The organism is Pelotomaculum sp. FP, from assembly GCF_004369245.1.
Classification (GTDB): domain Bacteria; phylum Bacillota; class Desulfotomaculia; order Desulfotomaculales; family Pelotomaculaceae; genus Pelotomaculum_C; species Pelotomaculum_C schinkii.
The window spans coordinates 1-57,671 of sequence record NZ_QFGB01000004.1 but is presented as its reverse complement, the minus strand read 5'-3'; the positions used below and the strand labels follow the sequence as shown (position 1 = coordinate 57,671).

53 protein-coding genes (1 of these 53 running past the window's edge) are annotated in these 57,671 nt (G+C 50.8%); 18 read left to right on the top strand and 35 right to left on the bottom strand.

The window, feature by feature from the left end:
• The 9 genes from Psfp_RS02770 to cbiQ all read right to left on the bottom strand — a co-directional run.
• A protein-coding gene (locus tag Psfp_RS02770) for a PrkA family serine protein kinase (RefSeq protein WP_134217030.1) crosses the window boundary here: on the bottom strand, positions 1-872 show its beginning. The gene continues 1,024 nt to the left of window position 1, outside the view; the window shows 872 of its 1,896 coding nt (coding positions 1-872); the start codon lies at positions 870-872; its stop codon lies beyond the left edge, outside the window.
• 712 nt (positions 873-1,584) lie between these two features.
• Positions 1,585-2,475: a Gmad2 immunoglobulin-like domain-containing protein gene (locus Psfp_RS02765; RefSeq protein WP_134217029.1), complete on the bottom strand. Its 891-nt coding sequence runs from the start codon at positions 2,473-2,475 to the stop codon at positions 1,585-1,587.
• 163 nt (positions 2,476-2,638) lie between these two features.
• Positions 2,639-2,761, bottom strand: a complete 123-nt coding sequence (locus Psfp_RS22435; protein ID WP_282432460.1) for a hypothetical protein — start codon at positions 2,759-2,761, stop codon at positions 2,639-2,641.
• A gap of 126 nt (positions 2,762-2,887) precedes the next feature.
• Positions 2,888-3,619 carry a glutamine amidotransferase gene (locus tag Psfp_RS02760; RefSeq protein WP_134217028.1) on the bottom strand — a complete coding sequence of 244 codons (732 nt, stop codon included), beginning with the start codon at positions 3,617-3,619 and terminating at the stop codon, positions 2,888-2,890.
• The gene (locus tag Psfp_RS02755) at positions 3,591-4,994 is read right to left on the bottom strand and encodes a MurT ligase domain-containing protein (RefSeq protein WP_134217027.1); all 1,404 of its coding nucleotides are present in this window, start codon (positions 4,992-4,994) and stop codon (positions 3,591-3,593) included. Before Psfp_RS02755 ends, Psfp_RS02760 begins: the two co-directional genes overlap by 29 nt.
• Positions 4,995-5,019: 25 nt before the next feature.
• Positions 5,020-5,973 carry an MBL fold metallo-hydrolase gene (locus Psfp_RS02750; protein ID WP_134217026.1) on the bottom strand — a complete coding sequence of 318 codons (954 nt, stop codon included), beginning with the start codon at positions 5,971-5,973 and terminating at the stop codon, positions 5,020-5,022.
• A 105-nt stretch (positions 5,974-6,078) separates the two neighbouring features.
• The gene (locus Psfp_RS02745; protein ID WP_134217025.1) at positions 6,079-6,360 is read right to left on the bottom strand and encodes an acylphosphatase; all 282 of its coding nucleotides are present in this window, start codon (positions 6,358-6,360) and stop codon (positions 6,079-6,081) included.
• Between the two features lie 109 nt (positions 6,361-6,469).
• Positions 6,470-7,309 carry an ATP-binding cassette domain-containing protein gene (locus Psfp_RS02740; protein WP_134217024.1) on the bottom strand — a complete coding sequence of 280 codons (840 nt, stop codon included), beginning with the start codon at positions 7,307-7,309 and terminating at the stop codon, positions 6,470-6,472.
• Positions 7,288-8,064: a cobalt ECF transporter T component CbiQ gene (cbiQ, locus tag Psfp_RS02735; RefSeq protein ID WP_192895240.1), complete on the bottom strand. Its 777-nt coding sequence runs from the start codon at positions 8,062-8,064 to the stop codon at positions 7,288-7,290. The genes Psfp_RS02740 and cbiQ overlap by 22 nt, the downstream gene beginning before the upstream one ends.
• A 342-nt stretch (positions 8,065-8,406) precedes the next feature.
• On the opposite strand from cbiQ, the gene Psfp_RS02730 reads away from it, so the two are divergent.
• A complete protein-coding gene (locus Psfp_RS02730; RefSeq protein WP_134217022.1) occupies positions 8,407-9,342 on the top strand; it encodes an LD-carboxypeptidase in 936 nt (311 codons plus the stop codon).
• A gap of 177 nt (positions 9,343-9,519) precedes the next feature.
• Here Psfp_RS02730 and Psfp_RS21445 read toward each other — a convergent pair whose 3' ends face one another.
• Complete coding sequence (locus Psfp_RS21445) at positions 9,520-9,948, bottom strand: hypothetical protein (RefSeq protein ID WP_192895239.1); 429 nt, start codon at positions 9,946-9,948, stop codon at positions 9,520-9,522.
• Positions 9,949-10,287: 339 nt separating this feature from the next.
• Between Psfp_RS21445 and Psfp_RS02720 the strand changes: the two genes are divergently transcribed.
• From Psfp_RS02720 to Psfp_RS02680, 9 genes are all read left to right on the top strand, one after another.
• A complete protein-coding gene (locus Psfp_RS02720; protein WP_134217020.1) occupies positions 10,288-10,854 on the top strand; it encodes a tryptophan transporter in 567 nt (188 codons plus the stop codon).
• A 134-nt stretch (positions 10,855-10,988) separates the two neighbouring features.
• Positions 10,989-11,837 carry an ATP-binding cassette domain-containing protein gene (locus Psfp_RS02715; RefSeq protein WP_134217019.1) on the top strand — a complete coding sequence of 283 codons (849 nt, stop codon included), beginning with the start codon at positions 10,989-10,991 and terminating at the stop codon, positions 11,835-11,837.
• The gene (locus tag Psfp_RS02710; RefSeq protein WP_134217018.1) at positions 11,837-12,685 is read left to right on the top strand and encodes an ATP-binding cassette domain-containing protein; all 849 of its coding nucleotides are present in this window, start codon (positions 11,837-11,839) and stop codon (positions 12,683-12,685) included. Before Psfp_RS02715 ends, Psfp_RS02710 begins: the two co-directional genes overlap by 1 nt.
• A complete protein-coding gene (locus Psfp_RS02705) occupies positions 12,669-13,460 on the top strand; it encodes an energy-coupling factor transporter transmembrane component T (protein ID WP_134217017.1) in 792 nt (263 codons plus the stop codon). The genes Psfp_RS02710 and Psfp_RS02705 overlap by 17 nt, the downstream gene beginning before the upstream one ends.
• A 512-nt stretch (positions 13,461-13,972) precedes the next feature.
• Positions 13,973-15,748: an indolepyruvate ferredoxin oxidoreductase subunit alpha gene (gene iorA, locus Psfp_RS02700; protein WP_243120451.1), complete on the top strand. Its 1,776-nt coding sequence runs from the start codon at positions 13,973-13,975 to the stop codon at positions 15,746-15,748.
• A 7-nt stretch (positions 15,749-15,755) separates the two neighbouring features.
• Positions 15,756-16,346 carry an indolepyruvate oxidoreductase subunit beta gene (locus tag Psfp_RS02695; RefSeq protein WP_134217015.1) on the top strand — a complete coding sequence of 197 codons (591 nt, stop codon included), beginning with the start codon at positions 15,756-15,758 and terminating at the stop codon, positions 16,344-16,346.
• Complete coding sequence (locus Psfp_RS02690; protein WP_134217014.1) at positions 16,346-17,629, top strand: phenylacetate--CoA ligase; 1,284 nt, start codon at positions 16,346-16,348, stop codon at positions 17,627-17,629. The genes Psfp_RS02695 and Psfp_RS02690 overlap by 1 nt, the downstream gene beginning before the upstream one ends.
• A gap of 338 nt (positions 17,630-17,967) precedes the next feature.
• Entirely contained in the window at positions 17,968-19,344 is a 1,377-nt protein-coding gene (locus Psfp_RS02685) for a peptidoglycan-binding protein (protein WP_134217013.1), read from the top strand.
• A gap of 254 nt (positions 19,345-19,598) precedes the next feature.
• Positions 19,599-20,510: an alpha/beta fold hydrolase gene (locus Psfp_RS02680; RefSeq protein WP_348981103.1), complete on the top strand. Its 912-nt coding sequence runs from the start codon at positions 19,599-19,601 to the stop codon at positions 20,508-20,510.
• 10 nt (positions 20,511-20,520) lie between these two features.
• On the opposite strand, the gene Psfp_RS02675 is transcribed toward Psfp_RS02680, so the two are convergent.
• The 6 genes from Psfp_RS02675 to Psfp_RS02650 form a co-directional block, all read right to left on the bottom strand.
• On the bottom strand, positions 20,521-23,013 hold the full coding sequence (locus Psfp_RS02675) for a DUF4855 domain-containing protein (protein WP_134217011.1): 2,493 nt from the start codon (positions 23,011-23,013) through the stop codon (positions 20,521-20,523).
• A 225-nt stretch (positions 23,014-23,238) separates the two neighbouring features.
• Positions 23,239-23,559 (bottom strand): HRDC domain-containing protein, encoded by a 321-nt coding sequence (locus tag Psfp_RS02670; RefSeq protein ID WP_190240433.1) that lies wholly within the window; start codon positions 23,557-23,559, stop codon positions 23,239-23,241.
• 48 nt (positions 23,560-23,607) lie between these two features.
• Positions 23,608-23,994: a DUF5615 family PIN-like protein gene (locus tag Psfp_RS02665; protein WP_205079451.1), complete on the bottom strand. Its 387-nt coding sequence runs from the start codon at positions 23,992-23,994 to the stop codon at positions 23,608-23,610.
• Positions 23,984-24,205, bottom strand: a complete 222-nt coding sequence (locus Psfp_RS02660; RefSeq protein WP_134217008.1) for a DUF433 domain-containing protein — start codon at positions 24,203-24,205, stop codon at positions 23,984-23,986. The genes Psfp_RS02665 and Psfp_RS02660 overlap by 11 nt, the downstream gene beginning before the upstream one ends.
• Positions 24,206-24,423: 218 nt before the next feature.
• On the bottom strand, positions 24,424-25,818 hold the full coding sequence (locus tag Psfp_RS02655) for a nickel-dependent hydrogenase large subunit (protein WP_134217007.1): 1,395 nt from the start codon (positions 25,816-25,818) through the stop codon (positions 24,424-24,426).
• Positions 25,811-26,779 (bottom strand): hydrogenase small subunit, encoded by a 969-nt coding sequence (locus Psfp_RS02650; protein ID WP_134217006.1) that lies wholly within the window; start codon positions 26,777-26,779, stop codon positions 25,811-25,813. Before Psfp_RS02650 ends, Psfp_RS02655 begins: the two co-directional genes overlap by 8 nt.
• Before the next feature lie 43 nt (positions 26,780-26,822).
• On the opposite strand from Psfp_RS02650, the gene Psfp_RS02645 reads away from it, so the two are divergent.
• The 4 genes from Psfp_RS02645 (at position 26,823) to Psfp_RS02630 (ending at position 32,352) form a co-directional block, all read left to right on the top strand.
• Positions 26,823-27,302, top strand: a complete 480-nt coding sequence (locus Psfp_RS02645; protein WP_134217005.1) for a hydrogenase maturation protease — start codon at positions 26,823-26,825, stop codon at positions 27,300-27,302.
• A gap of 175 nt (positions 27,303-27,477) precedes the next feature.
• Entirely contained in the window at positions 27,478-28,626 is a 1,149-nt protein-coding gene (locus Psfp_RS02640) for an exonuclease SbcCD subunit D (RefSeq protein WP_134217004.1), read from the top strand.
• Positions 28,623-31,688: an SMC family ATPase gene (locus tag Psfp_RS02635; protein WP_134217003.1), complete on the top strand. Its 3,066-nt coding sequence runs from the start codon at positions 28,623-28,625 to the stop codon at positions 31,686-31,688. The genes Psfp_RS02640 and Psfp_RS02635 overlap by 4 nt, the downstream gene beginning before the upstream one ends.
• 139 nt (positions 31,689-31,827) lie before the next feature.
• Positions 31,828-32,352 carry a DUF6125 family protein gene (locus Psfp_RS02630; protein WP_134217002.1) on the top strand — a complete coding sequence of 175 codons (525 nt, stop codon included), beginning with the start codon at positions 31,828-31,830 and terminating at the stop codon, positions 32,350-32,352.
• A gap of 42 nt (positions 32,353-32,394) precedes the next feature.
• Here Psfp_RS02630 and Psfp_RS02625 read toward each other — a convergent pair whose 3' ends face one another.
• The 6 genes from Psfp_RS02625 to Psfp_RS02600 form a co-directional block, all read right to left on the bottom strand.
• Entirely contained in the window at positions 32,395-33,027 is a 633-nt protein-coding gene (locus Psfp_RS02625) for a copper amine oxidase N-terminal domain-containing protein (RefSeq protein WP_134217001.1), read from the bottom strand.
• A 115-nt stretch (positions 33,028-33,142) separates the two neighbouring features.
• Positions 33,143-36,940, bottom strand: a complete 3,798-nt coding sequence (locus tag Psfp_RS02620; protein ID WP_134217000.1) for a UvrD-helicase domain-containing protein — start codon at positions 36,938-36,940, stop codon at positions 33,143-33,145.
• Positions 36,921-40,406, bottom strand: a complete 3,486-nt coding sequence (gene addB, locus Psfp_RS02615) for a helicase-exonuclease AddAB subunit AddB (protein ID WP_134216999.1) — start codon at positions 40,404-40,406, stop codon at positions 36,921-36,923. Before addB ends, Psfp_RS02620 begins: the two co-directional genes overlap by 20 nt.
• Positions 40,407-40,760: 354 nt before the next feature.
• Positions 40,761-41,552: a metallophosphoesterase gene (locus Psfp_RS02610; RefSeq protein ID WP_134216998.1), complete on the bottom strand. Its 792-nt coding sequence runs from the start codon at positions 41,550-41,552 to the stop codon at positions 40,761-40,763.
• 62 nt (positions 41,553-41,614) lie between these two features.
• Positions 41,615-41,797: a hypothetical protein gene (locus Psfp_RS02605; protein ID WP_243120440.1), complete on the bottom strand. Its 183-nt coding sequence runs from the start codon at positions 41,795-41,797 to the stop codon at positions 41,615-41,617.
• A gap of 64 nt (positions 41,798-41,861) precedes the next feature.
• Complete coding sequence (locus tag Psfp_RS02600) at positions 41,862-42,260, bottom strand: thioesterase family protein (protein ID WP_134216997.1); 399 nt, start codon at positions 42,258-42,260, stop codon at positions 41,862-41,864.
• A 175-nt stretch (positions 42,261-42,435) separates the two neighbouring features.
• Between Psfp_RS02600 and Psfp_RS02595 the strand changes: the two genes are divergently transcribed.
• Both Psfp_RS02595 and Psfp_RS02590 read left to right on the top strand, forming a co-directional pair.
• Positions 42,436-43,077, top strand: a complete 642-nt coding sequence (locus Psfp_RS02595; protein ID WP_134216996.1) for a LysE family transporter — start codon at positions 42,436-42,438, stop codon at positions 43,075-43,077.
• The gene (locus tag Psfp_RS02590) at positions 43,074-43,550 is read left to right on the top strand and encodes a DUF441 domain-containing protein (RefSeq protein ID WP_134216995.1); all 477 of its coding nucleotides are present in this window, start codon (positions 43,074-43,076) and stop codon (positions 43,548-43,550) included. Before Psfp_RS02595 ends, Psfp_RS02590 begins: the two co-directional genes overlap by 4 nt.
• 100 nt (positions 43,551-43,650) lie before the next feature.
• Here Psfp_RS02590 and Psfp_RS02585 read toward each other — a convergent pair whose 3' ends face one another.
• The 9 genes from Psfp_RS02585 to Psfp_RS02545 form a co-directional block, all read right to left on the bottom strand.
• Positions 43,651-44,763, bottom strand: a complete 1,113-nt coding sequence (locus Psfp_RS02585; protein ID WP_134216994.1) for an anti-sigma factor domain-containing protein — start codon at positions 44,761-44,763, stop codon at positions 43,651-43,653.
• On the bottom strand, positions 44,738-45,493 hold the full coding sequence (gene sigI, locus Psfp_RS02580; RefSeq protein ID WP_134216993.1) for an RNA polymerase sigma-I factor: 756 nt from the start codon (positions 45,491-45,493) through the stop codon (positions 44,738-44,740). The genes Psfp_RS02585 and sigI overlap by 26 nt, the downstream gene beginning before the upstream one ends.
• A gap of 489 nt (positions 45,494-45,982) precedes the next feature.
• Positions 45,983-46,261 carry a hypothetical protein gene (locus tag Psfp_RS02575; protein WP_134216992.1) on the bottom strand — a complete coding sequence of 93 codons (279 nt, stop codon included), beginning with the start codon at positions 46,259-46,261 and terminating at the stop codon, positions 45,983-45,985.
• A 451-nt stretch (positions 46,262-46,712) separates the two neighbouring features.
• Positions 46,713-47,327, bottom strand: a complete 615-nt coding sequence (locus tag Psfp_RS02570) for a hypothetical protein (RefSeq protein WP_134216991.1) — start codon at positions 47,325-47,327, stop codon at positions 46,713-46,715.
• 181 nt (positions 47,328-47,508) lie between these two features.
• Positions 47,509-48,405 carry a prenyltransferase gene (locus Psfp_RS02565; RefSeq protein WP_134216990.1) on the bottom strand — a complete coding sequence of 299 codons (897 nt, stop codon included), beginning with the start codon at positions 48,403-48,405 and terminating at the stop codon, positions 47,509-47,511.
• A gap of 215 nt (positions 48,406-48,620) precedes the next feature.
• Positions 48,621-50,291 (bottom strand): diguanylate cyclase, encoded by a 1,671-nt coding sequence (locus Psfp_RS02560; RefSeq protein ID WP_134216989.1) that lies wholly within the window; start codon positions 50,289-50,291, stop codon positions 48,621-48,623.
• Complete coding sequence (locus Psfp_RS02555; RefSeq protein WP_134216988.1) at positions 50,257-50,628, bottom strand: DUF1987 domain-containing protein; 372 nt, start codon at positions 50,626-50,628, stop codon at positions 50,257-50,259. Before Psfp_RS02555 ends, Psfp_RS02560 begins: the two co-directional genes overlap by 35 nt.
• A 39-nt stretch (positions 50,629-50,667) precedes the next feature.
• On the bottom strand, positions 50,668-51,225 hold the full coding sequence (locus Psfp_RS02550; protein ID WP_134216987.1) for a SiaB family protein kinase: 558 nt from the start codon (positions 51,223-51,225) through the stop codon (positions 50,668-50,670).
• 39 nt (positions 51,226-51,264) lie between these two features.
• On the bottom strand, positions 51,265-53,100 hold the full coding sequence (locus tag Psfp_RS02545) for a cache domain-containing protein (protein ID WP_153189491.1): 1,836 nt from the start codon (positions 53,098-53,100) through the stop codon (positions 51,265-51,267).
• Between the two features lie 946 nt (positions 53,101-54,046).
• Here Psfp_RS02545 and Psfp_RS02540 point away from each other — a divergent pair.
• The gene (locus Psfp_RS02540) at positions 54,047-55,156 is read left to right on the top strand and encodes an HD-GYP domain-containing protein (RefSeq protein WP_134216985.1); all 1,110 of its coding nucleotides are present in this window, start codon (positions 54,047-54,049) and stop codon (positions 55,154-55,156) included.
• A gap of 561 nt (positions 55,157-55,717) precedes the next feature.
• On the opposite strand, the gene Psfp_RS02535 is transcribed toward Psfp_RS02540, so the two are convergent.
• The 4 genes from Psfp_RS02535 to Psfp_RS02520 all read right to left on the bottom strand — a co-directional run bounded on the left by Psfp_RS02535 (position 55,718) and on the right by Psfp_RS02520 (position 57,396).
• Complete coding sequence (locus Psfp_RS02535) at positions 55,718-56,092, bottom strand: type II toxin-antitoxin system HicB family antitoxin (RefSeq protein WP_134216984.1); 375 nt, start codon at positions 56,090-56,092, stop codon at positions 55,718-55,720.
• A gap of 54 nt (positions 56,093-56,146) precedes the next feature.
• Complete coding sequence (locus Psfp_RS02530; RefSeq protein ID WP_134216983.1) at positions 56,147-56,323, bottom strand: type II toxin-antitoxin system HicA family toxin; 177 nt, start codon at positions 56,321-56,323, stop codon at positions 56,147-56,149.
• Positions 56,324-56,658: 335 nt separating this feature from the next.
• Positions 56,659-56,973 carry a type II toxin-antitoxin system HicB family antitoxin gene (locus Psfp_RS02525; RefSeq protein ID WP_348981099.1) on the bottom strand — a complete coding sequence of 105 codons (315 nt, stop codon included), beginning with the start codon at positions 56,971-56,973 and terminating at the stop codon, positions 56,659-56,661.
• 96 nt (positions 56,974-57,069) lie between these two features.
• Positions 57,070-57,396 carry a molybdopterin-dependent oxidoreductase gene (locus tag Psfp_RS02520; protein WP_192895237.1) on the bottom strand — a complete coding sequence of 109 codons (327 nt, stop codon included), beginning with the start codon at positions 57,394-57,396 and terminating at the stop codon, positions 57,070-57,072.
• A 24-nt stretch (positions 57,397-57,420) separates the two neighbouring features.
• Between Psfp_RS02520 and Psfp_RS22430 the strand changes: the two genes are divergently transcribed.
• A complete protein-coding gene (locus tag Psfp_RS22430) occupies positions 57,421-57,549 on the top strand; it encodes a hypothetical protein (RefSeq protein WP_282434316.1) in 129 nt (42 codons plus the stop codon).
• The last annotated feature ends 122 nt before the right edge of the window (positions 57,550-57,671 follow it).

The following is a 57,671-nucleotide window of genomic DNA, read 5'->3' as shown; positions in this document are numbered from 1 at the left end:
ACAACCAGTTCATCCGCGTAAATGAGCGCGAAACGGCCGGCCTTGAAGTTGCCCTCCTGAGACAGGCTGAGCAGGTTCCAAAGGAATTTCTCATCGCATTTGAGCATCTCCTGGAATTCCATCAAGCCCCGGTTGGCAATGTTCAGTTCCCCGTCAAAGCGGTAGGCGCGAGGATCCGATTCAGAGCCGTACTCGGCAATAGTGGAAAAATCCACGCTCCCGGTAAGGTCGGCGATATCCTGGGATTTGGGATCGGAAGGGGTGAAGGTCCCGATACCTACCCGGTTGTCTTCGGACAAAAATATTCTCTCCACCGGTATTTTTTCAATTTTGCCATTGTATTCCTGCTCGACCATCATCCGGCAGGAAGGACACAGTTCCCCTTCAATATAAACTCCGTAGGTCTTTTGAAAATCTCCCCTGAGTTCTTTGGGGATCAAGTGCAACGGCTCCTCGTGCATGGGACAGCCTTTAATCGCGTAAAGGCTCCCGCGTTCTTCACGGCTGTATTTCTCCAAGCCCCGCTTCAACATGGCCACCAGGGTTGATTTTCCGCCGCTGACAGGTCCCATTAACAGCAGGATCCGTTTGCGAACATCCAGACGCCGCGCGGCCGGGTGGAAATATTCTTCCACCAGTTTTTCCAGTGTCTTGTCAAGGCCAAATAGTTCAGAGGAAAAGAATGTATAGTGTTTTACGCCTTCTTTTTCCTCCACCCCGGCATCCCTGATCATTGAATAAAGCCTGGCATGGGCAAGCTGTGACACATAAGGCTTTTCTTTTAAGATGGCAATATAATCCTGGAACGTTCCCTCCCAGGTAATCTGTTTTTCTAAGGAGCGGTATTCTTCCAAACGCCGCAGGAAGTCCATCGTCTTCACTCCTTCCCTTTGTATTTAGACTTTCTTGATGCTGTTAGACGGGTTAATAATGCTACATTATATGCAAAGCAGTTAAAAAGAAGAATGTTGGTACAAGTATTAGCGCCACCAGGAGACATTTTTTGTCTTTTTTTTGCATGGGTTACACAAGGCAACATCTGCCACATCAGTTACACACTACAAACTATTAAGGGCAAACAAAAAAGGCCACAATAATTTTGCGACCTTCCGTCACTACATAAAGCTTGTTCTATAATCCTAACATGCATTCCTGGCTAATTGTGGATGCGAATTAATATTAAAATAGTTTTGCAGCCCAATATAAAATGTGAGTGTATTGCACCTGTCTCAAGAGTATCGCTCGAAAAGGCTTGACTTGCGGGCTTGGGGTTTTCCGGAGCGAACGGAGCACCTGGGTGCGTTCCTTAGCGCGTGCGTTGCTTGCAGAAAAGCTTAAATAGCGCGTAGCTACCGGATGGCAGTCTGCAGATGCGGTCGGTATGACGCTCTTGATACACAAATGGAGAATTGCGAAGAGAGCGGAGGATAACCCCAAGCCCACTACCCCAGAGGCTTTTCGAGAACCCAGATAACAAATAGCTGGTTCATTCGTTCATGACACCATAGATTAGCAGTTTAAATGTTTTAAGAGGAATCCCCTTAAATTGCTGGTAGAAATCGCACATGTCAGCGGTAAAGGTCACTACCAGGTGACCGGCACGACCACCTTATCAAGCTCCTCTCCATCTTTCGGGCTGATCCAAAACACCTCCACCTTGCCGCTGCCCGTTGTGGGGGGCGTAAACGGCAGCGAAAACACGAAGTCCCCGCGGCCCGGCGCACCCTCGCTGGCAGTAGCATACCCCTGGGCCAGTTCTTTGCCTGAATCATCTATAATTCTGGCATTCACCGTAGCCTCAAAAACCCTGGCGCTGCCCCGGATTTGCAGGGGGGACGCTATCTTCTGACCGGGATTAGGAGAGGTTACCCAAATGACCGGCTCATAAACTGAGGATACATCTCTTTTAAACGGCTGGGTATAGAGACCGACATGACCCCACCAATCCTTTGTTCTTTCATCCAGCTTACCCTCTACCAAAAAAGAGACCTGCTTAATCTCCGGGAACTCGGTCAGAGTATTTACGATGCTCTGGATACCCAGAGCTTCCCCCGCAGCCCCCACGTTGGCCTTCAGTACCTCACTTGAAAAGTCGACACTGGCATTCCCGTCCTTAATAGAGATGCCCCTGATTTTCGTTTCAGGCGGGAGCACCCCCGCTGCGCCCGGGGTCTTCGGGCTGCCCTTGATAAGCTCTTCCAGGGCGGCTTTGGCCACTTCGCTGGTGTAAGGGACCTGGTGCACTTCGCGGACCAGGTAGGCGTCTTTATCGGTAATTTTGACGTAGTACAAGGCCAGATTCAATGATTGCTGAGCAGGTAAATCTTCTTCCTGCCCTTGAGGCGCGCCACCCGGCGCAACCTGCCCGGAACCCTTGCCGCCAAAACGTGTACAGGCGCTTAGCAATAATAATGTTAAGAGTAACGCTGCCAGGATGGCGGCAGCCCTGATTGTTTTCAGGCCGGACCAGTTCATGTTTCTCCCTCCTTGAATATGGACCATCATATGTTCTTTTAATATATACAAAAAGGCCGGATTAATCCAGCCTTAGATTATGATAGGATCTGAGGTTTAACGACAAGTCTTGTGAAAGAATCTAATCACAATATTTATACTTCTTGTTTGTACTTCTTGGCGGTTAATTGGGCAGCACGGCCACTATATATTTTTTATCTTCCTCGAACAAACTGCCGATCTCATCTTCATCTACAAAACGGTAACAGACTTCGTCACCCTCCGACCAGGTTACGATGTATTGCACTGTCCACTACCCCCTGTCATTGTATACAGGATTCTTTATTCACTATACTATATTTATTTTAAACAACAGGGACTGTAATGGAAACGGAAATAAAAGACCTAAAAGGAAAAAATAAAAGCAAAATATCTATCCTTTCACCACTCTAAGCCTATCCAACATAACCTGGCAGGCGCTGTTTTCGAACCGGTCCTCCAGGGGTATCAGTTCTGGTTCCATGCCTCGCCTGGCCAGGGCCAGAGCAATCAATTGATCGGCCAGTCCGGCGTTCTTGGGCAACAGCGGGCCGTGCAGGTAGGAACAAAATACATTTTTGTGGCGGGCGCCCTCAAGCCCGTCCACACCGTTGTTGCCCCGCCCGGCCAGGACCCTGCCAAGTGGCCGGATATTCCCCAGGTAGGTCTCGCCGGAGTGGTTTTCAAAGCCAGCTATGTTGAACTTCTTTCCGCCCAAATTCACCTCGACCGCTACATTGCCGACCATACGTTTGTTCCCGGCGCGGGTATAAAAATCCAGGATGTCCAGTCCGGGTATAGTTTGGTGATCAAGTGTAAGATAATACTTTCCAAGCAGTTGGTAGCCGCCGCATATAGCCAGTACCACCAGCCCATCCTCGATGGCCGCCGCAAATTCGTCCCTGCGTTTAATTAAATCAGCCGCGATGAGGTTTTGTTCCCGGTCCGACCCGCCGCCCAGGAAGACAAAATCGTAATCTTTGAAATGAACCGGTTCTCCGAGGTTGATAGCCCTCACCGAAACGGGTATATTGCGCCAGCGGCAGCGTTGCACAAAGGCGATGATATTGCCCCGGTCCCCGTACAGGTTTAACAGGTCAGGATACAGATGACACACCTGAAGCATAAGGACCCTCCTTGTCGGCCATGCTGTTCAGTATTTTGTGGACAGGCCACAAAGCGGTGTAAGTCGAAAAGAGGTAGGCCATATCCGTGCGACTGTCCAGTACACTTCTGATGCCTCTCCCCATATCCTTGTAGACAACGATTTTGTTCACAGGTATGCCGGCGTATTTCAAGCGCAGGGCGATTTCTTCTCCCCTGCTGCCGGAACAGATAAAGACCGCCAAATCATTGTGGTCTGTATCCAAAACCTCAAAATCAACGTCCCACAGCCACGAAATGTCTCTCCCGTCCGCATCATTGTCGTTAATGGCAAAGAAGACGCTTTTTGTTCCCTTGATACTGCGCAAATCTGCAAGGCCCTCGTTAAAACCGGTGGGGTTTTTGACCAGACTTAAGAAAGCGCTCCTGCCTTGATAGTTAAACCTCTCCAACCGGCCAAGGACCGGACGGTATTTGCGCAGGCTCTCCAGCATAAGCGGCACTTCAACCCCAAGGTGCAGTCCCACGGCAAAGGCAGCCATAGCATTATAAAGGTTATAAAGGCCCTGTACCTGCATGGTCAGCCCAGCTTCCTGCCGGTCAAAATACAGGCGGCAGTTGACGACACCGTCCTTTATACCCGGCTCCCCGGCCTCAACCCTGGCGAGTGGACGGGCAAACCCACAGCCGTTACAGCGGTAACGGCCCAACTGCCCATAATGGTAAAAATCATATCCCAGTGGCGAACCACAGAAAGGACAGTACTGCGCCTCCCTGGTCTGCGTGCTGGTACTGACCGAGCGCTCGCTGCCGGATAGGCCGTAAAACACCACAGGTAAGCCGGTGGTCCTCTCAAACTGGGCCACCAGCGGGTCGTCTGCGTTCAGGATCAGAGTGATATTTTTACCGCTATTTTTTAGGGATTTACGTATGACACCGGTGACTTTGTCAAGTTCCCAGTAGCGATCCAATTGGTCCCGGAAAAAGTTGGTCAGGACCACGACCCCTGGACTTAGTTCCTCTAAAACAATAGGCATAGTGGCTTCATCCACTTCCAGCACCGCATAGTCGCAGTCGATTGTCCCACTAAGCCCGGCGCTCTTGATAAAGCTTGCAGTAACACCCGAGACCAGGTTCGCCCCCTCCAGGTTGGCAATGTTCTTATAGCCGGCAGAACTCAATATCCCGAAAATCATATTAGAGGTGGTAGTTTTCCCGTTGGTCCCGCTGACAACGACAATCTGCTTGCGGACCTGGGCGGCCAAATAACGTAGCGTGCCGGAATATATTTTGAGAGCAACCATACCCGGCAAGGAAGACCCTTTGTTGCCTTTTTTTTTGCTAAGCCAGAAGGCGATCTTCCCGGCCGCAATGGCAGCGGATACCCTCAGGTTCATGCTTATACCCCCTTTAAATTTTTTTTTAGGAGGAATGGCGGTACAAGGAAACCCCATTCTGCACTTCGTGTCTCACCTTACCCCGGGTCTCAAGGTAATCCAGACAAGCGAAAACTTCGGAAACTCCCAGCAGAATTTCAAACCCCCTGACTGCGGGGTACATGGTCCTCATTACCTGGTAGGGATTTAAAACCGCTCCATCAAGGATGCCTGCAATAACATCCAGCCGCTTATACCGGTGTTCTAAAACCTTTTCAACCGACGTGGCGCAATCGTCAATATTCTCCCCATGTCCGGTTAAAATTAGACCTATATCCATATATTTCATTCTATTTAACCCCGTCAAATATTGAGCTAGTACCGGTACTCTTTTAACGGGGTCTTCCGGTCTGGCCGTCATAAAGGGATTTGGGGTAATGTGTGCGAGGATGAAGTCCCCGGCCAGAAATGTTCTACTTTCAGTGTCATAGAGGCAGATATGTCCCGTAGTATGGCCGGGCATATGTATAACCTGAATTTCGCCACCGGTAAAGGCAAAGGGCTCTCCACCTTCCAACAGATTGACCCTGGTTGCGGGCAGCAACGGCCGGGGCAGCGGATCCCGGTCGTTGAGCACTTCCTCCAGGTCACCTGCAGGCACGCCGGCTTCACGCAGGAAGGGCAGTCTTTCCGCGTGTTTGTCATAACCAGGCGTGAGCTTTGGCTTTTCCAGCCTGTGCACATAAATTTGCGCCCCCCACTGCTCGCTAAGCCAGCGGGCCAAGCCGCTATGGTCGGCGTGCCAGTGGGAAATTATCACCTGTTCGATTTCGTCAGGTCTTACATCTGCGGCTGTAAGACCTGCCAGCAGGCCTTTGCGTCCCTCTGCCGATTCAGGCCCCGGATCAATCAAGGTATAAGGCCGGTTCCTGATCAGGTAGCAGTTAACCGGACCAACCTGGTAAGGTGTTGGAACATGAATCTTGCGAATATCAAGCATGTTTATCTCCTTTATAAAACTATATGCATGGGTGCGAAACGCACCCGAATATAACTTATGTGATGGGTCAATTATCCTTTTACTGTAAGCTAACTGGGAACTCTCCTAACTAACGATGCTGAAATCTTGATATTCACCTCTAAAATCCCCCCACTCAACTTGTACGTCACGGACTTGTGACGCTGGGGGACCTTGCCGGCACCAGTCAATAAATTTTAAGACCTTTACCCTATCCCCTTCAATCACTGCTTCCACGGCTCCGTCCGTTCTGTTTTTAACCCAGCCGGTTATATTGAGAGTACGGGCTTCTTGCCTCGCCGTGGCCCTGTAATATACCCCTTGAACCAGGCCGGTTACAATTAGGTGCGCTCTAACAGCCTGTGGCATTGCTATCCCTCCAAGTATAATGGGCAATAATTACTTCATTCCCATTTAATTGCAATTCGATCCAATTTATATATTATTATACCAAAAAGGCCGGTGATTTTAAAAAATATCACCGGCCTGCCGTATCTTTTATTCTGAGTGAGTTCCTTATCTGGGAAACCGCGTCTATAATTTTTATGGGCAAGGGGTCGGGCTTCAACTCCGGCAGGTTGCGAAAAATCTGGGCAACGACCGGAAAGCGCAACTCAGCCTCCCTTACCAGGTGTTCGTCGGCTAAAAGAGAGGTACCTCCTTGAGCCAGAGTCCGGCCATCCTTGATCACCAGCACTTGTTCAGCCCACTCTGCCGCCAGGTCGACATCGTGAGTGGCGATGACCACGGTGGTGCCATTTTGGTTCAACCGGCTCAAAATATCCATCAATATGTCTTTACCGCATGGATCAAGGTAGGCGGCCGGCTCGTCCAGGATAATTACCCGCGGGTTCATAGCCAGCACTCCGGCAATGGCCACCCTTTTTTTCTGCCCGTAACTCAGGTGATAGGGAGCCTTGTCACGGTACTTCGCCATCCTGACCGCGGCCAAAGCCCCGTCCACCCTGCTCGCGATTTCATCTTTGGACAGTCGCAGGTTGGTGGGACCAAAAGCCACGTCTTCCCAGACCGTTGCTGAAAAAACCTGGTCGTCAGGATCTTGAAAAACCAGGCCTACTACACCGCGCACCCATTGCTCATTCCTGGAGGTAAGCTCCTGGCCCTGTACCTTGACTTTGCCCTGTTGGGCCTGGTAGATACCGTTCAGGTGCAGCAGGAGTGTTGACTTGCCGGCCCCGTTAGGCCCCAGCAAGGCCACCCTGGCGCCATCCTCAATGGTAAGATTGAGACCGTCCAAAGCTTTGGTCCCGTCCCGGTAGGTGTAGTGCAAATTCTCTATTTCAATGACATTTGCCATAATTGACCCCCGATTTCTATCAGGCGGAGACTGAGGGCAAAAACGAGAATGCCGGCTCCCAGGCACAAATCCTTTATGCTAAAGCTGCGCCCGGCGACCGGCCCGGCCTGGCCGGAATACCCCCGGGCCAGCATGGCGTTGTAAACACGCTCTCCCCGTTCCCAGGAACGGATGAAAAGGACTCCCACCAACTGGCCGGTGGTTTTGAAAACATGACGGTTAAACAGGCTGCCTCCTCCCTCGAAGCAGCGGGCGCGACGGGCGGTGCGCATGCGCTGCATCTCATCGGACAGTACAAACATGTAGCGGAAGGTAAACTCAATCAGGCTCACCAGCAGAGACGGCACCCGGAGCTCTTTGAAAGCGGCCGTCAGAGCGCTGAACCCGGTAGTGGACGTCAGTAAGGAAAGAGCGGATACTGCGGCCAAAACCCTGCAGAAGAGCACGGCGGCACGGTTAATCCCATCTTCGGAAGCCGTCAGAGTGAACAGGCCCGTTTTAATTTCAAAAGCCGGCACGCCCGGTGTGATGAAAGGGAACAACACTACAAGCATGCCACCGAAAGGGATAATCCAAAGCAGCCTCTTGAAGAAGCTACCTGCCGGAATACGGGCGATGCCCACCAGGAACAGCAGGAATAACACCGCAGTAGCCAAGAGAGGGATGGAGTTCATGGTAGAGGTGAGCGCGACAAAACTGCAGATGGCAACCACCTTTACCCGGGCGTCAAGATTATGTATTATTGATGTATCCAACAATTTAACCCCCCCCCCCATAAAAAATGCCATAAAAATTCTGCCGTTTTCCCGGCAAAACCTTCATGGCCTGAGTTCCTTATATTCAATTCATAAATTAAAGCTGTAATCATTGAAAGAGGAATCTTCTTGATCCCATTGAGATTATTATACTACCACACCTCCACGGTGGCAATAACAGTAAAGTTGAAATGCGTACCAATATGCGTTATCGAGTTAATGCAAAGTAATAACTTCTGGTAATTTATAGTTATAAGCAAACCACAATGATCGTTTCTGCTGCCGGAACATATATTAGAACAAGTATAACAGTTAAAAAACCAGTGGTGATGAAAAACGCAATTGATAAAACCACATGCTCTGGCTTATGGCTCTACCCTGGGTATCATCGCGCCGGCAAGTCCCTCATACGATCCCCTGGAAGTAGAGCTTGGAAAATATTTGCTGGAAGAGCTAGGCTTCCAGGTTGCTGTGGCTCCGAACGCATTAAAGAAAAACCGTTACCTGGCCGGAACAGACACAGAAAGATTATCCGACCTGAGACATATGTTCCTTGAACCCGCCATAGACGGTCTGCTCTGCCTGCGGGGGGGGTATGGGTGTATGAGACTGCTCTCCCAAATAGATTACCGCGTCGTCAGGAACAATCCCAAGATACTGGTGGGTTATAGCGATATTACCGCTCTCCAGCTCGCTATCTGGAAGCATGCCGGACTGGTGACTTTCTCCGGTCCCATGCTGGTATCCGATTTTGGCCGGGGAGCAGGGGCATACACAATCAACCATTTTTATAAAGCCCTTACCAGCCCCTTTACGCTGGGGGTCATCCCACCTGCCCCGGACACCAGGTGCGAGGTAATCAGGCCGGGCCGGGCCAGCGGCCGCCTACTGGGCGGCAATCTTACTCTCATTGCAGCCACCCTGGGTACTCCTTACGAGATTGATACCCGGGGGGCGATCCTTTTCCTGGAAGACGTAGATGAACAGCCCTACCGCGTTGACAGGATGCTGCAGCAATTGCGGTTGGCCGGCAAATTCAGATTTGTCGCGGGTGTTGTTTTTGGAGAATTCGCCGGTTGTGAGGCGGAGGAAAACACGAGTTCCTTTTCACTTCTGGAAGTACTCAAGGACGCAATGAAGGATACAGCCGTCCCCTGTTATTACGGTCTCGCTACCGGGCATGGAGTCAACAAGGCCACCCTGCCGCTGGGAGTAAAGGCGGAAATCGATGCAGCCGAATGCATTCTGACCATAACCGAATCAGCCACTATTATATAATAAGTACCCGGTACCCATATTTTAACGACCTGGACACCCATGCTCCTTACTAAAACTTAGCCATGTGGGTGCAGGCATTCCCTTGGGGTCATGCGCAAATGAATTCACACCCACATCGTTGGGTAATTGTTTTGTATTGTTTTTCTATAGGTAGGTACCGGATATCATGATTCTGTATTAAAAAAACCTCCCTCTCCTGAATAATAATTCCCTGATTAACAATATGGCAATCAAGTCTCTTAAAAATCTTCTTCCAACAAAAGGTCCCCCAAATCCGGGCCCGACAAACCCGGGCCCGACAAACCCGGGCCCGACAAACCCAGGCCCTACAAACCCCGGCCCTACAAACTGGCGCGGCATGGGTTGCACATCATCTCTAATCCCGAAGTTAATTGCTACGGTATTATATATTTGGTCAGCCATCTGTTCCACAACGGCTCTACTTGGGGAAGGATACATACAAGTATTTGCAGGAACATCGTACATCTCGCACATGCTTCTTACCATCGGATACACACAATGATAAATATCCGGGTACATAGACTCCAAAGCCTCTCCGCAGTTTGCAGAAATATTCATTTCATTCGGAGATACATTATCCGGCATTATGGGATCACCCTTTCAACACTTATATATCCATATTATGCTATATAAAGATATTTGTTCCATCTGACACAAAAATCATCCCTTGGCAGTTGCCGGGATTATGAATATTTTTGTGACCCTATGAGATTTTTGTAGTGACATTATGACGGTCCTGTGATAATATTTAGTAAGTTGGAAGGGTAGCCTTCCACATGTAGCAGAGTTGGAATCGACAATTACATAAGTGAGGTGAGTTGAGCATGAGCTGAGCCTGGGCGAGTGGAGACGAGGATTTTTTTTATTTGTCCAAAGACCGGGCCGCGCTGCCCGGTTTACTTATTATTGAGGAGGTTATTTATAATGTCTGAACCCCAAGCTTACGAGATTAATATAAACGAAAACAGGATGGCGCGCTCCAAGCAGCTGGCTGTTGTAGCAGTCCTGATTGCCATCGGAGCCGTCCTGCGCATGTTCACGCCGCCCATCGCGGGTATCACTCCCAACTTCGTCATTGCCATGTACTGTATTGCCATCCTGTTGGTTCGTCCCAACCTCGGCGGCGCTATAGGCATCGGCCTGGTAGGCGGCGCGGTGGCCATGATGTTCTCCAAGTCACCCATCCCCTACCTGAATTTATTCTCCGAGCCGGCCGGAGCACTGGCCTGCGCTTTTATCGTCAGGTACCTACCGGAATTCAACCTCAGCAACTACTCCTTCAAGCCAATCCTTGCAACAACCATCGGTACGCTGGTCAGCGGCCTGTTATACATCACTTTAAACTTCAAGTTTGCCCTGGACCTGCCGCCTGATAAAATGATGATCGCCTGGAAAGCGGCCTGCATCGGAGTGGTAATTCCTGTTACCGTGATCAATGCCGTGCTGGCCCAGATCCTGTACCTGCCGGCCAAAAAGTTCCTCAAGCTCTAAGGCTGCGACTAAGCAAAATGGTTACCCCCAAAAATGCGGTGCGAATTCATTCGCACAAAACCCCCGAGGAATGCAGTATAAGTACACACGTCCCACGTCTCACGACCCACGACACATGGAAGGATGAACGAGTGATGCCACTGCTGGAAATCAAAAATTTCACCTTCAGCTACCCCCAGGCGCTTCAGCCGGCACTGAAAGACATCAACCTCAGCGTAGCAAAAGGTGAATTTATCGGTATCACCGGGCCTACCGGAGCGGGCAAGACCACCCTGGCCTGCTGCTTAAACGGCATCATCCCTCATTTCCAGGGTGGGAGACTGCAGGGCCGTATCGACCTTCAAGGGACATCAATATTCGAGCGCAGCACCGCCCAGATTTCCCGCCTGGTGGGGAGCGTTTTTCAGGACCCTGAGGCGCAGATTATCTCCACCGAGGTTGAACAGGAACTGGCCTTCGGACCGGAAAATCTCGGCTTTCCACCTAGGGAAATTGAGCGACGCATCAGTGAGGCGCTGGAACTCGTCGGCATCACAGAACTGCGCAACCGGCCAACCATCAACCTTTCCGGCGGCGAGAAACAGCGTGTGGCTATCGCTGCCGCCCTGGCCATGCTGCCGGAAATTCTGCTATTGGATGAGCCCACTTCCGAGTTGGATCCAGTGGGTACAGAGGAAATATTTCATGTCTTGAGCCACTTGAACCGTGCGCACGGCATCACCATCCTGATGATTGAGCAGAAGACAGAGCAATTGGCCGCCTATGCCAACCGGATCCTGGTGCTCAACGGTGGAACGGTCGCGTTGGAAGGGGAACCCTGGCAGGTTTTTGCCAGGCAGAATGAACTGGAGGAAATAGGTGTCAGGATACCCCAGGTGACCCGGCTGGCAAGCATGCTCGGCGGTCATGACAAGTATTCACTGCCCCTGACGGTGGAGCAGTGCCGCATTTTTGTAGAAAGAATGCTGCGGAGGCAAATATAATGACCAGACCGGCTTTGATCAAAATAGAAAACCTTTCCTACGCCTATAACGGAGGGCGTCCGGTCCTGAAAAATATTTCCATGGAAATAGGCAAGGGAGAATGTGTGGCCATCATCGGTCAAAACGGAGCCGGTAAAACTACTTTGGCCAAGCACTTTAACGGACTGCACAAGCCTTCCTCGGGCAAGGTTTACGTCGGAGGCAGGGACTCCAATCCCCTTAAAGTTTCCGAACTGGCCCGTACGGTGGGTTACGTCTTCCAGAACCCCGACCACCAGATCTTCCATGATACCGTCGGCCGGGAGGTCGCTTTCGGCTTAAAGAACCTGGGACTGCCTGCCGGGCAGATCAAAGAAAGGGTCGACGAAGCACTGGCAGAAGTGGGATTAACCGGGCATTACCAGACCTACCCCTTCAATCTGAGCAAGGGGCAACGGCAGCGGGTGGCCCTGGCCTCGGTGCTGGCCATGCGGACTGAAGCAATAGTACTGGATGAGCCCACCACCGGCCAGGATTACCGCGAATCGAAGCAGATCATGGAGATGGTCAGAAAGCTGAATGAAGCCGGGCATACCATACTCTTTATTACCCATGACATGTCGCTGGTGGCGCGTTACGCCAAACGCGTCATTGTACTTTGCCGGGGTGAGGTCCTGGTTGACGGGGAGGTGCGCTCAGTATTCGCCCGGCCTGAGTTATTGAAAGAAACCTACCTCAGCCCGCCCCAGATAACAGCCCTGGCTCAAGGGCTGGGAAGGCACACGATCCCCCCCGGAGTTTTAAGTGTCGAGGAGATGTACCAATTGCTGACAATGATGGGAGGTGAGCAGCTTGGCTGCTGCCGTTGAATATATACATGGCAACTCCCCGGTACACCGGTTAAATGCCATGTCCAAGATTTTCTGGTCTCTTTTTGTCCTGGCGGCGGGGCTCCTCTTCAATGATTACCGCTACCTCCTGGCCCTCTTGTTATCCGTGCTGTTTGTAGCCGCCCTGGGCGGAGTGCTGAAAAATTTCCTCCCGGCCTGCGCCGGACTGTCAATATTTGCCCTTATTTTATTAATCATTCAAGCCCTTTTCTACGACCAGGGGCAGGCCCTTTTCCATCTGGTCCCCGGCACCAACTACCTGCCAGTAACCGACCAGGGCTTGCTCACGGGACTGGCAATGGCCGCCCGCATGCTGGCACTGGTATTGAGCTTCATGGTTTTTCTGGCCACAACACGCACCCAGGATATCGTCTTGACCCTGGTTGAGAAACTTAAAATCCCTTACGACTATGCTTTTACCTTTTTGACGGCGCTACGCTTTATCCCCACTTTCTTCGGAGAGGTCAGGCAGGTCAGTGAGGCTCAGCAGGCCAGAGGACACGCTTTAGAAGGACTCAACCCGTTTAAAAAAATCATGTCCTACGCGCCGGTAGGTGTACCTTTGGTATTGCTCTCTCTTAACAAGGCCGAAAACCTGGCCATGGCCATGGAAACCAGGGGCTACGGCGGCGGGCGCCGCACCTACCTGCGTGATCCCCGCCTGGGAGTCGCGGATTACTGTTTGACAGGCCTGATGGCGCTGCTATTGGCCATCAGCGTGTACGCACGGGTTAAAGGCTACGGTGTCGTTTGAGACGTGGGACGTGGGACGTGGGACGTGGGACGTGAGTCGTGGGATGTGAGTTGTGGGTATAGCTTGCATTTCTTTGAAGTGAATAACTGTAACCGCGGATATGGATTTTCCTAATGTGGGTACGAATTCATTATGCACATGCCCAAGAAAGCTTTAAGAATATCTTAAAACTGCTTCGTAGTTTCCGTGTGAAAATAAATTTGCGCCCATAATTGAGATGCCGGCAAAATCCAAGAGTATTTCCCTGACGATATGCGCCATCATAAAGGAATCCTGCGTCAGGTGTCGAATTATACAAAAATTTGCGTCTTTTAAGCTTATATTTGCCGTCTGAATCATGCAAATCTAAACGGTCGGATAAAGGAAATCAGACAGTACTTTAGACGCGGCACATGGGACATGCAAATTTCAGGAGATTCTCCGGAATTACAAGAGACCCTGAAGAAATGCAGGATATACCCACGTCCCACGTCCCACATAGGGGGAAAACAAACTTGACATTAAAACTCCTCATGGGAAATGAAGCAATTGCCTACGGTGCGATAGAGGCCGGCGTTCAGGTAGCTGCCGCCTATCCGGGCACACCCTCCTCGGAAGTCCTGTCCACCCTGGCCGGCTTAGCCCGGGAAAAGGGCTTTTACGCTGAATGGTCGGTCAACGAGAAAGTAGCCCTGGAAGTCGCGGCAGGCGCCGCCTACGCCGGAGCGCGGTCGCTGGCGGCCATGAAGCAAGTCGGGCTGAATGTGGCCTCCGACCCACTGATGAGCCTGGCCTACATCGGTGTCAAGGGCGGGCTGGTATTGGTGGTGGCGGACGACCCCGGACCGCACAGCTCCCAGACCGAACAGGACACCCGCCTGTTTGCCCGGTTTGCCAAACTCCCGGTCCTCGACCCGGCCACGCCACGTGAAGCGCTGGAAATGACCAAGTACGCCTTTGATTTATCAGAGAAACTGCTCCTGCCGGTAATCTTAAGGCCAACCACGCGGACCTGCCACGCCTGCCAGGACGTGGAGATACAGGATGGCAACGCATCGCTCCAGCCTATTTCCGGTTTTCAAAGAAGTCCCAACTGGGTGATCTTTCCCAACCTATCCGCCCGTAAACATGTCTGGCTCAACGGCCAGCAGGAAGTCGCGCGGGATAGCTTCGAGAGTTCACCATTTAACCAGCTAACAATTAATAAACAATCTGACGTGGGGATTATCGCTTGCGGCGTCAGCTACAACTATGTGATGGAGGCGCTGCAGCTGGCCGGCCTTGCAGCCTCCGTCTTGAAAATCGGCACTCCCTACCCCTTGCCTGCCGGTCCGGTCCTAAAGCTCTTGCAGCATGCTAAAAAAATTCTGGTAATTGAGGAACAGGAGCCGGTGGTGGAAGACCAGGTTATCGCCCTAGCCTGGAAAAATCGGTATGCGACGCAGATTTCCGGTAAAAACGACAATCATTCGCCACGTGAAGGCGAGTTCAATGTGAATAAAGTAAGGAGTATCCTGGAAAGTTTTTACGGCCGGCAGCCTGAGCAGGCTGCAACCTCTACTGCGCCGGAGCTGCCTTTGCGCACGCCCGTCCTATGCGCCGGTTGTTCGCACCGTGCCTCCTTCTATATTCTTAAAGAAGCGGCGCGTGGCAAAGACACGTTATTTGCCGGGGATATCGGCTGCTATACTTTAGGCGCCATGGCGCCTTTATACACAACGGACACCTGCCTTTGCATGGGCGCCAGTGTCAGCATCGCCGCAGGCTTAAGCCGGGTGGAGCCGCACCGCAAACAGGTAGCCTTTCTGGGAGACTCCACTTTCTTTCACTCCGGCATACCGGGCCTGATTAACGCGGTACACAACGGCGCCAACATCACTCTGATTATTCTTGACAACAGTACCACGGCCATGACCGGCCACCAGTCCCACCCCGGGCTTAACCGTACAGCAATGGGGCCGACTGACAGGTCGATCGACATAGCCCGGATGGCTGAAGCCTGTGGTGTAGAGTTTGTGCGGGTGGCAGATCCCTTTGATCTGAAAACAGCCATGCAGGCGGCTAAAGAGGCCCTTGCTTTTGACGGGCCATCCGTAGTGGTTATGCAGCGTGCGTGTGTTGCGCAAATGAAAAAAGGGCGGCGCCGCAGGATTAACCCCGATCTCTGTACAGGATGCGGCGCCTGCGTTGACGAATTGGGCTGCCCCGCCATCGGTAAACCGGCCGGCAGTCCGGAAATTCTGGATAACTGCTTTGGTTGCGGCTTTTGCGACCAGGTCTGCCCCGTCGGGGCCATCGAGGAGGTTTAGTATAGCAATGAAGCTCGATATCGTTATCAGCGGCGTCGGCGGTCAGGGATCCGTGCTGGCCTCCCGGGCGCTGGCCGGCGCAGGTATGGGCCTGGGACTGGATGTGCGCACCTCGGAAATAATCGGTATGGCCCAAAGGGAAGGCTCTGTCACCAGCCAGGTGCGGATAGGTGAACAGCTCTTCGGCGCCACCATACCGGACCACGAGGCCGATATCCTGCTCGGTTTTGAACTGGCGGAAACCATAAGAGCCCTGCCCAAGTTGAAACCGGGCGGCGTCATTATCGCCAGCTCCTCCGCCATCGTCCCGGTTTCGGTGCAGCTGGGTATCTCCAGCTACGACCGGGAGGCAATGCGACGGTACCTGCGGGAACAACCCGGAAAGGTAGTTTTGCTCGACCTGAATGAACTGGCCAAAAGCGCCGGCAACATTAAGACCGGCAACGTCATTATCCTGGGAGCCCTGTCCACCCTGCCGGGACTTCCTTTTGAACCGGAGCAACTGCTGCAGGCAGTCTTAAACTTAATTCCGGAGAAGCTTCAGAATACCAACAAGCGCGCTTTTGAAGTCGGGCGCCGGGCCATGGAGGTGGCGTAATGTCAGTAGTATCAATTAAAACCAAGAAGCGTTTCGACCTGGAGGAAATCATTGGCGGCCAGGAAGCCAAACTGCGTGAGTTCTTACCGCGCATCTACAAGAATTCGCCGTTTTACCGCAAAAAGCTGGATGAGGCCGGAATAGACCCGCTGGGTGTGAAAACCATGGCCGATCTGGCCCGGTTACCATTCACCTCCAAGGAGGAGCTGCGCCAGGGCTACCCGCTGGGGCTGCAAGCCGTTCCGGAAGAAAAAGTGGTACGTATCCACTCCTCATCAGGCACCACCGGCAAGCCGATCATCGTACCCTACACCGCCAACGACGTTTCAATTTGGGCCGAGATGATGGCCCGCTGCATGGCCATGGCCGGGGTAACCAACCGGGACCGCGTCCAGGTCACCCCCGGCTACGGGTTGTGGACGGCGGGGATCGGCTTTCAGGCCGGGGTGGAACGGCTGGGCGCCATGGCCATTCCCATGGGCCCCGGCAACACGGAAAAACAAATTGAGTTTATGATCGATCTGCAAAGCACCGTCCTGACCGCGACTTCCTCTTACGCCCTGCTCCTGGGAGAAGAAATCAACAGGCGGGGACTTAAAGACAAGATCAAGCTGCGCATCGGTATCATCGGTTCGGAGCGCTGGGGCGACAAAATGCGGGCCAGGATCGAAGAACTTTTAGGCATCGATTCCTTTGATATCTACGGCCTTACCGAAATTTACGGGCCCAGTATCTCCATCGACTGCCCTGAACACGCCGGTCTGCACTACTGGAGCGACCACCTGCTTTTTGAAATCATCGACCCGGTCACAGGCGCGCAGCTGCCTCCCGGTAAGGAAGGCGAGCTCGTCGTTACAACCTTGACCAAGGAGGGCATGCCCCTCTTGCGCTACCGTACCCACGACATCACCCGCCTTCTGACTGAACAATGCGCCTGCGGCAGCCCCTACCCAATGCACGCCCGGGTCCTTGGCCGCACCGACGATATGGTTAAAATCAAAGGGGTCAACATCTACCCCGGCCAGATTGACCACGTGCTGAAAATAACCGAAGGCGCCGGCAGCGAATACCAGATCATAGTAAAACGCTCTGAGGGCAAGGACTCCATCCTGATTAAGGCTGAAGCGCTGGAGGGCCAACCACTTGACAAGGTGGCCGGCGAGCTGAAGAAAAATATAAAAACCCGCATTGGGATCCTCACGGACGTGGAAGCCGTCCCACACGGTTCTCTGCCACGGAGCGAAAAGAAAAGCAAAAGAGTATATGACTACAGGGAGTGCTGAAAAGCACTCCCTGTTTTTACCGGCAATATAAATTACAGTAAATCAGCACGAAAAATAGCATCGCAGGTTGGCCTTACAATGCGGCGTAAAAATCATCCCGGACCCACAGGTAAAAATTACATTAACAATATCGACAGATGAAGAGCAAAATAGTCCTTGGGTTCCTTTATTATTAAAAAAACGACTGAATTTTTTAATAATTTATCTGAAATTAAAGAAATTTGTTTTTGATGGAGGAATAATCCCGATGCAAGACGAAATGAAATTAAAGAGCCATGCTAAAGAAAGGAGATTAAGTCAATAACATCTATTTTGGTCAACAAAGTGAGGGCGAATTATTGAAAAGGAGTTTGAAGCTTTTTACAATCTGCCTGGCAACACTGTTGATTTTATTCCTCCAAAACACTGCCGGTTTTGCTGACCAATCCGTGTTAAAAGAAGGCATGTCCGGGGACGGTGTGCTAAACCTTCAACAAAAATTGCGCGATTTGGGTTACTATCAAGGTACGCCCGACGGAGTCTTTGGTCCGGGCACCCGCAGCGCTGTCGCCAGCTTTCAGTCGGCCAATAACCTGACTGCGGACGGCATCGCCGGTGTGGGTACATTGGAGGCGTTGCGCCTTTCCGGCTCAAATGGCGGAGTCCTAAAGGAAGGCATGACCGGAGACAGTGTGTTAAAGCTCCAACAAAAACTGCGCGATCTGGGCTACTATCAGGGCACGCCGGACGGTTCCTTCGGGCCCGGCACCCGCAGCGCCGTAGCCAGCTTTCAATCCGCCAACAACCTTACGGTGGACGGTATCGCTGGGGCGGGCACATTGGAAGCCTTGCGCGTTCTGAGTTCAAATAATGGAGAACAATCAGCGTTAAAAGAAGGCATGTCCGGAGACAGTGTGTTAAAGCTCCAACAAAAACTGCGTGATTTAGGCTACTATCAGGGCACGCCGGACGGCTCCTTCGGGCCCGGTACCCATAGCGCCGTAGCCAGCTTTCAATCCGCCAACAACCTTACGGTGGACGGTATCGCTGGGGCGGGCACACTGGCAGCGTTGCGCCAAGGAGGCACGGTGGCCTCTGCAGGGAATACTGCGGCAGGCGGCGAGCCGGCAGCGCTAAAGCAAGGCATGTCCGGGGACAACGTACTTAAACTGCAAACAAAGCTGAGCGAGTTAGGCTACTATCAGGGCACGCCTGACGGCGCTTTCGGTCCCGGCACGCGCAGCGCTGTCGCCAACTTTCAATATGACAACAAGCTTACTGTAGACGGCGTCGCCGGCGAGAAAACATTGCTGGCGCTGCAAAGCGCAAATCCTCAAGTAGCGCTTGCCAATCGCGGACAAGCTATAGACCGGGACACTCAGGCGATTGTAGCGTTTGCCAGGCAATACCTTGGAGTGCCGTATGCCTGGGCCGGTCAAGGGCCGTCAGGTTTTGACTGTTCAGGGTTCACTTACTATGTATTCGATTACTTCAATATTAATTTGCCGCGTACAGCCGACGGGCAGTATAGTGCCGGCAGCAAGGTCAGCAAGCTTCAGCCAGGGGATTTGGTGTTCTTCAGCACCTATGAACCCGGACCGTCACACGTCGGCATATACATAGGCGACAATCAATTTATCCACTCCAGCTCCGGCGCGGGTGTTGTTACTATAACTTCTCTATCTGATTCATATTACAAAGCGAGGTATTTAGGCGCCCGAAGAGTTATTGGTTAAATATGAAACAAATCGCATACCGTTTGAAATGATTCCAGGGAGTGACGGCGCTCCCTGTTTTATATTTACCGGTATCAGTGATCAGCTTGTTCTTAAACAATATGATCGTGAATTCATATACACTCTATATATCTTAATGAAGGCATTCAGATCTTTTCTATTATTTAAAATGGCAGTATGTTTATCCCGGAAATGACAAAGAATAATGCCGCTACTGTGATAGACCCGAGAGATGGGAGTCCCGGACCGTGGTAATGAACATACGCCTAATGGCCAGCATGGCAGCGTTGGCCATTCTCATCATTAAAATATTAATATTTTCGTCTTCAACCCCCCAACCAGTAACCCCTATTCAACAGATGCAAAACCTCCCACCCCCTCAGGAAGAAACTTATGTTATCTTCGTGCCCGGGCTTGATACCAGTTGTGATGGATCCCCCTACAATACCATGGGTTTTGAATATTTTCGCACGTCATTTGAACGATTGGGCTTCAGCTACAATGATGAGCATTTTCTGATGTACAGCTATACTGGCGGCCTGGTGCAGGAAGGGCGGTGGTATCCAAAGCCTTACCGGCCTGCAGACACAGGACAGCCGATCCAGTTCAGCGTCAACCATTTGAAAAACATGATTGATGAATTCACCCGGAGCCATCCGCAGGCCCATTACCTCCTGGTAGGACACAGTCTCGGAGGCAGGATTGTATTTGACTATGTCACCAAGTATCGCCTTGAAAACGCGGGGCCCATCAAAGGAGTTATTACCCTTAATTCCCCCCTTACCGGCTTATCCTACAACAGGATTGATTTACTAGGATTAGTCCGGAAAATATGGGGCTCACCGGCGGTAAGACAGTTGGCCGCAGAAAACCAGTTGAAAGACAAACTGGGAATAGAAAGGCAAAAAAATGAAGCCGCCCGAAGAATGATTCAGGCAGGCATCCACGTGGCCACATTTGGAACCCGGCAGGACGTAGTTGTTCATCCGTTCATGGCCTGCCTCACAGACGAGTATGGAGCTCCGGTAACTAAAGGGTATGTTTTGTCCGTTAGCTGCTTCTCCATGTTGCCGCTGGACTTGTTCGGGCACATGCGTATCCTGTATCAGCAAAAAGTGGCTGAAGAAATCGTCCATGCATACTGCGCCAACATTAACAAACGCTAGTTTACTGATACTATTTCCTGGACAGATCGTCGCTCTCCGCTTCAACCTGCCCACCAGCGGCGCCCACAGACTCCTCAGGCACTGTGCCGGCCGGAGCCGCATAGGTCCCGTTGATCCACCTGTAAATGTCGTCGTATACGGCCCGTACTTTGAGGCTGCTGCTTGCGGCCGCCTTGACCAGCGCCTTGGAACCCGCATACCAGGCTAAGGTGATGTCCCGGTCCAGCCCCAGCCGCTTGGACCTGTTCAACTGCCTGTAGAACAGGTCGTAGTAATAACGGTTGTAGAGGATATTACCGTCACACTCCAGCTCCATTCCCAGGTTATAGCGCCTGGCCAGGTCCGCCGTACGATCCATGCGTTCCTCCGGCGGGCTGTCGACCGAGTAAAAATTCGGCTGCAGGAATACGCGGGTGAAGCCGTATGACATCCAGTCCTCATAACCGCGCGACCCGTGGTAGGGAATCCAGAAAAACTCAAGCCCGTCACCCCGTACCAGACGCGCCGTACCCTGCACCAGTTCTTTCTCTCCGTTAACAGTTTGGTCTATCGATTCACTGTACCAGTATATCCCTGATAATTCCAGGTTGTTTAGCCCGGCCATCTTCCACCTGCTGATCAGGCTGTCATAAAACCACCGTACGGCTTTTAGCCTGCTCACTGCAGCCTGCTCTCCGCTATCAACGGATCCGGAAAAATCCAGGGTCGCCCCACCTTCTTCCAGCGCTCCAAAATCTTGCTGTTTTGGATCAGGGTAGGGGATAGTCAGGATGACCTTTTCTTTTCCTGTTATTGCAGTGTTTTCATTCAAACGCCCCACCACCTCGTCCAGAGCGGAAAGCTGCGCCCCCTCCTTAAACAGGTCGTCCAGATAGGCATTCCAGCCATCCCTGGTGCAGGGTACATCCCCATAGGGCAGAAAGAGCATCGTATCAAAGAGCCTGCCCCTGATAACCCACTTGCTGTCCTGGTAGGCTACCATCGGCTGAAAGTCATTACTTTTCCAGGTTCCATCATCACCGTTGCCGCCGGTATAGACCAATAGAATGTTGTTCATGTCCGGAACATTCAAGAAGCCTTCAGTGGATGGGACTGCGTAACCGGCAGGAGCCAGAACCGCAGGATTATCCACGTGTCCGCCCCCTCTGACTGAAAGATGCCTGGCAAAGACCCAGCTGTTCACGGGAAAACTGAGCTTTATATAGCGCGTGATGACGGGCGCAAAGGAAAGAGTCAAATTTTTAGTCTGCACCACCGTATCGGCAGGGTCAACATTATGGCTGACCTGCCCTAAGTGGTACCACGATTTCCCGTCCGGAGAAACCGCAACTTTTAGGAAGCCGGGAAGGCTTATTCCCGACGCTGCATCTTGTAAAAATTCAAGTGAAATACTGCTGACGACTTGGGCTGTTTTCAGATCGACAGTAATCTCCCGTCCCTGCTGGCGTAGAAACCCAGTCCAGGCTTGGCCTTGGGATGTAAGCCCTTCGACAGGGCCGGAGTAGCTCTTGTATTCTTTCTCTTGAAACCCCAAATCGGGCGCCAGCTGTTCCACCTGGTAGGAAGCGCCGGTTGCCAGTTCCTTCTCAGGCTGGCTGTTTTCTGCAAACACGCCCTCATTTTTATTTTCTGCCTGTGAAGCCCTTACGCTTGTTATTACCTCATAGGAGTTCAAACCGGCGTTAACTGTGATGGTGGCAGAAGCGGCCTGTTTGCCGGCGGTAATAGTCCCGTCATTTGACAACGCTCCAAAGGACGGGTCGTCCACCCCGTAGGCGGTGGTAAAGGCAAGAGGTATAAGCGCCGTCTCCGGAGCAATATGCGTGGCTTCCCCTGCCTTTAGTTCCAGCTTTCTCGGTGAGACTACCGGAATAGCCGTCAGGGCCTGTCCCTTTCTCATAATCAATAGTTGGTTGGCTATCATCGCCGCTTCAGCGCGGGTCAACTTCCGCAGGGGAAAGAAACAGCCGTCACTGCCTCTCATCCAGCCCCGGCCGGTCACATAGACCACGCCTGCCTCCGCATAGGGAGATATCTGGCTCCCGTCAAGATAGCGTCCATCCAGGGACGATGACAATGACCGCTCCTCCAGCGCGCGGTAAAGCATTACGGCAGCATCCTGCCGCAGAACCGGCTCATCCGCACCCAGTCTGCCGTCCCCCTCACCATGCCAAACACCCAGTTTGGCCAGCGCCTCCACATAACCGGCGCCTGGCGCATCGAGGGGCACGTCAGAAAAAGCGGGCTTCAAGGGAGCAAACGGCTGTATCCCCAGCACCTTGGCCAGGAGCGCGGCAAAATCCCTGCGTGTTATGCTCTGCTCAGGGCCGAACTCTACCGGGTTGATACCGCTGATGATGCCCTGCTGCGCCAGCTCCAGGATCGCCTTTTCGGCAAATGAACCGCTGATATCTTGAAAAGCAGGGGAAGCCGGTTGGGCTTGAGCTGGGAGTGTGAATATAAGGGAAAGCAACAGCAAAAAGGTTGTTATTCTGAATATCATTATGTTCTCCACGTTTTAGATTAACAAAGTTTTAGATTAAACAAGTCTGTTTGTATTTTACATTAACTCCCTATTTAAGGACGGCCTGGGATATCTCTCTCTATATATACCGTCCTATCTACTTAATAACACTATAAACCAGCTTAGCAGAAAAATCTCACGGCCTTCTGAATAAAGATATTGATTAACCGCTAAATAATAGATTACAAGACTAACAGCTATAAATTACTCCTTGAAAATTTCTAATATATCTTTACCATATTTACCAACCTTTATTTTACCAAACCCCTTTTCTTTAAGCAACTCATCTTCGCTAGTTGGATAAGCAGTAATTAATGCATCCATTTCCTCTTTATTAAAGATCAAATAAACTGCAATGCTTTCTTCCCTTGATTTTATTAATCTAAATCTCTTGAGTTCTCTCACAAGATCTTCTTTGCCATTTTTACTAATAATTACTTCTTCTTTAGCACATGCACAAAAGGTATTAAAATGGGCATATGGCTCGAGATTACTACAGGGAGTGCTGAGCCCCCCCTGTTTCAATTGATCTGGTATTATAAGGCAATAAAAATATCGAACCGGGAGCTCTTTCTAAAACGGTAATCTTCGCGTACGTATAGACTTCTCATTAACAGAAATAATTACACCTGCTTCGATATCATGCTTGCATACTGTTAGTACTTTTTCAAGACGTCTATTAACTACTTCAGAACGTTCGTCGTTCAACCGGAATATAATAACACTTGGCAAATTACTTTCACTTGTTGCAACAAGATAGCCAAAATCTAAATCCACCGTTAAAATAGTGCGATTTTCTCGCTGCGCTTTTAAAAGAACATCCTGATCAGATAACCTTTGCAAGCCTTCCTCACTTAAATGAATAGCGTCATAACCTTTCTGACGCAACCATTTGACAGTTCGATTTGAGATACCCATATCCGCCAAAAATCTCATAACTTTTTCCCCGTCACTGAGCATATATATTGTCACGAGTCAAAAATGCCGCATACTTTAATGCCTGCTGGATATCTTCTATTTCCAAATCCGGATACTCGTCAAGAATTTCATCAAAACTCTTACCATGCGCTACGAGATTAACAATGAGTGAAACCGGTAAGCGCATTCCACGAATACATGCTTGCCCTCCCATTATGCGCCTATCAAACGTTACACGGTCAAAGCCAAACATTTTTTAGACCCCCAGTCAACTCATATCTGTCTTATACACCATCAGAACAACTGCTATTACCAATATACACCAAGGACTTTATTTTGCCCAGTATCTCAGCAATACAATTTTTATACTTGAAGCAATGTTAATTTTTTAGCTACTTAAAAAAAGACACTTGTTTTTCTATTCTCCCAGAAAACGAAACATTTAAACAGATGTTATAAGATATCGTTTCCTCAAAAAACCATCTTACCCGTTAAATCTCCTTTAGCATTTAACACATGAGTGCCGCAGCTTATACAGGGGTCAAAGGAACGGATGATCCGCCCCAAAACTGTATATAACATGTCCGGCCCGGGAATGACTGTCCCTGTCAGGGCGCTCTCTACGGGTCCCGTCTGAACCTTGTTGTTCTTAGGCGAAAAGTTCCAGGCGGTCGGCGTAATAATCCTGTATTCCTCCACCTGCTCCCCCTTAATCCGGGCACTGTGCAGCAAAGCGCCGCGCATCACGTCCGTTGCTGCCACAGCGTATTCCTTTACCGGTACTTTCTTTTGTTGGATTGGAGGCGGGCCGGGAACAAGTTTATTCAGCCAATCTATTACCAGTTCAGTTATCAGCAGGGTTTCCATGGAGCGGGCATAAATCCGGTCCATGGCGGAATTGCCCCCACGGTAGAAACCATTGATCAACATCCGTGCCAATGGGCCCATTTCAAAGGTCTGTCCGGCATACTGGACGGATTTAATATAGGAATAGGCTGCGGGTTTACTTGGGCTGGGAATTTCCTGGCCATCGGCATTGACAAACCAGGAGCTGGTTATATCCTCACTGATTAACCGGACATCAGGCACACTCAGTTGAGCTCCTGCCAATACACCGCTGCGCCAGAGGGGGGACTGGTTTTTAGACCCGAAACGAAACATGCCAAAGGATAAAAATCTTCCCGGTGTCCCCCCTATTCTAAAATAATCCCTGTAAGCGCTTGCTATCAGCTCGGTGTCCGGAACGAGGCACTCCTTAACAAAACTATGCACACTATGAATTAAAGCCAGGCACTGGCTTATTTTATCAGCGGTGGGAGCCACGGCCACACCGCCGTGGACAAAACTATGCTGGTGCGGTATTTTGCCGCCAAATACCGTTAACAACTGGTGACATTCCTGAGAGACGGCAACAGAGCGAAAATAGTGGTTTACCAAACGTGCGTTATCCTGTTGGGACAGCCTGTGATCGTGTAAGTTTTGGTTTAAAAAAGGCGGCTGTTCCGGCATCTTAACATAATCAGGCAGGCTGAAAAAATAAAAATGCCTGATATGGTTCTGCAAAGTATCTGCCGCCAACATGATATTCCTTAAATACTGGGCATTTTCCGGTAATTCATGGTCATAAAGCCCATCCAACAGGTAACCGGCAACAGTGCCGTGAGCCAGCGAACAGATGCCGCAAACCCGCTGGGTTAAATAAACCGCGTCGGTTATGTGACGTCCCTTCATGATCGCTTCAATGCCCCTGAACAGGGTGCCGCCGGCCTTTGCTTCTATAATACCCCCCCGCTCCTCTACCACTTCTACCGATAAGAGGCCGCTTAAGCGTGTGACCGGGCTAAACATAACTCTCTTTTTACTCACCTTTTGCCCCTCCTTTAGAAGCAGCCGGTTGTTCTTCATGCGGGGGTGGATTTTTTTCCGGCAAGGGAGTAAAAAAGGGCGAGGAACCGTCGGGAAAATCTTCATTGGTACAGCCAATGCACGGGGTATTGGCCCTGACAGGCCAGTTCACGTGGTTAATCCACTGCCGGTAAGGGCAGTCGGCGCCGGTCCTAGGCCCTACACATCCCAGAGAAAACATGCACTCCAGGTCACCCAGCTTTTCTGCAAAATGCCCCTGGTCAAAATAGGAACGCCGCTGGCAATGGCGGTGTACGGTAAAACCATAAAAAAGGGCTGGACGGTTCAAGCTGTCTAACTCCGGCGCGCCAAAGAGCAGAAGGTGGGCCAACGTACCCACGAACCAGTCGGGGTTTACAGGGCACCCGCTTACATTTATGACCTCCCGTTTCAATACGTCCCGGACCCCTACACTTCCGGTTACATTCGGCCTGCCGGCCGAAACTCCGCCAAAACTGGCGCAGGTGCCCAGCGCCACAACGTATTTGGCAAGCGGGCCAAGCCATGTCAAGGCATCCAGGGCGGTAAGTCTGTAGGTTTCGGTACGTGCAATTACTGTATAGAGGCCGTTATCCTTTAACGGTATAGCGCCTTCCACCACCAGGGTGAACTTACCCCGCAGCTCTGCGGCAGCTTGTTCCAGAATGCTGAGAGCATCTTTTCCTTGAGCCGCCATAAAGGTATTGCTGTACAACAGGTCTATCAAACCGGAGAGGACCTGACCCAGATAGGGATAGGTTGTATTCATAAAGGCGATGTTGTTATCCCCGCTGTCGCTGGTCTCAATCCAGATCACAGGGAGTTTCCCGGCTGATTTGCTTTTTCTGTGCTCCTGTACCGTATCAAGTACATATTTAGTCAACTGAAAATCCAGTCCTGCAGATAACTCCCGGCAGCGGTAATTAAAGTCCTCTTTTTGCATGCAGAATACTCCTAAAATTTTTATCCATTAATATAAATGTATTATGAATATAGGGCAAGATGACCCAAGGCTGCAAATATTAATACTTGGATTAGGCAATCTGCTAATGACGGATGACGGGATAGGCATCTTCGTGCTGGAAGAGCTTCAGAAGTTAGAGTGGCCCCCGGAAGTACAGTTGCTTGAGGTGGGAACATCTGTATTTTATTATCTGGAGGAAATCAGCCGCTCCCGGCACGTTATTGCCATAGACGCGATACGCGCGGGGGATAGCCCGGGCAGTGTCTACTGTCTGGGTATTGATGATGTTCTGGATCATAAAGAGCAGGACTTGCACGATATGTCACTTCCCGGGGTGATCAGGCAGGCCAAAAATATAACCGGTTTACCTGAAACATTGACCATTTACGGAGTTGAGCCTGCGGATATAGATTTGGGGGTAACGCCTACAAGCGCTTTACAGCAGGCGGGAAAGAGGCTTGTCGCTTTAATAACTGCTGAAATACAACGTTTATTAGGGTAAGTAAAAGGGTGATTCCAGCTAGTGGGAACACCCTTCTTTCATTGCAGCAAATCAGAACCCCTTTTATATCTGACAGATAACAAAAACCAATAAAAATAAAGGAATACCAGCCTATTTAGTCAAATTAAGTAAATGGCTTTTCAATATCCGCATTTTATTACAGGAGAACAACCATATGCGAATCCTTCACACCTCAGACTGGCACCTCGGCCGCATCTTCCACGGCGTGCACCTCACTGATGACCAGTCCTACATACTTGACCAATTCGTCAAACTGGTTGGCGATACCAGACCAGACGTTATCCTGATCGCCGGGGACATCTACGACCGCTCCGTCCCCCCGGCGGAAGCAGTGAAACTGTTGGATGAGACACTCTCAAGCATACTCCTGGACTTCGGCGTCCCCATCGTTATGATCGCAGGCAACCACGACAGCCCGGAGCGGCTGGGGTTCGGTACCCGCCTGCTGGCCCGCCAGGGCCTGCACCTTATCGGACAGCTACAGGGGCTGACGCCGGTTGTGCTCCACGACTCGCACGGACCGGTCTACTTCTGCCCCCTCCCCTATGCCGAACCGGCTGTGGTGAGAGAAATCCTGGCCGACCCTGAAGCGGTCGACCAGGAGCGGGCTATGTATTCGCTGGTTAACCGGACAGTTAAAACGCTCCCCCCGGATGCCCGCAAGGTGGCGATAGCCCACGCCTTCGTGGCCGGCGGCGAGGCCAGCGAGTCGGAGCGTCCACTGTCCGTCGGCGGCACGGGGACGGTCGACGCCTCCTGCTTCCAGCCCTTCCACTACACGGCGCTGGGGCACCTGCACCAGTCCCAAAATAACGGTGACAACATTCGCTACGCCGGTTCTTTGATGAAATACTCCTTCTCTGAGTCAGCACATACCAAGTCCGTGACCCTGACGGAAATGGACGGCGCGGGGAAAACCGCCCTGGAGGAAATCTGCCTCACACCCCGCCGCGACGTGCGCTGTTTGGAGGGTTTTATAAAGGATATTCTGACCGGGCCGCAAAACGGGGAAAGCCGGGAAGACTACCTGATGGTCACTTTGCAGGACACCGAAGCTGTACTTGACGCCATCGGCAAGCTCCGCGAGGTTTACCCCAACGTCCTGCATATCGAGCGCCCCCACCTCACTTCGGGCGGAGAGCTGCGCGGGCCAGGCGGGGACCACCGCCGCTTAAGCGAGATCGACCTCTTCTCCTCGTTCTTTGAGCAGGTGACCGGCGCCCCGCTGGATGACGGGCAGGCCGGCGCCTTTACTGAAACAGTGGAGGGACTGTATCGAAAAGAACGGGAGGCGCGGCCATGAAGCCACTAAAGCTCTCGATGAACGCCTTTGGGCCGTATGCCGGTACCCAGACACTGGATTTTACGGAACTTGGGGAGCGTACCTTCTTCCTGGTGCACGGTCCCACCGGCTCGGGCAAGACGACCATTTTGGACGCCATCTGCTTTGCCCTCTACGGAGACACCAGCGGGGCGCAGCGGGACGGCAAGCAGATGCGCAGCGACCATGCCGACCCGTCGGTTTCTACCGAAATAACTTTTGAGTTTGCCGTCGGTCAAGAGCAATACCGCATCAAGCGCAGTCCCGAACAAGAGCGGCCCAAGAAGCGCGGCGAAGGCTTTACAGTCATGTCCAATAACGCGACTCTGTGGAAACGGACAGGTCTCACTACTGACACTGAGGAAGGTCACGTCCTGGAAAACGGGTGGAGTAAAGTTACTGAGGCGGTGGAAAAGCTTTTAGGGTTTAAGAGCAGCCAGTTCCGCCAGGTGGTGATGCTGCCCCAGGGCGAGTTCCGCCGGCTTTTGAACGCCGACTCGCGGGAACGCCAGGTAATCCTGGAAGCGCTGTTCCGCACAGAACTCTACCGGCGTATTGAGGAGGCGCTGAAAGCGTCCGCCAAAGAGCTCTCTGATAACTTTAAAAAGCTGTCGGAAAGAAAGACCTGGGTGCTGCAGGAAGCAAAAGCGGAAAACGGGGATGCGCTTGAAAAACGGCTCAAGCTGCATACGGACCAACTAAATGAAGCGGCGATTAAAACTGAACTCAGCGGTAAAAAGCTTAAAGACGCACGGGACAAGCTTGATGAGGGAAACCAGGCCAAAGACAGGCTTGAGGAAAAAAAGCAGGCGGCCGGCGCTTTGGCCGGGCTGGTAGCAAAAGTTGAAATAATTAATGCAAAAAAAGCCTTGCTCTCTCAAGCCCGCCTGGCCTCCAGCCTGGCGGACGCGGAGAAATCCCTGGAAGCCCGGCGACAAGACGCGTCAGGCGCGGCTGTAAACATCCTGGCCAAAGAAAAGGTCAGAGCTGACGCGCTGGCAACAAAAGAGCTGGCGGAAAAGGAGCTGGCAGCGGAAACAGCAAGAGGACCCGAGCGGGAAGCCGCCGGTCAAACGCTGACCCGGCTGGAGGAACTGACCGGAAAAGTCGCCGCACTGGCTAAGGCCCGCGTGTTGGCTGCGGAAACCGGCAAACTAGCTTCTACAGCAGAAATACAGCTTAAGAAGGCTGAAGCGGCTGTAACCCGGCTCAGGGAGGCCATCGATGAAAAAATTACGGCGCACCTTCAAGCGGTAAACCAGGGAGCAAAGGCAGCTGAGTTGGAAGCGGTCTTCCATAACACTGAGCAGGTATACCAAAAGAGAAAAATTCTCGAAGACAAACGCGGCGAGCTGTCGCTTGTAGAAAAGGACCTGGCGCGGGCGGCCGGCGCCTTGCGGCAGTGCCAGGGCAACTACAGCAAAGCCAGGGACGAAGTTGCCCGTTTGCAGGAAGCCTGGAACAAGGGTCAGGCAGCAATTTTGAGCGGCGCCCTGCAGGACGGCCTCCCCTGCCCGGTATGCGGTTCAACGGACCATCCCTCCCCCGCGCAGAGCAATGTCAGGCTTCCGGGCGAAATGGAAATCAAGGCTAAACAGCAAGCCACAGCTGAATTTGAAAAACGCCGCGACAAGGCCCAGCTCGAATTAAATGCCATCACCAACAAAAAGGCAGCAATCTCGGGCGGCATCAGGGAGCTTGAGCAGGAACTGGGGGAAAAGTACGGAACGAACCTGCAGACTCTCCTGGAGACAGTCGTTAAAGCCAAAGAAGGTTGGCTGGAGGCAAGCCAGGCGGCGTCAAACGCCTCCCTCTTAAGCGATCAAATCGAGCAGTTGAAACTCCGACAGGAAAAGGCAAAAGAGCAGTTGGAAACCTTGCAGAGGGATGCAGGAAAGGCGAGTGAGGACTATAAAGCAGCGTTGGCTGTGGTAAAGGAACGGGAGTCCGTCATCCCGGCGAAGCTCTGCGACCCGGCTTCCCTGCAAAAAGCCCAGTTGGAAGCCAGGAGAAAACGTGACCTGCTGCTGGCCGGTTTTGAAGGAGCCCGCAAGGCCGCAGAGGCAGCGGCTCAGTCGCTGGCCAGGGCTGAGACCGCCGTGCAGGAAGCCGCCGGCGCCCTGCAGGCCGCCAAAGAGCGGGCGACCAATGAAGAGCTCGCTTTCAAACAGCGGCTGGAGGAAGCAGGCTTTAAGACCCTGGCGGAATACGAGGCGGCCAGGGTGGAAAAAGCCGCCATGCTGGCGCTGGAAAGGGAACTCGCGAAATATGATGAGGACCTGGCGGCTGCTAAAGACCGCCTGGACCGCTCAGTCCAGGCGGCTGAAGGACTGGTCGAGCCCGACCTGGCTGCTTTAAAACAGGCTGGAAGGGACCTTGAAAAAGAGCGGGACGATCTGTTGACACTGCGTACAAGGTTGCAGACCCAGGTGGGGCAGGAAAAAGACTGGTTGGAACAGCTGCGTCTGCTGTCAGGCAGTATCAAAGAGTTGGAGAACAGGCATGAGATAATCGGCCGCATCGCAGAGGTTGCCAACGGTAAAAACAAGTACGGTCTGACTTTCCAGCGCTTTGTTCTGGGAGCGCTGCTGGACGACGTGACAGTGGCCGCCACCCAGCGCCTCAAGCTCATGAGCCGGGGCCGCTACCACCTGCAGCGCACCCTGGACCGGGCGCGCAGCAACGCCGCCGGGGGGCTGGACCTGGAGGTGTTCGATACCTACACGGGGACGGCCCGCGGCGTGGCGACGCTATCCGGCGGAGAAACTTTTTTGGCCTCCCTGTCCCTGGCCTTGGGACTGGCCGACGTGGTCCAGTCTTACGCGGGGGGCATCCACCTGGATACTATCTTTGTGGACGAGGGGTTCGGCGCACTCGACCCGGAGTCCCTGGACTTTGCCCTGCGGGCTTTGCTTGATTTACAAAAAGGCGGCCGGCTGGTTGGCATCATCTCCCACGTGCCGGAGTTGAAAGAGCGTATTGACGCCAGGCTGGAGGTCCTGCCTACCGAAAAAGGCAGCGTGGCGGGTTTCAGGTTCTCGTAGGTTGAGGATAGTTCCAGCCGCCGCTATCGCGGCGCCACATATCATCATGAAAACACCAATAATCCACACCCACATTTTTGTATCGCTTTAGTATGCGTAAATACTTTTTGAAGGGTAATATACACCGGGGGGATTAGCAATGAAAGGCAACAATCCTGTAATCGAGGAATTTAAGACACGGGAATCTCTTTTGGCCCTGCTGGAGGATATGGCCAAGCGCTGGCTGGCGCATGACGGCCTCTGGTTCCAGGCAGTCGAAAAATCATGCGGGATGGCAGAGGCCATCAGTCTTGACGCGGCTGCCTGGGAGAAGTTTTCTGTGGTTGAGGCTAAACGGATCATGCCGCTTTTGGAGATTGCCCCAAACGGAGGACTGCCGGCATTGAAAAAGGCGCTGGGTTTAAGACTGTATGCTTTCGTCAACAAACAGGAAATCATCGAGGTCGACGAAAAACATTTTATCTTCAGGATGAACGACTGCAGGGTCCAGTCAGCCAGAAAGCGCAAGAACCTGCCGGACTTTCCCTGCAAGTCTGTGGGACTGGTGGAATACGAAAGCTTCGCCAGGACCATCGATCCCCGCATCAAGACCCGCTGCATCGCCTGCCCGCCGGATGACCACCCCAGTGAATACTATTGCGCCTGGGAGTTCTCTATTTTATAATTCTAGTTCAAAAAAAGAACCGCCTTGCGGCGGTTGCTCAGTTTATTTAAGGACTACATTAAAAATTGGGACAAACTCAACGTATGGATCTCCAATCAAGGCTTTAGCATAGAATTTAAACACCTTTTCGTTTGTCGGTAAAGCAGGGAATCTTACTTCCCCTTGAATTGTTTGGCCGGGGAGAATATCATTTACAAATGAAGAACTGACATCGTTGGGCTTCTCAAAATACAGGCCGGCACAATAAATTTTAGTCTCTGAAACTTTGAATTTTACTTTAGCAACGGAATTGTTCGTTACTCCCAATATTAAAGTAGTATAGCGATGATCACCGGTATTCACCGACTTCAAGGTTATTGTTACCCCTTTATCAGTGACTGAAATCGGTGGAGTTGTATCTTCCGGGACATTTATTGAATTATCTATGGAAACAGTCTGGGTCGTTTCATCCCAGGCAACGGACGCCCCCAGGGATTCACTTATAAAGCGAAGAGGGACGTAAGTCCTCCCGTCAATCATTATCGGCGGACTGTCAGTGGCGGCTGGTTTGCCGTTTAGCAGCAGATTAACGACAGGAAAGCCGGCATATGTACTTGTACCTGTTGCCAGTGCCCATCCCGCTACGGAAAGAATAAGGATCAAAACGATTATAACAACTTTCGCCAATTTTTTCATAAGAAGCCCTCCCTGTAAATTAATTAAATGGAAGTATTCTTAACCGATTACCGCGAATGATTTACACCCACATCAGGACGTATCCCCTTATTAACTAACTCTAATTAATTCGAATTTACAATGATATGGCCAGGCCGTGATGGAACAGGTAGATATTTTTTTCTTTGATCTTTCTGCCCAGGATGCTTTCCACCGCGCGGGCATATAGGTCCAGCTGGCCACGGTAGCGCTTAACCGCCTCCTGCAGCTGGCCGGGGGCTATGCGGTCGGTTTTATAGTCCACCAAGAGCCAGCCATCTCCCTCGTCGACCAGGCAGTCCACCACGCCCTGGATGATCACCACTTCACCATCAGACCCGGTCAAATCGGGGTAGAGTTCCTGCGCCGGCAGGGCCAGGGTAAAGGGGAGTTCCCGCAGCACCTCGCGGCCTGCCAGCAGCCTACCGCCCAGAGAGCCGGCAAAGAAATCGGCTATTTTCTCAGCCGGTACAGCTGCTGCCTGTTCTGCAGTCAGTATTTCCCTTTCCACCATCTTTTCTATACACTGCCTGATTGCTGCTGTGTCCAGCGCTCCCTTTAAATCCAGGCTCTGCATAGCCAGGTGCAGGGCTGTGCCTGCTTCCGCCGCTGACAGGCCGCACTCTTCCTGCAGGAAAAGCGGCCTCCCCCCGACAGATGGGCGGAAATCCCGCGGTGAGGCATCCTCACTTTCCTCCGCCAGGTCAAACCTGCGTTTGATTTCCGTCACCGTGGTCTTGGCAGCCCGGCCGAGAAGCCCGGCAGCGGGGTAGGTCCATTCGAGCCTGGCTTTGATTACATCAGCCAGAGGCCCGGGCTCAAGTGGTTCCATGCGGCTGACCCTGGCCAGCCATTCTGGTTCAGGTGTCTTTTCAGCTGCGGAGCCCTCACCGCGACTGGCTAAAAGGATTGTCCAGCGGGAGCGATCGCCGGCAACTTCTAACGGCGGCGGGTCATCACTAATTCCCAGCTTTCTGAGCTCCGCCCCGTCCTTGTGACGGGCCAGGGCCGGCGCCAGCCAATCCAGGGGCGAATTGACCCCGCCCAGGTAACCGTCCGGCAGTGGCCAGCCCTCCACCCCGGCCGGACCGCACCATTTCCGCGCGCTTTGCGCCAGGTTGCGGGTGGAGCCAACCAGCACCATCTTTTCCCGCGCCCTGGTCATGGCTACGTACAGGATGCGCATCTCTTCCGCCAGAGCCTCCATCTTCAGCATGTGTTTCAGGGCCAGCTTGGCGGCTGTGGGATAGGTAACCCGCGCCACGGCGTCCACCAGCTGTGGACCCAGGCCCAGGTCTTTATGAAAGAGCAAGTCCTTGTTGAGATCCTGGAAGTTGAATTTTCTGTTCAGACCGGCCAGAAAAACCACCGGAAACTCCAGGCCCTTGCTCTTATGGATGCTCATAATCCGGACCACGTTTTCTTTCTCACTGAGCGCGCGGGCAGCTCCGAGATCACGGCCTCCCGCACGGACACGCTCGATAAAACGCAGGAACAGGAACAAGCCGCGGAAGGTGGTGGCCTCGTACTGCCGGGCCCGGTGGTGCAGCGCCCTCAGGTTGGCCTGGCGCTGGCTGCCGCCGGGCAGGCTGCCGGCGAAATCGTAATAACCGGTGTCGCGGTAAACGGACCAGATCAGGTCGGCCAGGGCGCCCTGCCTGGCCGCGGTCCGCCAGCGTTCCAACTTTTCTAAAAATTTCACCAGCCGCTCAGACAGTTCCTCTCCGCCGGCAAGGGCCGCCGCTACCACGGCGTCGTAGAAGTCGCCGCGGCGGGCGGCCAGCCTGACTTTGGCCAGGTCAGCCGCTTTCAGGCCTACCATGGGTGAGCGTAACACGCCGGCCAGGAAAACGTCCTGTCGCGGGTTATCGATGATATGTAGAAGGGACAGCACGGTCTCTACCTCAGTGGCCTCGAAATACCCGGTAGCCAGTTCCGCATAGACCGGGACACCCTTTAGCCGGAACTCTTCCACAAAAGTATTGGCTGCGCCGGAGGTCGCCCGCAGGAGCACAACCACGTCCCGGTAAGCCAGGGGACGGTAGGCGCCTTTATCCCGGTCATAAATCCGCATGCCCGGCTTCCCGCCGGGTGTGCCATGCACCAGTTCCCGGATCCTGTCCGCAACCAGCCCGGCCTCCTGCTGCAGGGCGTCCTTTTCCTCCTCCATCTCATGTTCCTGCCCGTTATCTCCTGCTGCCTGGTCATCCCCGGCGTCAGCCGGAACAGGAACCAGGGGCTCAGAGGAGCCGCCGCTCTCAATAAGGTGCAGTTCCACAAACTCGTACGGCGCACTACCGTGAGGGGTATCATCGGAAAATGAAGCGCTGTCTTCCGGGTAACCGGCCCCGTAGATTAGTTCGGCGTCCGCGTCGTAGGCCATTTCGCCCACACCCGGGGTCATCAGTTGGCGGAAAACAAAGTTGACCGCATCCACGGTACCACGCCGGCTGCGGAAGTTTCTGGAAAGGTCGATACGGCGTTCCGGCCCCCCGGCCAGTACCGGGTAGCTCTTGTATTTGCCCAGAAAGAGGCCTGGTTCGGCCAGCCGGAAACGGTAAATGCTCTGCTTGACGTCGCCCACCATGAAGAGATTGGGTTGTTTTTCCCCCTGCCTTGAGACCAGCCGCAGAATGGTCTCCTGCACATCGTTGATGTCCTGGTACTCGTCGACCAGGACCTCCTCGAACCTTTTCCTGAGCTCTAACGCCGCCTGGGAAGGTACCGGACCCTGTTCGCCCGGCTCGGATAAGACCTGTACGCAGTAATGCTCCAGGTCATTGAAATCAACCACACCCCGCGCGGCTTTAACCTGCCGGTAGGTTTCTCCGAAATCCTTGACCAGCGCCGCCATTTCCCCCACCAGCGGAGCCACCGCCGCCAGATCGGAGCACAATTCCGCGGGCGTCCGTGAAAAATACTCCCGTTGCAGCGAGGCTATTTTCTTTTTAGCGCCGTCCCTCAGTTTTTTAACCTGCTCCACCAGGTCCTCATCAGCCATTTCCTTGCGGCAGGCGGCCAGCCTGCGGAAGACGGCCTGCTGGAAGCCCTGGTAGAGGTCATACCAACTTGACGCCGCGGCACAAGCCTTACTCAATCCTGCAACCACGTCCAAATCATCCGTCAGGTTGGCCAGGTAAGGCTGAGGGCCGCCCGGACGCCCGGCCAGTCGTATAGCCTGCTCCAGATCGGCTCGCGCCCCGGCGAGCCCCATCGCAACCGCTTTTTTTAAAATCGCCGCCCAGGGTAATTGGTCAAAGTAGTCTTCAGCGGGGCTGGCGGCCTGTGGAACATTAAAGCTCTCCGGCAGCCTTGCCAGCCAGCCCGCGGGGTCAGGGGTGCTGCGGGCGAAATCATAGGCCTGCAGGACCAGTTCCTGTAAAAGCGTATCGTCACGCCTGCCGCCGTAAGAGTCCACCAGCCCGGTAAAAAGCAGGCCCTCCCCCGCCGCATAGCGGCTTTCGAACAATTCCTCCAGGGCCTCTGTCTGGAGCAGGACTGCCTCTGTGGCGTCGGCTACACGAAAGGCCGGGTCAAGGTCGATCCGGTAAAAATATTGCCGTAATAGATCCAGGCAGAATGAATGCATGGTGCTTATAGCTGCCCGTCCCAGCAGCGCGACCTGCCGCTGCAGGTGTTTCGAACCGGGGTAGCGGTTTAATTCCCCCGCCAGCGCCCGGCTGATGCGGTCTCTCATTTCCGACGCGGCGGCGTTGGTGAAGGTCACCACCAGCAAGCGATCCACATCAACCGGAGAAACCGGGTCCGTGACGCGTCGAATAATCCGCTCTACCAGCACCGAGGTCTTCCCCGCTCCGGCAGCAGCCGCCACCAGCAGGTTGCCCCCCCGGCTGGTGATCGCGTCTCGCTGCTCTTTAGTCCACTTTTCTGCCATTGTCTCCCCCCCTTGCCTCCCGTGCCAGCTTGCGCCAAATAGTCTCGCGGTCCTCCAGCGGCACGTTTTTGTAGGTATTGCCTTCGATGAGGATATCAAACTGGCAGACCGGTTTGAAGGGGCAGTACCTGCATGACCGGATCGTCCCTCGCCGTAACGGAGCTATGTCCACCACCCCGTCGACAATGTCGCTGCCGGCGGAAATAAGCTGGGCCCGCAGGAACGCCCGCAACAGCTCAAACTGCTCGGCGGTCAATACGGCCGAACGGGCGGCAAAGGCGCCGTCCTTTTTGATTCGTACCGGGATGAGGTCCGATTCAGCTCCCAGGCCGTCATCCATTAACTTAACCACCCTGGGGTCGGCCAGGACCATACCGGTCATGCGCAGCTCTTGGAGGAGCTTCTTCTCCAGTTCCCCTTCCTGCGGGATGCCTCCGTCCGTCTTGACCAGGGGGTCGTGGATGCGAAAATACAGTACGGCGCCGGGCAAACCTTCCCCACCCACCAGTTTTTGAGCATGCAGCAGGGCTACATCAAGGTAAGCCAGCAGCTGCAGTCTCAAACCGTGGTAGATGTCGGGCAGATCAATGGTGATCTTGCCTGATTTATAATCGATTACCCGCAAGTAAACGCCGCCCTCCTCCTGTACCGCGTCAATCCGGTCGATACGGCCGGTCAGGAGCATTTCACTGCCGTCCCGCAGGGTGAACGTTACCGCCGGAAGATCCCCATCCGGCCCGAAATATAGTTCCAGACCTACCGGTTGAAACCGGCCCCGCCTGGAGTGCTCGCACAACACCTGGGCCGCCCGCTGTACAATCCGCCTGAGCTTGCCGGTGATGTAGCGGCTGCGGGCGGAGCTGAGCAGGATTTCACTCTGCAGCCTGGGCGCCAGAAGGTCAACCACTTCCCCGGCCATATTTCTACACTGCTCCAGGGTCAATTGTCCCCATTCTATCCCCTGGCCGCTCACCCGGTCACCGAACAGTTTCAGGGCGGCGTGGAAAAACTGGCCTACATCCGGGGCGTCCAGCTTGAATTCGGCTCTCTCCCGCAGTTTCAAACCATGTGATAGAAAGTGGGCAAAGGGGCAGGCGCGGAACTTTTCCACACCGGAAACGCTCGTACGCAGGGGACGCCCGTACAGCAACCGGCCCAGGCCCGCAGGGAGCCTTCCCTCCCGGTTGCTGTAAAAGAGGCCGGCCAGCACCCTGGCGCAGTCTGCTTTATGACTGCCCCCCGCAAACCAGGAGTAGACATCCCACCACAGCGGGTTAATAGGGATTCCTGACCTGGCCTCCCTGATCCTGGAGGCCAGGTAAGAAAGAGAGCGCTCTTTATTGGTAACAAACTCCAGATCGTTTTGCAGCGAGGGGTCGGGTTCTACCGGCCAGATACGCTCCTCCACACCCGGTAGTAGTTCCCGGACTCTGGCCAGAACCTGGGAAGGCATGATAGCTCCTCCCTCATCGTCCGCCAGCGGGCTGCTCAAGTAAAGGCGCTCCGAGGCGCGGGTCAGCGCGATGTACACCAGGTACTGTTCGCTAAACAACCGCCGTCTCACTCCTGGAGCAAGGTTTAAGCCCAGCAGCCTTAACCTCTCCCTTTCCGCTTCAGTGAGAACACCCTGCTCAGCCAGCCTGGCAGGAAGTACTCCATCGCTCACTCCCATGACGAAGGCGACCTTCACCCCGGGGCTGCGGGAACGCTCCAGGGAGCCCACCATCACCTGGTCCAGGGCGGGGGGAATCAACCCCAGACGCATGCTCTCCAGCCCGGCGTCCAGCATAGCGGAATATTCTTTACCATTTATAACCTCGTCGCCCAGCGTTTCCACCACCTGGTCCAGGAGCGCCACCAGACCGCTCCAGACCTGGGCATGCTCACGGGCCGCAACCAGCAGTCCTTCAGCCTCGGCTCTCTTGCTCCAGCTCTCCAGGCTCAGCGGCACTTCCATTGCTTCTAGAAGGGAATAGAGGGCGGCTGTTTTTTCCCTGGCAGTTTCCGATAAATTGAATGCTTTTGTGAAAGCAGCCAGTTCCACAACAGCCCGTCTCCGGATGCGGTTAATGGCTTCCAGTTCCGCCGCTTCCAACTCCGTAACCTCCTGTTCCTCTTCCAGGGTCAGCAGGCGGCGGTATGTCCAGGGCTTGCCGTCCGTCCAGCGGCTCCCCCGGATGCCGTGGGCCAGCACGTAGTTCTCCAGCAGATCTACTTCCTCTCTGGAGACAGGCGCCAGATCGGTCTTGAGGAAGCGAAATACGGGATTGTAAGACCAGTCCATCACGGCTGTTTCCAGCGCTGAGCGAACCAGCTCCACCAGGGGATGGCTCATTACCTGGCGCTTCTGATCGATGAAGAAAGGGATCCCATGATCAGTGAAGATTATGGAAATCAGGTCGGCATAGGCGCCCAGATCACGCAAAATTATGCCTATATCGCGGTAGCGGAAACCCTGGTCACGGCAGAGAGCTGTGATTTCGCGGGCGACACCCTCCACTTCGGCGCTCGGGCCGGCCGCTGCGGCCAGCGTCACTCCTACCGCGGCTCCCGGCTTGGGAGCGGCAAGCCAATTAAAATAGTGCTTTTCCAGGTAAGCTATGGAAGAACTGAATTGTTGGTGATTGGCCCCATCCAGAATAAGCGGCCTTTCCACGCTTATCTTTTCCTGGACCGCCATTTCCGCCAGCGTCTCGTAGGTTTCACGGATGGGATAAAACAGGTCGGTTTCCTCCGGCTTACCGGCCAGCGACTCGCTCCCGGCGCAAAGAGTAATATTGACCTGCCTGGCCGTGCGGGCCAGAGCGGCCAATACCCTGTATTCCTGTGGGGTAAAACCGGAAAAGCCGTCGACCCAGACGGTGGCTCCCCTGACTGCCTCTGAACGCTCCAGGCGGTCCGCCAGCAGGTTTAAGTAATCGTCAGGGTCGGTAAAACGGTCAGCCAGGGCTTCTTCCAGACTGCTGAAAAGGAGAGACAGGTCCTCCAATTTATCGGCCAGTTGGTCCGTCCCTCCCGCTGCCTGCAGCGAAGAGAGAGCCAGTTCAATTTCGGCCGGCCCCACACAGTAGGTCTTCATCTCACCCAGGGCGCGGGCGAGGGTATCTGTAAATCCCGGCTGGCTGGCGGAACGACGGAAGGCCTTAAGCTGGCCTTTACGGTGATCCAGCAAGCGTCGCAGCAGCATGCGCTTGCCCAGCTCGCCGATGTGCGCCCGCGCCGCGCCGCCCACTTCCTGCAGCACCCGGTAAGCCAGGCGCCGGAAGCTCAGCGCCTGGGCTCTGATAAAGCCCTGCAGTCCGGGTGTGGAGGCCAGGGAGTACTCTGTTTGAAAGGTGGCCTGCTCGGGGACCAGCAGGATCAACGGGGGGCCGGCCGGCCGCCGCAGGAGTTCTTCCCGTACAGCGTCCAGGCAGGCACGGGTCTTCCCGGTACCGGCCCGCCCGATGATAAAACGTATACTCAAGGGCATACCCTCCTCGTGGGACGTGGGAATATGCTGTATTCCTTAAGGGTCTGAATTAGGTCGTAAGGCGTAGGGCATAAGGCGTAATTATATACTGCATTTCTCAAAGGTCTTGTGCTATAAATTCGACTACCAATCAGTCTAAATTACTCGTGCATTTCTCTGGGTACGGTCTTAAATGAATTTGCTTCTGTACATGAGTGCCTTTTACCTAATTCCCGTTAAAAAATAAAATTCCTCCCTTAGGAGGAACTGGTGTTTAGATTAAGGTGTTATAGGCCCCTACGCCTTACGTCCTGCGACCAAACTGAGTTTTCAAGTATTAGCAAGGTAAGGTTCGTAGAAAATACGTCATTACGATTCCTCAGGACATTTGATGTCCATGACCTCACTGCCCGGCAGGGCGGACTGCAGGGGAATGAAGCTGTAACCGGCGGAGGTGGTAAAGTCCAGGTAAAGCACCTGCGGCGTCCTCACCAATTCTCTTTCCAGATTGGTCAGGCGCACCAGGGCGCCGGGGTTTAAGAAAAACTTACCGTCCACGACCTCATGGTAGCCCAGGTGGGCATGAGCGCCCAAGGTAAAGTCCGCCTCAGTAGCGGCAACTTCGGAAATCAGCGTACAGGCGACCTTGTTAGAGAAGGCTTTGGGCAGCAACATTCCGTGTACTACATGTATGGCCAGGTCGCAACCCTTTTTCTTGACCATGTAGTCTTCACTGTTTTTGTGCCGGTCCATACCTCCGTAAAAATGTTGTCCACTCAGCTGGACGACGCAGTTGCCCTTGTCCAGGTAGATTCTTTCGCGGGGTTGGAGAAGTGTAATATTTCTATTTCTGGCCAGGGAGCCCAGTGCGGCTTTTTGCAGGCTGTCCAACTGCTGGTTAACCAGATCATGGTTTCCGGCTACACAGTACAGCGGGCAATCCAGTTCTTTCAAGAACCATTTCAAAAGGTCCCAGGAGCTCTGATCGGGGTGAGGGTGGTCAAAAATATCACCCCCATGGATGACAAAATCAACTTGTAAGTCCCGGCAAAGGCCGGCAACCTCCAAGAGTTTACGGTAAATCGTTTCAGGGAAATTGTCCTTGCGGTTCTCGGGAGTAGTGCTTTTGATGTGAGTGTCGGTGAGATAAATCAGTCGCATCGGTTATCCCCCTATCCACCCTTTTTAGCTAAAAGAAATCGCGGCCTGTATCTGCACGTTTTTCATCGTCCAGCCCCACGGTAGCAAAAAGTTCCTTGAGCTTTTTCAAAATCCCCTATACTCATCAGTTCAGTATGAGAATAAAAAATTCTTCCGGCATTGTTGGTTGCTCCCCAGGTAACCTTGACGATACTCTGGTTGACACCTTTCTTTATCTCTGTTTTAACGAAAAGTTTGATGGTCATGTGGGTTTACACCCCGCTACAGCTTTTTCTGATTATTATTATATCAAAGACCGGGAATCAAAGTTTAACTTTTTGACTTATTTGCCGCCCGTTTCATAAAGCTGTCCGCCTTAATGATAAAACGCTCATGCACCCCGGTGGCGACTACTTCAACCTCGTCACGCGCTTCCACTTCAAATACCAGACGCCGGCCGTCCAATTCTGTCAGCCGGGAAACGGCAACGACATTGAGGCCAACCGGAGTAGCGGCCAGGTGCTTTATGTTTACCATCGTCCCCACGGTTGTATTTCCAGCTTCCAGGAATGGAGCTACCGAGTTTTGAGCCGCATTTTCCAACAGGGCGATAAGGGCTGGAGTGGCCAGTACACTCACCGTGCCGCTCCCGTGCGCTATGGCGGTGTTGCTTTCATCCACTGTCAGCCTTGCTTCGCCCTGAATCCCGACGTTTAATTGACGGTCCATCAAAATACACCTCCAAAATCTATTTATAGTAACGAATTCCAGCCCATAGCCTGAAATACCTTCCGGACGCTCAAAAATTACCGGTAATTCTGGAAAAGAAAACCTTAGGCGCCGCATGTAATATTGTGGTCCCTCAGGCATATTCTATCATTAAACAGGGTTAGCAGGTATTACCATGATCATTCATCCTTTAGCTTTAGGGACTGCTGCAGGTTTTCTCCTCTCGCTACCCCCGGACAGCGGCGCCATGGAAGCCGTCAACCGTGGCTTGCAGCGGGGTTTTTTGTCCTCTTTCCTGGTCGGTCTGGGTAATATTACCGGGGACACTCTCTGTTACGGCGCATTGTTATTTGGATTTACCCTCTATTTTGACAGGTTCACTTTCCTGAGGTTTTACGTCATCCTGGCCTGTTTTTTCTTTCTCTTCCTGATCGGGCTTTATTACCTCCTGGGCGGCAGGAGCCCTGCCGGCAAGTGGCTTAAGGGGCGGGTAAAGTACGTGGCAATTTGGTTTAATAATCCCTACCTTTTTGGCCTTGCCTCCTCTCTTTTTACCCCGTCCACACTGATCCTGACCGCCCCCTTCCTGGGTATGCTGGTAGGAAGCGGGACGCTTCAGGAAGTGGCGCTGCTCCTGTCCGGCTTTACTCTTGGGGGGGCGGTATGGTCCGCCCTGCTGGCCCTGATGTCGGCAGTTATTGGGCACAGGCTGGGAAACAGCATTAAAGATTTGGTCCGGAAAGCAGCCGGTCTTTGCTATCTTCTAACAGGACTGGTCGGAGTATACTTTGCCATGATGGAGATGATCCGGGCTTGAGTGAAGACATTTGGGGCTTCAGCACTCCCGAGCTGATATTAATCACATTGCTTTTTTTAGGCCTCTTCGGACGTTCCAACCTGGTGGTTACATCAGCCTGTATCCTCCTTTGCATCAGGTATTTCAACCTGGATTCGGTCCTGCTGCCGGTTTTGGAACAACGGGGCCTGGAGATTGGGCTGGTGCTGTTGATGCTCCATATCCTTTCCCCTGTAGCTACAGATAATCTGACCAAGGACGACCTGTACTCGTTAGTATCTTTTAAAGGTTTTTTAGCCCTGGTGGCGGGAGCGCTGGCTACCAAGCTGAATGGCGACGGGCTAAATCTTATGAATGCCAACCCCGAAATTATATTTGGGATGACGGTCGGCACCGTGCTGGGCATACTGTTGCTCAGGGGTACTCCCTGTGGTCCGGTTATGGCTGCCGCGGTCACTGCTGTCTTTCTACAGATTACCAACCTGCTCAGGTAACAAAGACATGTTATCAAATATAAAGGACCCGCCAGCCGGCCAAGACCGGTAACGGGTCATTAATACTCAACATAAAAATGAGAGCCTGACAGCGCCGCATTTAGCGGTCATGCTTTTTGTTGTCGGGTTTATCAGAGTTGCCGCCTTTGTCTGAGTTACCTCCTTTATCAGAGTTACCTCCTTTGTCAGAGCTGCCGCCTTTGTCAGAGTTGCCGGCGGATCTGTCTTTATCCCGGCCGCTGTTCCCAGCGCCCTCATGTTTACCTTCGCCGTTGCCTGTGGATCCCTTGCCGTTTGCATCTTTCAGACCAGCGTTACTTCGGGTTTGTTTTTCCTCCGATATTTTGGCCTTTCCTACCGGCTCTCCTTGATCTCCGGCTGATTTCTGACGTTCAAAATATATGCCGCGATTTTTAGTTACACTCTCCTGGCCTTGCTTGTTGTCATTATCCCGTCGATCATAATCCTCACCGGCAACCAGGTCTACCAGGTTCATCTTCTTTTCCTTTTCCAGTTTTCCCAGGCTCATCGAGGTAATATCGCTTATGCTGATCTGCAACCCTTTTTTATCTGATTTATTAAGCAGCAGATACCTGCCGGTGGAGATGCCGGAGGCGACAGCTTCCTGGCGCAGTTCCAGCTCGACCGGCTCTATAATCACATCTGATTCCAGACCGCTCGACTCCACCGGGCTCTTGATTGCTTCGTAAACCGAATTCAGGTCAACCAGGGGCTCGGCGCCGGAGGCAACGGTAAGGGTCGCCAGGATTACGTTATCGCCCGATTTTTCAATATAATTATCCGCAACTGCCTGCGCTACAATCAATCTAACTGCTTCACGCAAGTCCTGGCCCTTCACCTTGACCTCAGACAGGATTTTCTCCCCTTCATCATCCAGGGCGCGGGCTGAGATGACCTTTCCCGCGGTGGAGACAGCCAGTTCTATACTGGGGTTGATGTCAATGGTCAGGTAGGCTGCAGCGGGAGGCGCCTCACCAAAGTACAGCAAGCCGGCCATTAAAATAATGAACAGTGAGGCAACAGCCATTAACTGTTTCGGATAAGGCAATTTTCTCCTGTTTTCCAGTTGAATCTCCTGGCCGAGGCGGGGTACGGCTCCTCCAGGCAGTAGAACCTCCCGGTATTCTCCATCCGCAGTCAACACTATGCAGGTTTTGCGTTTTATTTTAACAACCATCCCGTGAGCATTCATTTGTATCCCCCTTAAACCCGGAAGGCATCCTCAAATATGAACTTAGATATAAAAATTCTTCCCGCATGCTGATTAAAAGAGCCATTGCGATAATATATTTTCTTCCCCGCTCCAAATTTTTGCGACGAATACCGGTGCTTTTCTCAAGTTCCATCAGGGGAAGCTTTTTTTTCTGCCTCAGCTCTTCGAAAAGCGGGCCTTCCTCCGCCAGCGACCATGCCGCACGCATCAGAGTCTGGCGGGTGTCGCGGTGACGCGGTGAGCATTTTACCAGGTCCTCAAAGGTTACCCCATACGATGTTAATAACTTGCCAAACTCCTTTATCTCTTCTTCCCTTTCCTCAGCAGCTTTTTCTTCCCAGTAAACTTCCCAGGATTTGGCGTATTCCAGGCTGCCGGAAACATATCCGTTTGGGGGTAGAAGTACACTTGATTGGGCGATCCTGCTTTCCTTCCGGTAATGGTCGGTGAGCCGGCTTCCCATTACCATCCTGGCGTAAGCTAAAAAAGGCACACCGGATTCCACCCGGTAGCGGTCGATGGCCTCGTTAAAGGCAATCAAGGCCACTGCCAGCTCGTCGTCCCGACCCCACTCCAATGCGCGCCTGGAAATACGGCACGCTGTTTTAAACACAAATGGCTTGCATTGTTCTAGAAAATCTTCCCGGGCAAGATTTTCACCATCTTTGATCAGTATGATAGTATTTTCCAGATCCTGTACAGGAAACAAATATTCACACCCCTTTATCTACCGGTGCTCACCTCTTTCCGATGGATTAAGTAGGCGTAGGGAGTATGTTCCCTTTGCTCTTATATACGTCGGATAAGATAAATTTAAGGGGGAAGCAATGCTAACAAGGAAACTGTCTCACCTCACTTTTATTCGTCCTAAAACCCGGAAAGTCCTCCCACAGTCTTCCGGCGCTAAACTGCTTGCCACAGGATTTCACTATTACAAAACATACTAACACATCACTTTGTACCAAAATATCCAGCAATACATTAATGATCTTATGATGAGTTCACCTTATAATAACATATGGAGGTGTTGTTTGATGTTAATAAAACTTCTTAAAGGTTTCTTTAATATCTTCTTTGACGGGACGGAAGCGGTAAAACTAAACCTGATTCCTGTATTGACAAAAGATGAAATACGCCGCGTCGAAAACTAAGAAACCGCGTCTGCTTAAGACGCGGTTTCGCTATTCATCCGGAAAAATCAATGCAATTTATTTTTACCCTTTTGCCGGCGCTCCGCTTGCCTTCTGGCAGCCCTGTTTTCATTGTCCTGAACCGCCCCGGTATTAGCTTTGGCCATTTTTTTTAAATGCAGGTATTTATAGTAAACATAGAAAAACATCGCGTAAACCGGTACAGCCAGCATGATTTTATACTTGTCCGGGATCCAAGGCGCCGAAATAATAGCCACACCGAGTACTGTAACTGCTATTGACAGCCATCCCCACTTGGCTGCTTCAGATTTACCTGTTGCCGCCACTCTAAATCACCTGCAATCCACCCTAAAAATACACAGGCCTTGCCTCAAAATGTCGCTACGAATTAATTCGCACATTGACCCCATAGAAATGGGTCTGTGGAGATCCCTTAAACTGCTTCGCACAAATGTTGCGTAAGCTTCAACAAGTCCGGCGCTGGTCCGCCGTGCGCGATTGAAATCGCACCCATATCGCTAAGTTTTCATTCTCTGCCGGCGCCGCGATAGCGGCATGTGGAACCACTTTGAAAATGCACCCAGATGCGTCGCTAAAAAAAGTGTGTACAAATCTGTCTCATAAGACTTGTGAAATAATTTCGTCATAATGGACTAATTATCCTGCTACTCTTATCCTAACTTAATCTAAAAGCATGAAAACCCATCAGGTTTTAAGCTGATTGGGTTTTATAATATGCTTGACAAATTATTTTCCTTTGGAGCTTTATCACTTGCTTTACTGTCCACCTTGTTGCTGCGCGCCATCATTGGGCATATTCCGGTTATCGTCCATTACCTGGACAAAGGTGATTGCTCCGTCCTTTTCCCATACCTGGATGATTTGATCCTTTTTGATATCAGAAACCTTTATTGAACTGATATCGCCGCCCCTCGGACTGCCTGTAACCACCTGGGCGCTTGCCGGAATTATAATGGTTTCGGCTTGTTCGCTGAACTTCATTTGCCCACCCGGTCCTGGACCTTTTTCATTACCCCCCTGTGGAGCGCCTTGCGCTCTCCCTTGAGGCTCCCCTTGTGGAGCTCCCTGACTTGTCCCTTGAGGCGGCCCTTGTGGAACACCCTGATTTGTTCCTTGAAGCCCCTCTTGTGGTTCAGCAGTTAGCTCAGCCTTATAGATTGTTACTTGATCATTTGCAACATCCACGACTTTAGCAGTATACGCCGGTTGATCACAGGGTAAGGCAATACCATTGGCTGTCTGGCCGTTTGCTTGCTGAGTCTGGGCCGCGGGTGTGGTCGAAGCTGCATTTTGGGGGGCGCCGGCGCCACAACCCACAAGCGAAACAGTGGCTAAAATAGCGGCGGATACTAACACTAATTTCTTAAACAAAATATCATTCCTCCTGCTTTCAAGTAAGTTTTACGCCATGCAAACATACTAACACCAGAAACTCAAAAAAACCTTAATTAGAACTTAAAAGAACTTGAATAATAGCTGAAAATATGAAATAAATGGCGCCCGGTTAAGGGCGCCATTAAAAACATAATGCAATTAAAAGTAAGGGTTGGGTCTAGGACATAAACAGACCCATGGCCAGCAGGAAAGGTGTGGCAAGAGTATACGCCACGTTACGGCCGAGAAGAGGTATCAATACCGTTAGTTGTTCATTGTTTCTCAGTACACCCTGAATTGTTTTAAGCGCCAACGGAAATGTCAAAAGAGCCAAAAGGACCAACACCGGCAATAACTTCAGGGCTACCGCCACAATAATACTGGCGTAAGTTAACATAGCTATAGCAGCGTAAACCAGAGCGCACTTGTTTTGTCCGCATAAAACGAGCAGGTGGCGGCGGCCGGCGATACGGTCCGCCTCAATGTCTGGAAATTGATTAAGGAGCAGCAGGTTGCTGACCAAAAACCCCGGTATCAGTGAAGCAACTGCGGCATTAAGGTCATAAGAACCCTGCAGAACAAAATAAGTGCCCAATACCATACAAGGTCCAAACCCCAGTCCCGGCGCCAGCAGACACAGAATAGGGGAGCGAGTGATATACTTTGTATACAAAACTACCAGCAATACTCCGGGCAGACCCACCCATAAAAGTCCCGGTCCATGCACAACCAGGAAGAAAACGCCGACAACCAATGTCACGCCCAGGCACGCAGCACCGAGGACAAGCGCTGCTGTAGCAGAAAGGCGACCGGCCGGCAGAAGCCCGCTTCCCCCGCTGAAAGGGGTGGTGGTGGTGTGCAGGTCAAGCCCGCTAATATAGTCATGATAGTCATTTAAGGCGTTGACAGCGGCATGCGCCGCTATCCCTCCGACGAGAGCGATAGCCAGGTACAGGAGGTTGATAGCGCCGTTTTTCCAGTAGACGGATGCCGCTCCCACCAGGCAGCATACCGGGGTTAGGATTAGAAACTGGGGACGTGTTTCCTGCACATAATCGGTCAAAGCACCCCGCATCCATATACTCCTTCCTCAATTAATGGTCACTGTTACAAAATGACTATTCAATGCCACAAGGCTTTTTCCCTGCCAAAAGAAAACAAAAAATTCATTCATTTCAAACTAAAGCGTCCGACTAAGACGGCCCTTTCTTTGACAACCACTTAATGACAGGTTTATCCTAATGAACCTATGGAGGAAGAATATTCATATGACATGACCGATCCATGCGCCTAATCGCCGGCGTTGCGTACCATTTTTACAAATAGGTCGACAATCTGCGGGTCAAATTGAGTGCCGCTTAATTTTACAAGTTCAGCTAAAGCCTCTTCTGAACCAATGGATTTTTTGTATGGACGGTTATTGGTCATGGCGTCATAAGCGTCAACAACCGCCATAATACGTGCTATAAGCGGTACTTCCTCTCCTTTTCGTCCCTGGGGATAGCCCATTCCGTTAAAATACTCGTGATGGGCGAGAATTGCTTCTGCTAATTTGGGCTCGTTAATGGCCTGGGCCATTCTGTAACCCACATCGCAGTGTTTTTTCATCATTTCCCATTCTTCCTCCGTTAACGATAAGGGCTTTTCCAGTATTTCCAACGGGATGACACCCTTACCGATATCATGCAAGAAGGCCATCTGGTGTAAGTCCCTTTTATCATCCGGAGACAGGTTAAGCTGCTCAGCCAGCTTATCAACCATGCTCGCTATTCTTTGACAATGCTCCTCATTTTCATGTTCTATCCGCCACAATTTTTTTTCCAGGGCACGTATAATCCGGCGGCGATTATTTTCTCTCTCAGTCAGTTTATCCTGATACATCTTACTTTCCGCCTGGCGAAACCACTCCAGCATATCGTCCTTGAAGCTATGTAAAGTAGCTGTTCCCAATGCTACACTGAGCTCAATCGGATCAACTTCGGCTTTCTGACAGGTAAGCCTGATTGTTTGACAAACGGACTCACAGCTTTCTCGATTTGTTGCAGGCAGAATTATAATAAACTCATCCCCACCCCAGCGAGCGACAACATCGCTCTGCCGGCAGCATTTCTGAAAAACCGCGGCGATGTTTTTCAGCAGTTTGTCGCCGGTTACATGCCCAAAAACATCATTGGTCAACTTCAATCCATTTAAATCAGCCATAATCAAACTCAAAGGCAATTGCTGTTCATCATGAAGTTCATACAAGAAATTGTCAACATAGGCACGGTTAAAGAGACCGGTCAGCTTGTCATGGTAGCTAAGATAATTTATTTTTTCTTCCGCAGCATGCTTATCAGTTACATCGGAAAGGATCAGCATTACAGCTTCCTTCTCGCTTTCTTGCTCAAAACGTTTGATAAGCTTGTATTCTATAGCGATATATCTATTATTAATACGGATCTTTTTTTTCAAGCGCTTCAAATAACTGATTTTTGTTGTTTCATCTGCAGCTTGAAAAACACTGTTAAAGACATTTGCAAAAAGAATATTCTGCTCTTCATCATCAGGGGCTCTCAATAAATCAAGAATATTGGCATTTTCAATATTTGCGTTAAATATTCTCCGGCATTCAGCGCTGTATTCCCGATCTATCCGCAGATCCTGCCCAAAAGTCAAAAATCCCTGACCAGCATTATCAAGAAGGTCTTTGAGCGCGCTTTCGACCTGCTTAAGGCCCCACTGTTGCCTGTCGCTAATACTTATCACCTTGTCACTGAGCTTCAGCAGCTTTTTATAGTTTAGCGCCAGTTGCCTGTAGTGAGGCAGGAGAGAATTGTCTTTATATTCCCCTGATGAAATATTTTGCAGGGCATCATTCAAAACGTTCTTTTCAGCCTCAAACAAATCACGATATTTTTGATTCTTCCCCATGTTATCAATATCCTTAAACGAGAATAATTTCGAACGGGAATTCAACATCCTCCTTGAACTCCTCAGCACACTCAAGCAGGCTTTCGTTATCAGGATCACAGTACCACTTGATCATGACTTGCTTCCCACGGCTGAATGCCTCTTGCAATTTATCGATGAAATCCATCATGCATTTGGAACTGCTGGTATTTATATAAATCAAGTTAAACTCAAAGATAGCTTTTCCCTCATCAAGCTCTTCCAGGTATTCATCCACCCAGGCGAAAACCGGAGCATAAAAGCTAACCGAATTTTCCGGGTATGATTGCCCCTTGATCGTCAGGGTATTCCCGGCAAACTTTATCTCCGGCGTCGACTTGGTTGCCTCTATATTTATTCCGACCAAGTTATCACCCCTCCTAATTTTTTGTCCCTTCACATATTGTTAAATATACACATTAATGGTTATATAGTCATACCGCTCATTTTTGGATACTATCGAACACTCAATGGGCGCGGATGCTTTTCTGGCAACCTCCAGGAGCCCCAGGCCGGCGCCGCCGGGTTCCCCATCAACAACAATTCTTGATTTTTTCAGCTGGCTTTTATAGGCGGCTTTCAATTGCCCTTTATCCATGCCATTTAGTTCCTCAATTCTGTCAGCAAGCGCTCTGGCATCTTCCTTTTTACTCATATTACCGGAAGCTACAAAGTAACGGTCACCGGCTTTCCCAATAGTCACCATGCCTGAGTTAAGAAAACTCGGCAGTTCATTTTCAAAACGCTTACTGCCCAGATAATTTCTGATGTTTTGGGTCTGCTCAATAAAAACCGAGAAAACATTCAAGGTATTGCTCTTTATGTTATCATCCGACATAATGTGTTTTTGAATTGCTTCACCTAGAACTTCAATGATTTCCTGTGAGAATGGACCTGAAAAAGTCAACAAAATACCATGTTCAACAAGTTTGCTTTTTAAATCGGTCAGGCTTTCTTTCAACACAATGGCCATCTCCTTTCCATTTCTATAGTCATCCGGCCCTTAAATCTTGAACCCGAGCACGGTAATGTCGTCTCTTTGGTTTTCCTCTCCCATGAACTCATCCAACACCTCGTTTAATATTCTTTTCTGTTCAGACAGGGGTTTTGCTTGATTTTGCATAATTATTTCCTTGAAGCGTTTGGAACCAAAGCCGAGTTCGCTTTCCCCGCCGTTTTGATCAAATAGCCCGTCAGTGGTCAGATAGCAGGCAGTTACTGCTGCCAGGCTTATCTCTGTGCTGGTAAACTGATAATCAATTTTCGATTCCTTGTAGCCCACACTTTGCCGGTCACCCTTGATTTCAAATACTTCAGGATCCCGGCAATAGAAGAGCGTAAGCCTGGCGCCCGAGTAAATCAGTTTGTTTTCGGCCGGTTTAATCAGGCAAAGTCCGATATCCAAGCCGTCGTTGGTTAGGGCGCCCGGATTATCCTGGCGCAGGGTTTCTCTCAGGAGCTTATTGAGTCTCTGCAAAATATACGCCGGGCCAAAGCCTTCAGCATCATCAGTTATCCTATCCAATATAGCGCTGGCCGTCATCGTCATCAAAGCCCCTGGAACCCCGTGGCCGGTGCAGTCAGCTACGGCAAGATACAGGTTTGAGCCGTTTCTCTTGCACCAGTAGAAATCACCACCCACAATGTCTCTTGGTCTCCAAATGATGAAATAGTCTTTGGCAGCTGTGCCCAGGGTTTCCTCCAGGTCGGGTAGAATTGAGGACTGTATCCTCTGCGCGTAGTCGATGCTTTGCATGATCCGCACATTTTTTTCGTGCAGTTCTCTGGTCCGTTCCTCGACCCGCTGCTGCAAGGTCCGGTTATATTCTTGAATAGTATCCGCCATCATATTAAAACTCCGGCTAAGCTCACCTACTTCATCACTGGTTAAAACCGGAGAACGGCTGCTAAAATCCTTCTGCGAATATCTGTTCACTGCTTCTTTAAGCTTTACTATAGGTTTTAGTAAGGTATTGATGAAAAACAGAATAACCAGGACCCCAATACCAAGAGAAACAACCAGGGCGGTTGCAAACCCCAGCCACAGCTTGTCTATGGCTTTTAGATATTGGGATTTTGGTATGGCAACGCCAAAGGTCCAGTTGGTAGACTCAATGGGACTTAAAACAAAAAACCTGTTAATCCCGTCATAATCCACCAGTTCCACTATGCCATAATTTTCGGTTCTAATTTGTTCAACGAGCGGTAGATACAGCCCGCCCATAACGCTGTCAGCTTTCTCCAGAACATCGGGCTTAGGTTGAATACTATTTTCCGGATGCACCAGAAAGTTCTGCTGGTCATCCAACAAAAACGCATAGTCGGCCTCCTCTGTTTTTGACTGTTCGGCAAGCTGCATCAGATCAGTCACCAGTATATCCGCGGCCGCTATTCCAATAAGCTTTCCATCTTGCTTAACCGGTCTGGATATGGTAAATATCATCTTCTTGGTGCTGGCGTCAAGGTATGGCGTAGTATAAACCAATCCATCATTTTTCAACGCGCCTTTATACCATTTTCTTGTAGTGCAATCAAACTCCGCTGGGGGAAGCCAGCCGGAACCATCGATAAATGGCCGGTCTCTGGTAGGAAAACCCATATAATAATCAATAACATATGTCTCTTGTCGCTTCAATTTGCTGGACAAGTAATAAAGCAAATACGCGTCGCTAAAATCACCGTTGATCTCAAGATCCTCGCCGATGCTGTTCACAATACTGCCCTGCTCAACAAACCAGCTGTTGAACTGGTTAGCATACTTCATCACCGATTCAAGAGCTTTTTGATTGACTTCATTTTTTACTATTTTATACGAGACAAGATAGCTTACCAGGGACACGATAAACAGGCAGGTAAGACAAATTAAGCAGGTAACAAATATAAATTTTGGCCTCAAACTATTAAAATGCAATAATCACACCTCTTAATTAGCCGTCCGTCAAAAATTCCATCAGGATTGGTTTCTCTCCTCCGGTCGACTTCAGATGAAGGCCATAATGCAATAATTTCCATATTCCAAATTTTAATAAATTAATTCTCTGTTTTATCTTAATTTTCCTTCCATCTGAAGTTAAACAATCACAGAAATGATATTATTTTAAAATTAATGGAATTATAAAGGGTATTGGATAGTATAATAAATATCAGAAAACCAAAGCAGAACAAATAACTAATTATGAGTTACAGAAAACATTTGAAGGCGCCCTTGTATATAAATACAAATTCGTGAACTAGAGGGCATAAATAAAAACTCACCCTTTAAAATGTTGAGGGTGAGTTTATTTATACATTGCAAGGTGAGTGTCTATGATTTTTACTGCAAAACTTACGATGATGTTTCCATCTCCGCTGCAACCCCATACCGCACATTGTTTGTCATAATCCGGCGCGGTGACAGTATCCAGACGCCCAACTATACTGACTACTTTAAAACCGCGGTCGTTAACTGCAGAGATTTTCCATTGTTATCCCCCTTTTGTCTCATTGACTCACAAATATGTATAAAATCATAATTTCCATTAATAAGCTTTATTTCCTGCAGATACTTAATATATTAACAAATGGGACTATTTTCCTGGACAGATTTTTAATTTACTATTATTGTATTTCTAAAACAATCTTTACTAGCGAAATTTGAAGCTTTAATAGTTTTTTATCTTAAAAAAATAAACGTCATATTCCGTTTGGATTAGAGTCAGCTGTAAGATAAGTAAGCTATTTATAAAACTAAAAACCAGGCCTTTCATCTGCACTTAGATATAGTTCATTTTGAGGAGACGATTGTCATGAGGATTTCCACAAAATTCATAGAAACAGGGATGAGGCTGGCCCGCCCGATATACGGACGTAACGGAGAGACACTCTTAAACAGGGGGACAACCCTGACAACACAATATATCATGTCTCTGCGGCGTCACGGGATATTAACGGTTAATATAGATAGCGGGTTCGAGGAGGATTTTAGTGATGCGCTGGAAGACATAGTGCGTTGCAGTGTCATGAAAAAGGTGCAGCATGAGATAATGGTGAACAGAAACCGGATTAGTATTAAGAACATTACGAATCAAGTGGAAATGCTGATTGATGAAATTATCAGTGGTAAAAAAATCATTGGAAATCTTACAGAAATTTGCTCTGCAGATATGTATACATACGCTCACTCAGTTGACGTATGTACACTTTCTTTAATGTTAGGCATCAGGTTGAACTACAAAAAGGATAAACTCCTTCAGTTGGGGACAGGGTGTTTGCTGCATGACCTGGGGAAAACCAAAGTATTGCCGGAAATACTGAATAAACCGGGGGTATTAAACTCAGACGAATTCAGTGAGATAAAAAAGCATCCTTTATACGGGTACAAAATGCTTTTAGACAACAATGAAGATATTGACCCCGAAAGCGCCAACATAGTCTTGGACCATCATGAGAAATATGACGGCTCAGGTTATCCACGCGGTCTTAAGGGACAGGAAATCGCTGAAATGTCTGTTATCTGCGCAGTTGCAGATGTTTATAACGCCATCACTACTGACCGTATATACAGGAGAGCCATGCCGCCGCACGAGGTCTACGAAATGATCATGGCTTCCGGCAACATGATGTTTGAGCAAAGTGTAGTGGAAGCTTTTCTGAAATGCATTGTGCCTTACAACATTGGTTCAATAGTAAGGTTGAGTAATGGCTTTGTTGGCAGAGTCTGCAGGTTAAATCCAAGCTTACCGCTCAGGCCAATTATTAAGTTATTAGATTCAAGGGAAGAAATTGATCTGGTGCAAGAAAAAAGTATTGTTATTAACGGCCTATTACAACATGAAGACATTATAAAAGAGGGAATTGACAAGGCCTTAGAGAAAGTGGGAAGTGTGAAGTTCATGAACGATTTTACAGCAATCTAGTAGAAAGATGTCTAAGTTATCTTTCTTTGGCGGAGGCAAGTATGATTGCCATGGTGAATCCTGAGATTCAAAGTACAATAAATGCACCCTTATTTACTAGAAATAACAAATACTATTTTTACATAATTTCTTTTACTCCAACTGTTTCCATGTTATAGCAATCTTCGCACCCAGGCATTCGTACACCAAAGCATCTTCCTTTTCGAACTTGGAGTAAGTGACAAAGTTAGAGCTTTGTTAAAGCTACTTCTGGGATGATTTTGAAATAATAAATGATTATAACCGGTATCAACCAAAAGTGGTAATCGCTAACGTGGAACGAATTTAAGGCCTCTACTAACAATTTGTCTTTCCCTGGCTAAACTTCAGCTCCTCCGAATAGGGAAAATATTTTCCTCAATAATGGCACAGAAAAACCCGGCTTATAACCGGGCTAATTTCATATTACTGGTCTGCCCTATTACTGAGACAGGCCTGTTATGGGTAATGCCCTGGGCTTGTGCTGCCGCATGTACCACCATCTTAGAGCCATTTTTAAGCCGTATTTAATAATTTATATATTTATACGCCTAATCTTTCTTTTAGTGCATCCTGAAGCACCTTGGACAAGCTAATGCCAGCATCAGCTGCTTTTACGTCCAACCATCCGGGTATACTGATTGTACGGCGTACTGCACGATTATCGCGTAATTCAGCCCGTACAAGACTGACGAATTGGTTTTTAGAAGTAGTAATGTTTTTTATATCGCTGGAATTTGGAACGCTCTCTTTTTCTTCTAGTAAATATTCAATCCATTGCGTTAAAGCACTTTGAGCCATATATATAGCATTACCTAGAGATTTTCCCTCACTGATACAGCTTGGTAAATCAGGAAAGGTAATTGTATAACTACCATCGCTATTTTGTTCAAAGATTGCTGGATAAACATATTCCATAAGGTTTTTACCCCTTTCTAATTTACTTTATATAACACCCAAAGGTGGCGGGATTTATTTTAACCCCGCATCCTTCAGGATTTGTCTGGCTGTGTTTTCGTTGATTTCTCGATGTCTCGGGACTTGTACGGCTCGCTTATCAGGGGCCTTGTAGATGGTGTGATTTCCGTCATCCCTTATTTCGCGGAAACCGTTAGCTTCTAGCTTTTTTATTAAGTCCCGTCGCTTCACCTTATATGTACCTCCTGTCTACGCTTACATTATATTACGTAAATTACGTAATGTCAATGTGAGTTATTTAAATTACGTAATTTTTTCTAAAAATGAAAGATGGGTCTTTTTTTTGGCCTAACTCCCAGCTCTGTGATTCTGCCAGGGTTGAATATAGCCGCATAGATAAAGGTAAGTAGAAGCATATAAAAACAAGGGTGAAACAACACCCTTGCAATGATAGATAAATTAAACTTTCAAGCGTTTCTTTAATGCATCCTGTAAGATCTGCGGAAAATTAATATTCTCACGTTCTGCCATAGTATTAAGCCACTGCGGAAGCGTAAGCGTCTTTTTCACTCCTTGTTGTCATAGAAGCGTCTATACTCCATAGTGTCAGCACCCACCAAAGAAACAAAACAACCATCTTGAACCTTTATATCATTAGGGTCGGATGCCGGTGGAATAGCTGCCTTGTTTTCTTCAAAATTATACAGCATTAAGCATAATACATCGGCTGCCATATCATAAGCGTCTTGCAAGTCATCCCCTTGTGTATAGCAGCTTTCAATATCCGGGAAGTTCACGGAATAACCGCCTTTTTCTTCCGGTTTAAAAATTGCCGTCGCATGAAAGGCGCTTCCTTCACGGCAAGCTCTGCCGCTTCTCAACCAGCTCTATCTTTATTCCTGGTTCGGCCATCTGTCCCCCTGTCCTGTGTCAATAATAGCAATGATTTTTACAACGGGTTTCCTCTTTTTTCGATATTATCGGTTGGCAGCCTCTGCAGACTTCTTCTCCTTGATAACGTGCCATACCTTTTCAGCGGTAACAGGCAGGTCGTGGAACTTGAGACCTGTGGCTCTGTTGATAGCGTTGACAATAGCCGGCCCGACTGGAGCCGTGGTGCCCTCGCCCGCTTCCTTGGCTCCGAAGGGGCCTTCCTCATCGGGACCGCCGTATAAGATGGTCTGAACCTGCGGCATATCTAGCGCGGTCGGGAAACGGTAGTCACGGAAGGACGGATTGAGCATCCTGCCCTTGTCGTCGAACTGGGCCTCCTCAAAACATATATAAGCGAACCGTGCCCTCAATAAGCGACTGCGATATGCAGCTGCTTGTCAACTACGACTGGCCGGGGCAACATCCGTGAGCTGCAAAACATCATCGAGCGTGCCGTAATCCTTAGCAAAAACGACATGATAGAGATCGCTCCGCTGCTCTTTCCCTCCAAAGACAACATGTAATTTTGCAGAATCTTTGTCCTAGCGATTTGCACAATAATTAGGCTTAAAATTTCTATTCAAACTGCAAAATTTGCACAATTTTTGTTTGGAAAAACTTAAAAATTGCACAATATATGTTTTGC

Bases quoted from the DNA above. Each gene is read 5' to 3' on its own strand.
- Psfp_RS02765 (WP_134217029.1), bottom strand. From the start codon at position 2,475: ATGAACTGGTCCGGCCTGAAAACAATCAGGGCTGCCGCCATCCTGGCA.
- Psfp_RS02760 (WP_134217028.1), bottom strand. From the start codon at position 3,619: ATGCTTCAGGTGTGTCATCTGTATCCTGACCTGTTAAACCTGTACGGG.
- Psfp_RS02755 (WP_134217027.1), bottom strand. From the start codon at position 4,994: ATGAACCTGAGGGTATCCGCTGCCATTGCGGCCGGGAAGATCGCCTTC.
- Psfp_RS02750 (WP_134217026.1), bottom strand. From the start codon at position 5,973: ATGCTTGATATTCGCAAGATTCATGTTCCAACACCTTACCAGGTTGGT.
- Psfp_RS02745 (WP_134217025.1), bottom strand. From the start codon at position 6,360: ATGCCACAGGCTGTTAGAGCGCACCTAATTGTAACCGGCCTGGTTCAA.
- Psfp_RS02740 (WP_134217024.1), bottom strand. From the start codon at position 7,309: ATGGCAAATGTCATTGAAATAGAGAATTTGCACTACACCTACCGGGAC.
- Psfp_RS21445 (WP_192895239.1), bottom strand. From the start codon at position 9,948: ATGCCGGATAATGTATCTCCGAATGAAATGAATATTTCTGCAAACTGC.
- Psfp_RS02720 (WP_134217020.1), top strand. From the start codon at position 10,288: ATGTCTGAACCCCAAGCTTACGAGATTAATATAAACGAAAACAGGATG.
- Psfp_RS02715 (WP_134217019.1), top strand. From the start codon at position 10,989: ATGCCACTGCTGGAAATCAAAAATTTCACCTTCAGCTACCCCCAGGCG.
- Psfp_RS02710 (WP_134217018.1), top strand. From the start codon at position 11,837: ATGACCAGACCGGCTTTGATCAAAATAGAAAACCTTTCCTACGCCTAT.
- iorA (WP_243120451.1), top strand. From the start codon at position 13,973: ATGGGAAATGAAGCAATTGCCTACGGTGCGATAGAGGCCGGCGTTCAG.
- Psfp_RS02695 (WP_134217015.1), top strand. From the start codon at position 15,756: ATGAAGCTCGATATCGTTATCAGCGGCGTCGGCGGTCAGGGATCCGTG.
- Psfp_RS02690 (WP_134217014.1), top strand. From the start codon at position 16,346: ATGTCAGTAGTATCAATTAAAACCAAGAAGCGTTTCGACCTGGAGGAA.
- Psfp_RS02680 (WP_348981103.1), top strand. From the start codon at position 19,599: ATGAACATACGCCTAATGGCCAGCATGGCAGCGTTGGCCATTCTCATC.
- Psfp_RS02675 (WP_134217011.1), bottom strand. From the start codon at position 23,013: ATGATATTCAGAATAACAACCTTTTTGCTGTTGCTTTCCCTTATATTC.
- Psfp_RS02665 (WP_205079451.1), bottom strand. From the start codon at position 23,994: ATGCTCAGTGACGGGGAAAAAGTTATGAGATTTTTGGCGGATATGGGT.
- Psfp_RS02660 (WP_134217008.1), bottom strand. From the start codon at position 24,205: ATGTTTGGCTTTGACCGTGTAACGTTTGATAGGCGCATAATGGGAGGG.
- Psfp_RS02650 (WP_134217006.1), bottom strand. From the start codon at position 26,779: ATGCAAAAAGAGGACTTTAATTACCGCTGCCGGGAGTTATCTGCAGGA.
- Psfp_RS02645 (WP_134217005.1), top strand. From the start codon at position 26,823: ATGAATATAGGGCAAGATGACCCAAGGCTGCAAATATTAATACTTGGA.
- Psfp_RS02640 (WP_134217004.1), top strand. From the start codon at position 27,478: ATGCGAATCCTTCACACCTCAGACTGGCACCTCGGCCGCATCTTCCAC.
- Psfp_RS02635 (WP_134217003.1), top strand. From the start codon at position 28,623: ATGAAGCCACTAAAGCTCTCGATGAACGCCTTTGGGCCGTATGCCGGT.
- Psfp_RS02630 (WP_134217002.1), top strand. From the start codon at position 31,828: ATGAAAGGCAACAATCCTGTAATCGAGGAATTTAAGACACGGGAATCT.
- Psfp_RS02625 (WP_134217001.1), bottom strand. From the start codon at position 33,027: ATGAAAAAATTGGCGAAAGTTGTTATAATCGTTTTGATCCTTATTCTT.
- Psfp_RS02620 (WP_134217000.1), bottom strand. From the start codon at position 36,940: ATGGCAGAAAAGTGGACTAAAGAGCAGCGAGACGCGATCACCAGCCGG.
- Psfp_RS02610 (WP_134216998.1), bottom strand. From the start codon at position 41,552: ATGCGACTGATTTATCTCACCGACACTCACATCAAAAGCACTACTCCC.
- Psfp_RS02605 (WP_243120440.1), bottom strand. From the start codon at position 41,797: ATGACCATCAAACTTTTCGTTAAAACAGAGATAAAGAAAGGTGTCAAC.
- Psfp_RS02600 (WP_134216997.1), bottom strand. From the start codon at position 42,260: ATGGACCGTCAATTAAACGTCGGGATTCAGGGCGAAGCAAGGCTGACA.
- Psfp_RS02595 (WP_134216996.1), top strand. From the start codon at position 42,436: ATGATCATTCATCCTTTAGCTTTAGGGACTGCTGCAGGTTTTCTCCTC.
- Psfp_RS02585 (WP_134216994.1), bottom strand. From the start codon at position 44,763: ATGAATGCTCACGGGATGGTTGTTAAAATAAAACGCAAAACCTGCATA.
- Psfp_RS02565 (WP_134216990.1), bottom strand. From the start codon at position 48,405: ATGCGGGGTGCTTTGACCGATTATGTGCAGGAAACACGTCCCCAGTTT.
- Psfp_RS02560 (WP_134216989.1), bottom strand. From the start codon at position 50,291: ATGTTGAATTCCCGTTCGAAATTATTCTCGTTTAAGGATATTGATAAC.
- Psfp_RS02540 (WP_134216985.1), top strand. From the start codon at position 54,047: ATGAGGATTTCCACAAAATTCATAGAAACAGGGATGAGGCTGGCCCGC.
- Psfp_RS02535 (WP_134216984.1), bottom strand. From the start codon at position 56,092: ATGGAATATGTTTATCCAGCAATCTTTGAACAAAATAGCGATGGTAGT.